Source organism: Nonomuraea sp. NPDC048892, assembly GCF_040649735.1.
GTDB classification, from domain to species: domain Bacteria; phylum Actinomycetota; class Actinomycetes; order Streptosporangiales; family Streptosporangiaceae; genus Nonomuraea; species Nonomuraea maheshkhaliensis.
In genome coordinates this window covers 7,484-65,154 of record NZ_JBEZFZ010000042.1, presented here as the reverse complement: position 1 = coordinate 65,154, position 57,671 = coordinate 7,484, and the positions used below count along the sequence as shown (strand labels likewise).

The following is a 57,671-nucleotide window of genomic DNA, read 5'->3' as shown; positions in this document are numbered from 1 at the left end:
CCCGCCCAGGACCAGAATCTCACTCATTGTCCTTACCTCCTCGATTCTGACCTGAAGACGGATCGAGGAGGCGCGGGCGTGACATCGTCCGGGGAAAACTTTTCGGGCCTTGGCGCACGCGGAATCGTACAGACCGCAAAAGCCGGGCAAGAGCACCCGGGCTACGGGACCTGCCAGCCGCGTTCGCGCAGGGCGTCGGTGAGCGAGGCGGCGGAGTCGGGCTGCACCGCCAGCTCGGCGATGCCCAGGGGCAGGCCGGGCGCGTGTTCGAGGCGCACGTCCTCGACGTTGACGCCGACCTCGTCGCACACCCTGAACAGCCGGGCCAGCTGGCCGGGGCTGTCGCCGATGACCACCTGGACGGCGGCGTAGGAGGAGGCGGGGCCGCCATGCTTGCCGGGGATGCGGTCGTGGCCCACCACGCCGCGCTTGAGCAGCTGGGTGAGCTCGCCGGTGGCCGTGCCGTCGCCCTCGGCCATGGCACGCAGCGCGCTCGCGGCGTCGGCCAGGTCGTTGGCCACGGCCTCCAGCACCTCGGCGACCGGGGAGGCGTTGCCGGACAGGATGCCCAGCCACAGCCCAGGGTCGCTGCCCGCGATCCGGGTGACGTCACGCACGCCCTGCCCGGCCAGCCCCAGCGCCACGTCCGTGGCGTCGGCCAGGCGGGCGGCCACGGCGGAGGCGGCCACGTGGGGCGCGTGGGAGACCACGGCCACCGCGCGGTCGTGGTCCATCGCGCTCACCTCGACCGCGTTGGCCCCGCACAGGTCGATCAGCCGCAGCACGGCCGCCTTCGCCTCGGGGTCGGCCTCCTCCGTGGGACACAGCGCCCAAGGACGGCCGAGGAACAGGTCGTCGCGCGCGGCCCCCGGCCCGGACTTCTCCCGCCCGGCCAGCGGGTGGGAGGCGACGTAGCTGGCCAGGTCGCAGCCCAGCTGCGCGGCCCGGTGGATGGGCTCGGCCTTCACGCTGGCGACGTCGGTGTAGAACCGGGCCGCGCCGATCCGCTGCAGCTCCAGCAGCTCGGTGGCCACGTACGCGGGGGGCACCGCGATGATCGCGAGGTCCGCCGGGTCGGAGGCCGCCGTGTCGGGGGTCCAGTCCTCGCCCGCGCCGAGCTCCCGTGCCAGCCGTACGGCTCCTGGATCGCGGTCGGCGAGCAGCACGCGCACGTTCCGCTTGCGTAGCGCCAGCGCCGCGGAGGTGCCGATCAGACCGGTGCCGACGACGAGCACGGTACGAAGTTCCATCTCGATGTCCTGATTTATCGGGCTATACGGAATGTGGAGTGTCGCGCGTCCGGCTTGCCGGACACTTGCGTGCCCGCCGACCGGACCCTGCCGCCCTGCTCGGCACCGCCGCCTCACCGGCGGCGCCGCTCACGGGGAACGGCGTCCGCCGGCGTCGGCGTTCACTGGGCTATGTCCTGGCGCAATGCCACCGCCCCGCGCAGATAGACGTGCTGGATCTCCGACCGCGGGCGGTCGGTCTCGATGTGCGCCATCAGGCGTACGACGCGAGGCAGCGCGCCCGGCACGTCGATCTCGGTGCAGCAGATCAGCGGCACATCGTGGAAGCCCAGCTTACGCGCCGCGAGCGCGGGGAACTCGGAGGTCAGGTCGGGCGTGGCCGTGAACAGCACGCTGATCACGTCGTCCGGGGTCAGCCGGTTACGCTCCATGATCGCACTGACCAGCTCGGTCGTCCCGGAGATGACCGAGTCGCGGTCGTCGGCGTCCACCTGGATCGCCCCGCGGATCGCCCGCACCATGTGGTTCGTCCCCCTCTTATACCGGAGAGCCCGTGCGGAGGTTCGCACGGGCTCCTGCGTCCGGCCAGATTACAGCTTCACGGCCGCGTACAGCTCGCCGACTTCCTTCAGGCTCAGCGACCTGACGGTGCCCGGCTTGGTCCGGCCCAGCTTCACCGGCCCGAACTCGATCCTGGCCAGGTCGATCACCCGGTGACCCGCCTCCTCCAGCATCCGCCTGACCACGTGCTTGCGGCCCTCGTGCAGGACCACCTCGACCAGCGCCTGCTGGCCGTGCTCGTGCACGACGGCGAAGGAGTCGGCCCTGGCCAGGCCGTCCTCCAGCTCGATGCCCTGCTTCAGGCGCCGGGCCAGGTCACGCGGGATCGGCCCCGGCACCTTGGCCCAGTACTTCTTCTGCACGCCGTAGCTGGGGTGCGTCAGCCGGTTGGCCAGCTCCCCGTCGTTGGTGAGCAGCAGCAGGCCCTCGGTCTCGGTGTCCAGCCGCCCCACGTGGAACAGCCTCGGCGCCAGCTCCTCGACGAAGTCGGCCAGGCACGGCCGGCCCTGCGGGTCGTCCATCGTGGAGACCACGCCGATGGGCTTGTTGAGCGCGTAGTAGACCAGGTCGGGCGCGGTCGGGATGCGCTTGCCGTCCACGTGGATGACCTGGGCGGCCGGGTCGACCTTGGCGCCGAACCTCCGTACGACCTGGCCGTTGACGGTGACGCGGCCCTCGCCGATCATCTCCTCGCAGGCCCTGCGGCTGGCGACGCCCGCCTGCGCGAGCACCTTCTGCAGCCGTACGCCGCCCGGCACCTCGGTGGTGTCGCGCTCGTCGGTGTAGCCCTCGGGGTAGAAGTCGTAGTCGCGGAGCGGCTGGCGGGCGGCCTTCACCCGGTCGCGCTGCGGGCTGCCGGAGCCGTCACGCCCGCGCGAGGAGCCCTCAGAGCCGTCGCGCCCGCGCCCGGGGCCGCCGAAGCCCTCCCGGCCGCGCCCGGAGCCGGCGAAGCCGTCACGACCGCGCTGGGAGCCACGGTAGCCGTCGCGTCCGCCGCCGCCGCCGAGCGTCTGCACCTCATCACGCCGGGACGTACGCGCCCCGCGCCCGTCACCACTGCGCCCGTCACCACTGCGCCCGTTCCCGCTGCGCCCGTCACCGCCGCGCCTGTCGGCACCGCGCCCTGCGCCGCCGTACCCGGCGCCGCTGTACCCGGCGCCGCTGTACCCGGCGCCGCGTGCGTCGCCTCCGGGCCTGCCGCCGCGGTCGTCGCCGTCGCGCCTGCCGTAGCGGGAACGGGTCGAGTTCGTGCCGCTGGGAGCGGTGTCCTCACGACGCCCGCTCCGCCCAGCCCTGAACCCGGCGCCGCGCTCGTCACGCCCGCCGTCGTGCCCCCTGTCACGCCCGCCGTCACGCGCGCCGTCATACGCACTGTCAGGCCGGTCGCCACGGAAGTCGCCGCGCCCGCCGTCACGTCGTTCGGCACGGAAGTCACCACGCCCGCCGTCACGCCGGTCGCCACGGGAGTCGCCGAACCGGTCGTCCCGGCCCTCGGGGCGGTAACCGCCCCGGTCGCCGTCGCGCGGCCGCTCGTCGCGGCCGTAACGGCCTTCACGCCGGTCGTCCCCGCCGCCGAAGCGGCTGTCACGCCGGTCACCGCCGCTGAAACGGCTCGTACCACGGTCGCCGCCGCCGGTACGGGAGTCACCGCCGCCGAAGCGGCTCGTCCCACGGTCACCACCACCGAAGCGGCTCGCGCCACGGTCACCGCCGCCGAAGCGGCTCGCGCCACGGTCGCCACCGGCCGGACGGCTCTCGCGGCGGTCGCCGCCGAAACGGGCCTCGCGGTCGCCGCCTGGGGAACGCTCCTCGCGCTGGAAGCGGCTCGGGCGGTCGCCGTCGCCGTAACGGGCGCGGGATCCGCCACGGTCGGCGCGGAGAGAGTCGCGCGCGGGCCGGTCGCGGAAGTCGTCGCGGCGGGATCCGCCGCGGTTGTCGTCGCCGCCGCGGGATCCGCCGCGGAAGCCGTTGTCGCCCCGGGACGTGCCGCGGGAGTCACTCTCACCGCGGTAGCCACCACGGGAGTCGCTGTCACCGCGGTAACCGCCGCGGGAGTCGTTGTCGCGGCGGTTACCGCCGCGGCTGTCGTCGGAGCGGAAGGCGGGACGCCCACTGCGGCCGGAGCCGCCGGTACGTCCACGACCGCGTCCATCACCGGACGGGGTGCTGCGCCTGTTGATCACTTTGTCGTCTCCTCGAGATTCTCCAAGTCGTCAGGGAGGAAGGGCGCGAGCTCGGGAAGCTCGCTCAGGTCCCGCAGTCCCAGACGTTCAAGGAAGTATGAGCTTGTCCGGTAGAGCACTGCCTGGCTCTCCGGGTCGGAGCCGGCCTCTTCGACCAGTCCCCTGGCGACGAGCGTCCGCATGACGCCGTCGCTGTTGACGCCGCGCACGGCGGCGACTCGGGCGCGGCTCACCGGTTGCCGGTAGGCCACCACCGCGAGTGTCTCCAACGCGGCCTGGGTCAGCCGCGACTGCTGGCCGTCGCGTACGAACCGCTCGACCAGTTGTGCGCAGTCGGCACGCGTGTAAAAACGCCAGCCGCCCGCGACCTCTCGCAAGTCGAAACCCCGCCCCGAAGCGGTGTATTCCGCGGCCAGGCCGCGCAGAGCGGCACCCACCTCGTGTGTGGGCCGCTCCAGCACCTGCGCGAGGGTCACCTCGGCGACGGGCTCGTCGACTACAAGAAGGATAGCCTCCAACGCCGCCGCAAGCGTCGGCCCTCCCCCCGAGCCCCCGTCCGGCTCCCCCGCCATACCCCGCTCGACCTCACCCGACTCCGCCACGGCCGGCTCTGGCTCGCCCTGCTCCACCGCACCCGCCTCTGGCGCGTCCGGAACGGGCTCCGGCTCGGCATCGTCCGCCGGATCCGGCTCCACCGGTCCGGAACCCGCGGGCGGGGAACCCTCCTCGACCTCCTCGGAAAGCGCGCCGGACGCACCGTCCCAAGCCCCGAGGTCCGGCGCGGTCTCCGTGGAAGCAGCGGCGGGATCGGCGGGAGCCGTGTCAGGTTCCTCCGCCCCGAGGTCCGCGTCCGTTTCCTCCACCGCGGGCGCGCCCGGCTGCACGAGGGAGCCCGGCAGCGTCATCCAGGCGGGCAGCGGCGGGTCGGAGTCGGGTGACCTGCGCGGGTTGGGCAGGGGGTTGTCGTCAGTCATGGGATGGCTTCTCCGCGGATTCCTCGTAGTCGTCGCCCACCGCCACGTCCCCGTCGTCCGTCCCCGTCCAGGTCACGTGCAGGTCGCCGAGCGGCTCGACCTGCTCGAACGTCACCGCCGACTCCCTGAACAGCTCCAGCACGGCCAGGAACCGCGCGATGACCTCGAACGTGCCCTCGCAGTCGGACGTGAGCGCCCTGAAGGTGGCCCGCCGGAGCCGGCGCAGGTGCATGACCAGGATCGCCGCCTGCTCCTTGACGCTGGCCAGCGGCTGGTAGATGTGGCCGACGTTGACGGTCGGCGGCAGTTTCGGGGTGAAGGCCTTGGCGGCGATGCGGGCCAGCTGCTCGGGCCCGATGCCGAGGATCAGCTCGGGCAGCAGGTTGGCGAACTGCTCCTCCATCGGCACGGTACGCGGGAAGCGCAGCGCCTCCGCGGCCATCCGCCCGGCGAAGATCTTCGCCACTTCCTTGTACGCCTTGTACTGCAGCAGCCGGGCGAACAGCAGGTCCCTGGCCTCCAGCAGGGCCAGGTCCTCCTCGTCCTCGACCTCGCCCGACGGCAGCAGCCGGGCCGCCTTGAGGTCGAGCAGAGTGGCCGCCACCAGCAGGAAGTGGCTGGTCTGGTCGAGGTCCCACTCGGGCCCCTTGGCCCGGATGTAGGCGATGAACTCGTCGGTGACCTTGGAGAGCGAGACCTCGGTGATGTCGAGCTTGTGTTTGGCGATGAGGCCGAGGAGCAGATCGAACGGGCCCTCGAAGACGTCCAGGTGGACCTGGAAGCCTCCAGGTGTGCTCTGCTCTTCGGTCACCTGGCCATTGTGGCAGGCGCCGGCCAGCGCGAGAGCACCTCGCGGGCCAGCTCACGGTAGGCGTTGGCGCCGAGGGACGACGGGTCGAACGTCGTGATGGGCTCGCCGGCCACGGTGGCGTCGGGGAAGCGCACGGTGCGGTTGATGACGGTGTGGAACACCTTGTCACCGAACGCCTCGACCACCCGGGCCAGCACCTCGCGCCCGTGGAGGGTGCGGGCGTCGTACATGGTGGCGAGCAGGCCCTCGATCTCAAGATCCTCGTTGAGCCGCTCCTGCACCTTGGAGATGGTGTCCATGAGCAGCGCCACGCCGCGCAGGGCGAAGAACTCGCACTCCAGCGGCACCATCACACCGTGCGCGCAGGTCAGCGCGTTGATGGTGAGCAGGCCAAGCGAGGGCTGGCAGTCGATGAGGCACACGTCGTAGTGGGGCAGCAGCGGCTTGATCACGCGCCCGAGCACCTGCTCGCGGGCCACCTCGGTGACGAGCTGGACCTCGGCCGCGGAAAGGTCGATGTTGCTCGGCAGCAGGTCGAGGCCCTCGACGCCGGTTTCGAGCAGCACGTCCTCGGCGGTGACGTTGCGCTCCATGAGCAGGTTGTAGACGGTCAGGTCGAGCTGGAGCGGGTTGATGCCCAGGCCGACCGACAGCGCCCCCTGCGGGTCGAAGTCGACGAGCAGCACCTTGAGACCGCATTCGACCAGGGCGGCACCCAGATTGATGGTGGTCGTGGTCTTGCCGACGCCACCCTTCTGGTTGACCATCGCGACCACACGCGCCGGGCCGTGCACCGCCGGTGGCACCGGCTCGGGGAACACGGGTCTGGGCCGCTGCGTGGGGCCCAGGTTGACGCCGTTGGAAGGCGTGTTGGTCTTCGTGTCGCCCCAGGGGTTGTCGGGGGTCCCCGGGGTCGAACCCTTGGTCGTCACAGTCACCAGCTCGAACCTCCCTGACGATCCCGAACCGGACCGTCCGGACGGACACTATGGCGTCACCACTTAACGCGGCAAGGCGGCACGCCGAGGGTGGCGCACGTGTCAAAAGACTATAGATCACTGACGGGCACGCGGATGCGCGGCCGCGTACACCTCGCGGAGCTTGTCGACCGTGACCAGCGTATAGACCTGCGTGGTCGTCACAGAGGCATGGCCGAGCAACTCCTGTACCACCCTAACGTCCGCGCCGCCGTCCAAAAGGTGAGTTGCAAAGGAATGGCGGAGTACGTGGGGACTTATCCGGTCGAGTCCGGCGCGTTCGGCGGCGGCCTGGAGCACTTCCCAGGCTCCCTGCCTGGTCAGCCGCCCGCCGCGGGCGTTGAGGAAGACCGCGGGGGTGCCGCGGCCGTGGGCCAGGAGGCCGGGGCGGGCCCGGACGAGGTACGCGTCCAGGGCGGAACGGGCATAGCGCCCCAAGGGCACCACCCTGGTACGCGCTCCCTTCCCGCGCAGCCGTACCTGGTCGTCCTCCAGGTCGTCCACGGCCAGCCCGACGGCCTCGGAGATGCGGGCTCCGGTGCCGTACAGGACTTCGAGCAGGGCGCGGTTGCGCAGGGTGAGCGGGGCGCCGTCGGGGCCCGAGGCCGCGATGAGGCGTTCGACCTCGTCCACGGCGATGGCCTTGGGCAGCCGGCGGAGCTGGCGCGGCGGGCGTACCTCGTGGGCGGGGTCGTGGGCCGTCACGCCTTCGCGCAGGGCGAAACGGTGCAGGCCGCGCACGGCGGAGACGGCGCGGGCGGCGGAGCTGGCCACGAGCGCGGGGTGCTCGCCGTCGCCCTCGCGCAGCGCGGCGAGGAAGGCCAGCACGTCGGCCTCCCCCACCTCGCCCAGCTCCAGGCGGCCCCGCGCCTGGAGGTGCTCGCAGTATCGGCGCAGGTCACGCCGGTAGGACGCGAGCGTGTTGGCAGCCAGGCCCCGTTCCACCGCGAGATGGGCGAGGTAGCTGGAGAGCACCGCCTCCACGAACTGGTCCTTCCGTCACGCCTCCGGGGCGTCGGCGGGGCGCAACAAGGAGTACCCCTCGACCGAAGCCGCATATGCGGCGAGGATACCGGCCACGGCCGGGGAATTGTGGATCATTCCCATGAGCGCCTTCTCGACGGCGTCGGCGAGAAGCACCCATTCGACCGGCATGTCGATCTCCTCGTGCCGGTGCACGAAGCCGTTCTCCTCGTCGGGGATCTTGGTCAGGTCGCGGGCGAGGAACACCCTGATGCGCTCGTCGCTCATGCCGGGCGACGAGCGCAGGTCGACGAGCGTGTGCCAGACGCCGGCCCGGTAGCCGGCCTCCTCGGCGAGCTCGCGGGCGGCGGTGTCGACCAGCGGTTCGCCTGCCACGTCGCGCAGTCCGGCGGGCAGCTCCCACATGAGCCGGCGGGTGGGGTGGCGGTACTGCCTGATCATCAGGACGCGGTCGTGCTCGTCGAGGGCGAGCACCGCGACCGCGCCGGGGTGCACCACGTAGTCGCGGTCGGCGACCTCGTCTCGGGGCATCCTGACGGTGTCGGTGACGACCTCGATGACGTGGCCCTTGAACCGGGGTCTCGATTCGACGACTTCCCACGACTCGGGCGTGTCCGCGATCATGGTCGCGCTCGTCTCCCGCCTCGGCGAGCCCGGCCCGCCGCCGGCGCCGTCCTGACGACCTGCGCCGTCGTCCGAGCCGGAGCCGTCGTACGGACCTGAGCCCTCGGCCCCGGCGCCGTTCACGGCCCCACCTTGGCGGCGACGCGGCTGTCGGCGTATTCGAGCGCGGCGCTGATCAGACCCTTGAACATCGGGTTGGCCCGCGTCGGCCGGGAGCGGAACTCGGGGTGCGCCTGGGTGCCGATGAAGAACGGGTGCAGGTCCGGGGGCAGCTCGGTGTACTCGACCAGGCGCCCGTCGGGCGACAGCCCCGAGAAGATCAGGCCGACGCTCTCCAGCTTGTCGCGGTAGGCGTTGTTGACCTCGTAGCGGTGGCGGTGGCGCTCGTCGGCCTTGGCCTTGCCGGCGTAGAGCCGCCGCGCGAGCGTGCCCTCGCCGAGCTTGGCCGTGTAGCTGCCGAGACGCATGGTGCCGCCCATGTCGCGCTCGCCGGCGACCACGTCCTCCTGGTCGGCCATGGTGGAGATGACCGGGTGCTTGGTGTCGGGGTCGAACTCGGCGGAGTTGGCGTCCTCGATGCCGGCCATGTTGCGCGCGGCCTCGATGACCATGCCCTGCATGCCGAGGCAGATGCCGAGCAGCGGGATCTTGCCCTCGCGGGCGTGCCGGATGGCGCCGATCTTGCCCTCGATGCCGCGGACGCCGAACCCGCCGGGGATCAGCACGCCGTCCACGCCGTCGAGCTCGCGCGCGGCCCCTTCCGGGGTCTCGCAGTCGTCGCTCTTGACCCAGCGGATGTTGACGCGCGCGTCGTTGGCGAAGCCGCCGGCCCGCAGCGCCTCGGTGACGGACAGGTAGGCGTCGGGCAGGTCGATGTATTTCCCGACCAGCGCGATCGTGACCTCCTTGGCCGGGCGGTGCACCCGGCGCAGGAGTTGCTCCCACTCCTTCCAGTCCACGTCGCGGAAGGGCAGGCCGAGCCGGCGCACCACGTACGCGTCGAGCCCCTCGGAGTGCAGGACCTTCGGGATGTCGTAGATCGAGGCCGCGTCCACGGCGGAGACGACGGCGTCCTCGTCCACGTCGCACATGAGACTGATCTTGCGCTTGATCGCCGTCTGCACGGGCCGGTCGGAGCGCAGCACGATCGCGTCCGGCTGGATGCCGATGCTGCGCAGCGCCGCCACGCTGTGCTGGGTCGGCTTGGTCTTCAGCTCGCCCGAAGGACCGATGTAGGGCAGCAGCGAGACGTGCAGGAAGAACACGTTGTCGCGCCCGACCTCGTGCCGGATCTGGCGTACGGCCTCCAGGAACGGCAGCGACTCGATGTCGCCCACCGTGCCGCCGACCTCGGTGATGACGACGTCCACGTCAGGGCCGGCCATGCCCCGGATGCGGTCCTTGATCTCGTTGGTGATGTGCGGGATGACCTGGACGGTGTCGCCCAGGTATTCGCCCCGCCGCTCCTTGGCGATGACGTTGGAGTAGACCTGGCCGGTGGTCACGTTGGCCGAGCCGTGCAGGTCGGTGTCGAGGAAGCGTTCGTAGTGGCCGACGTCGAGGTCGGTCTCGGCACCGTCGTCGGTGACGAAGACCTCGCCGTGCTGGAACGGGTTCATGGTGCCGGGGTCGACGTTGAGGTAAGGGTCGAGCTTCTGCATGGTGACCCTGAGACCGCGCCCTTTGAGCAGGCGACCGAGGCTGGATGCCGTGAGCCCCTTGCCGAGACTGGAGGCGACACCGCCGGTGACGAACAGATGCTTGGTTTGCGATGCGCTGCGCAAAGGGGCTCCCGTGGCTCGAGGTGTGGTCGAAGTGTCCACGGGCTCTCAGGATATCAAACAACGCCCCTCACATGCCCTAACGGCATGACCTAGCGGGTAACTTTGGTCCCTATGTCACTTGTACGCCGGGCTTTGGGCGCTTTTGTACACCGCGCCTACCGGGCGATCCGCCGGGCCGGCGAGATCACTCCGGTCAGCCCATCCGGCTACCGGTTCCGCCGGCTCGGCGACGGCGTCAGCATCGCCTTCCCGCCCGGCGCGATCTTCGGTGAGCGGTGGATCGAGATCGGCGACCACACACTCATCGGCGAGCGGGTCTCGCTCTCCTGCGGCATGATGCCGGGCCCCGACCTCGGCCCCGACGCGATCCTGCGCATCGGCGGGAGCTGCTCGATCGGCAGGGGCACGCACATCGTGGCGCACCAGTCGATCGACATCGGCGACGACGTCTTCACCGGCCCGTACGTGTACATCACCGACCAGAACCACGTCTACGACGACCCCGACATCCCGATCGGGCGGCAGTGGCCCCGCAACAGCCCGGTCTCGATCGGCTCCGGCTCGTGGCTGGGCGCGGGGGCGATCATCCTGCCGGGCACCACGCTGGGGCGGCAGTGCGTGGTGGCGGGCGGCGCGGTGGTGCGCGGCGAGTTCCCCGACCACAGCGTGGTCGCCGGCGTGCCGGCCAGGCGGGTCCGCGGCTACACGCCGGAGCTCGGCTGGCACGCGCCCATCACGCTGGACGCGACCACATGAGCATTCTCGGACGCGGTCGCATGTGAGGCGTGACCCCATGAGAACCCGCGCGGGGATGGACCGAACAAGGTTCTGACCGTTAGCGTCGGGGGCATGCGGACCGCCATTTGCGAGCGTTTAGGCATCGAGTTCCCGTTGTTCGCCTTCAGCCACTGCCGTGACGTGGTGGCCGCCGTCACCAACGCGGGCGGCTTCGGGGTGCTGGGGGCGGTCGCGTACTCGCCCGACCAGCTCGACACGGAGCTGACCTGGCTGGACGGGCAGGTGGGCGGCCGGCCGTACGGCGTGGACGTGCTCGTGCCCGGCAAGGTCGACCCCTCCGCCCACGACCGGCGCGTGCACCTCATGGACGCCGTGCCCGACCGGCACCGCGACTTCGTCACGCACCTGCTGGCCAAGTACGGCGTCAGCGCCCCCGGCCGGCCGATGACGCCGGTGGCCGACGAGATGGGCAGACGGGTGACGGCGTCCGGGGCGACAGGGCTGATCGACGTGGCGCTCAAGCATCGCATCGGCCTGATCGCCAGCGCGCTCGGGCCGCCCCCGCCCGAGATGGTGACCAGGGCCAGGGAGGCGGGCGTGCCGGTCGCCGCGCTGGTCGGCACCGTCGAGCACGCCCGCAGGCAGGTGGCCGCCGGCGCCGACCTCATCGTGGCGCAGGGCACCGAGGCGGGCGGGCACACCGGCGAGATCTCCACGCTGGTGCTGGTGCCGCAGGTCGTGGACGCGGTCGGCCCGGTTCCGGTGCTGGCCGCGGGCGGGATCGCGTCGGGACGGCAGATGGCCGCCGCCATGGCGCTCGGGGCCGAGGGCGTGTGGTGCGGCTCGGTCTGGCTCACGACCGAGGAGGCGGAGACGTCTCCCGCGGTCAAGCGCAAGATGCTGGCGGCCTCGTCGCTGGACACCGTCAGGTCCCGATCCCGTACGGGCAAGCCCGCCCGGCAGCTCAAGTCGGCCTGGACCGAGGAGTGGGACGCCGGGCAGGAGAGCCCTGGGCCGCTGGGGATGCCGCTGCAGATGCTGCTGGCCGAGGGCGCGATGGGGCGCATCGTGGCGGCGGCGGAGAAGGGCGAGCCTGGGGCGCTGGAGCTGGCCAACTACTTCGTGGGGCAGGTCGTGGGCCAGCTCGACCGGGTACGGCCGGCCAGGGACGTGGTCTACGAGATGATCGCCGAGTTCGGCGACGCGGTCGACCGCCTGCGGCGCCTGTCGGAGTGAATGCGGCGCCTGTCGGACCGGCCGCCGCGTCTCACCGCGGCGGCAGGTCCGGCAGCGAAGTCGCGGCGTGCCGGGCGCGAACTCGGTGCGGCCCGGCGCAGAGCCGGTGAGGCCCGGGCGCGGACCCCGTAGGGAAGATGTCCGGCAAAGGGTAATCTGCGCCTGTGGTCGGGATCCCGCCTGAGCTGGAGCGCGGCACCGGCGTCCCCGCGCACGTGCAGATCGAGCGCTGGCTGCTCGCCTCGATCGCCGGCGGCGAGCTGGCGCCGGGCGACCGGCTGCCCGGCGAGCGGGAGCTGGCCGGACGCCTCGGCGTGAGCAGGATGACGCTCAGGCAGGCACTGGCCTCGCTGGAACGCGACGGCGTGCTGCTCCGGCTGCCCGGCAGGTCGGGCGGGGCGTTCATCGCCGAGCCGCGCATCGAGTGCGACCTGACGGGGCTGGCCGGGTTCACCGAGCAGATGCGCCGCGCCCACCTGCGGGCCGAGGCACGGGTGCTGCGGGCCGCGACGGTGCCCGCGCCCGCCGCCGCGGCCACCGCGCTCGGCGTCGCGGCCGGGGCGCCGGTGCACGAGGTGGCGCGGGTACGCTCGGCGGGCCGGTCGCCGGTCGCGCTGGAGCGCTCCTACTTCCCCGACCTGCCCGGCCTGCTCGACCAGGACCTCACCGGCTCCCTGTACGCGCTCCTGGCGGCCCGCTACGACCTGGAGCCGCGTACGGCGGTCGAACGCCTCGACCCGGTGATCGCCCGCCCGGCCGAGGCCGCCGAGCTGGGCATCGAGCCGGGCAGACCGCTCATGCTGATCGAGCGCACCGCCTACGCCGGCGACGGGACCCCGGTGGAGTACGCGCTCGACCTGTTCCGCCCCGACCGGGTGCGCATCTCGGTGCGCAGCGGCGTCAGGGAACCACCGGGCCCTTGACCACGGTCCCCGCCACCCAGGCGCCCTCCACCTCGATCTCGACCGGTGTGCCGGGGGCGGCCTCCAGGTAGGCGTAGGCGATGGAGGCGCGGGCGGTGTAGCCGTAGCCGCCCGAGGTGACGCGGGAGACCACGTCGCCCGCCACCCGTACCGGCTCGTTGCCCAGCGCGACCGCTCCGGGGTCGTCCAGCGTCACGCAGCGCAGCCTGCGCGGCGGCGCCGGGTCCAGCGCGTCGCGGCCGAGGAACTCCTTGTCGTTCTTGACGCAGAAGCCCAGCCCGGCCTCGTACGGCGTGGTCTCGGGCCCGATGTCGGCGCCCCACACCCGGTAGCCCTTCTCCAGCCTGAGGCTGTCGATGGCCCGATAGCCGCCGGCCACGAGCCCGTACGGCTCGCCCGCCCGCCACAGCGTCTGCCACAGCCCCAGCCCGTACTCGGTGGAGCAGTAGAGCTCCCACCCGTGCTCCCCCACGAACGTCACCCGCAGCGCCAGCACCGGCACGTCGCCCACGGTCAGCTCCCGCGCCGACATGAACGGGAAGTCCAGCGGATCGGGCGTCAGCCCGGACATGACGTCGCGGGCGCGCGGCCCCCACAGGGCGAAGCAGGCGTACTGTCCGGTCACGTCGGCGATCCGGGCCGTGGCGCCGGTGCGGGCGGCCTGCTTGCGCAGCCAGCCGAGGTCGTGCGAGCCGAACGCGGTGCCGGTGACGATCAGGAAGTCCTCCTCACCGCGCCGGGTGACGGTGAAGTCGCACTCGATGCCGCCGCGCCGGTTGAGCGCCTGCGTGTAGGTGACGGCGCCGACCTCGCGGGCGACCCGGTTGTCGCAGACCCACTCCAGCAGCTCGGCGGCGTCAGGGCCGGTGACCTCGATCTTGGCGAACGAGCTCTCGTCGAACAGCCCGGCGGCCGTGCGCGTGGCCCGGTGCTCGGCGCCGATCGCGGGCGACCAGAGCCGCCCGGCCCATCCGCGCGGCCGCTCGCCCGTTCCATTCCCTTCGTTGGACGCGTAGTAGTTGACCCGCTCCCAGCCCGACTTCTCCCCGAAGACGGCGCCGTGTCCGGCGTGCCAGCCGTAGGCGGGCGACAGGCGCAGCGGCCGCCCCGCCGACCGTTCGTGGCCGGGGTAGCGGATGTCGTAGTACGTCTCGTAGTTCTCGACCGCCCGCTTGAGCGTGTACGACGGCGAACGGTACTGGCGGCCGAAGCGGCGCACGTCCATGTGCCAGACGTCCATGCTCGGCTCGCCGTCCACGATCCACTCGGCCATGATCCGGCCGATGCCGCCCGCGCCCGCGATGCCGTGGGCGCAGAACCCGGCCGCCACGTAGAACCCGCCCACCTCGGTCTCGCCCAGGCAGAACTCGTTGTCGGGGGTGAACGCCTCGGGGCCGTTGATCAGCTTGCGGATGCCGACGTCGGCCATCGCGGGCACCCTGACCCGGGAGTTGTCGGAGATCTCCTCGAACCTGGGATAGTCCTCGGGCAGCAGCCGGCCGTTGAAGTCGGCGGGCACGGCGTCGAAGGCGTTCGTGGCGGCCGTCCAGGGGGCGCAGGTGCGCTCGTAGCCGCCCATGACCAGGCCCTGAACCTCCTGCCGGTAGTAGACGAGCAGGTCGGGGTCGCGCAGCGTGGGCAGGCCGGCGTGGTCGTGGAAGGCGTCGGTCACGACGTACTGGTGCGACATGGGCACGATCGGCACGCGTACCCCGGCCATGCGGCCGATCTCGGCCGCGAACATGCCGCCGCAGTTGACCACGATCTCGCAGTCGATGTCGCCCTGGTCGGTGCGCACGCCCGTGACACGGCCGCCGGCCGTCTTGACGCCGAGCACGCGGGTGCGGGTGCGTAGCCGCGCGCCGCCCTCGCGGGCGCGGGTGGCGAGCGCGTAGCAGAGCTGGGAGGGGTCGATCTGGCCGTCAGTCGGCAGGTACGCCGCCCCCACCACGCCTTCGGGGTCCATCAGCGGGAACAGCTCCACCGCCTCGGCCACCGAGATCTCCTCCAGCGGCAGCCCGAACGTGCGCGCCCAGCCGATCTGGCGGCGGATCTCCTCCATGCGCTCGGGCGTCGAGGCCAGCTTGATGCCGCCGCACTCGGTCCATCCGGCGTCCAGGGTGCGGTAGAGCTCGACCGAGTACTGGTTCATCCGGGTCAGCGTGGGGTCGGCGCGCAGTTGCCCGACGAGCCCGGCCGAGTGGAAGGTGGAGCCGCTGGTGAGCTCGTCGCGTTCGAGCACGACGACGTCGCGTTCGCCGAGCTGGGTGAGGTGGTAGGCGACGGACGCGCCGCCCACCCCGCCGCCGATGATCACGATGCGGGCCGAGTCGCTCATGGTCGCGAGGCTAACCGGCGCGCCGGTAAAGGTCTAGACCGTTCGCGGCGGGGCGGCCTAGCATCGAGCATGGCCGCGCCCGAGGTCCTCGATCGCATCCCCCTGCTGTCCGGCCTGCCGCGCTCCGTGGAGGAGCTGCCCGGCGGGCTCACCAACCACAACTACAAGGTGACCACGTCCGCCGGCACCTACGTGGTGCGCGTGTCGGCCAGCGACGGGGCGCTGCTCGCCATCGACAGGGACGCCGAGCACGCCGACTCGATCGCGGCGGCGCGCGCGGGGGTCGGGGCGCCGGTGCACGCCTACCTGCCCGAGCTCGGGGTGCTGGTGGTGGGCTACGTTCCGGCGCGTACGTTCACGGAGGCCGACCTGCGCGATCCGGCCAACCTGCCCCGGGTGGCGCGGGCGTGCCGCCTGCTGCACGCCGGGCCGCGGTTCGTGCGCGACTTCGACATGTTCGACGTGCAGCGACGTTACCTGGACATCGTGCGTGAACGCGGTTTCCGGCTGCCGCCGGACTATCTGGACTTCATGCCCACCGTCGCCCAGATCCAGAAATGTCTGGCGGTGCGCGACGAGGGGACCGTGCCCTGCAACAACGACCTGCTGCCCGGCAACATCCTCGACGACGGCGAACGCCTCTGGCTGATCGACTACGAGTACGCCGGCAACAACGACCCCTGCTTCGAGCTGGGCAACATCTGGAGCGAGTCCGACCTGCCGCTCGGCCATCTGGAGGAGCTCGTCACGGCCTACTACGGCCGCCGCCTGCGCCACAAGATCGCCAGAGCCCGCCTGCTGGGTCTCATGTCGAAATACGGCTGGACACTCTGGGCCTCCATCCAGGACGGCGCCAACTCCACCATCGACTTCGACTTCTGGTCGTGGGGGATGGAGAAGTACGAGCGGGCGGTGGCGGAATTCACTCATTCCGGGCTGATCAGCCTCATGGACGAGGCGACCCGGGCAGACTAGGGGCATGCTCGCCGCATTGACCGGTATGGGCCTGTCCACGGCCGCCGGGCTGAACGCGTACATCCCGCTGCTGGTCGTGGGGGTGCTCGCGAACTTCACCGACGCCGTGAAGCTGCCCGAGGCCTACTCCTGGCTGTCCAACTGGGGCGTGCTGGCCGTGATCGCGGTGCTGCTGGTCGCCGAGATGGTGCTGGACAAGGTGCCCGCCGTCGACAGCGTCAACGACGCCATCCAGACCGTGATCCGCCCGGCCTCGGGCGGCGTGGTCTTCTCCGCCACGAGCGCGGCGGCCGAGTTCGAGAGCTCGACCTGGATGACCGAGCATCCGTGGGCCGGCTGGGTGCTGGGCATCGGGCTGGCGCTCGTCGTACACGTGATCAAGACCGTCGCCCGGCCGGTGGTCAACGTGAGCACGGCGGGGACGGGCGCGCCGGTCGTGAGCACGGCCGAGGACGCCGGCGCGCTCGGCATGAGCCTGATCGCGATCTTCCTGCCCGTGCTGGTGATCCTGGCGCTGCTGCTGCTCGCGGTGCTGGCCTGGTGGGTGCTGCGGCGCGTACGCCGCCGCCGGGCCCGCAAACGGGCGGCCAAGGGCTATCCCTGAGGCCCGCTTCGCGGCGGTCAGAGCTTGCGCACCCACCCCTCCAGCGTCTGGGCGAAGTCCTCTGGCCGTTCCTCGTGCAGCCGATGGCTCGCCCCCTCCCAGCACACCACCACAGAGGCGGGATCGTCGATCAGCCCCGCCTCCCAGGCGGCCCGCCCCGGATCGGCCCAGATCGACAGCACCGGGCAGCGCCTGCGGGCCAGGTAGTCGTCACTGGCCGGGCGCACCCCGATCGCCTCGGGCCCGGTGAACATCGCCTCGAACGCCTCGGCGAGGACGTGCGGCGCCATGCCGTGGAGCCGGCGTTTGTGCCAGCGCCTGATGACGTCGGGGGTACCGGCGTTCGTGCACCACTCGTCGATGCGCTCGGCGGCGGCGTGCGGGTCGTCGCCGCGCAGCGAGGAGATCATCTGGGGGAAGCCGCGGGCCAGGGCGGCCGTCATGCCGTAGCCGGGGTCGAGGGTGACGAGCGCGCGCACCCGCTCGGGGTGCTCGACGGCCAGGATGGACACCACCTGACCGCCCATGGAGTGCCCGACGGCGATCACCCGGGGGATGCCGAGCCGGTCGAGCAGGACGTCGAGGTCGCCGGCCATCATGCGCGGGGTGTTGCCCGTGTCGGGGACCGAGGAGTAGCCGTGGCCGCGCAGGTCCACGGCGATCACGCGGTGGTGGGCGGCGAGCGCGTCGATGTGCCAGGACCACTGGTGGGAGTCGGCGCCCCAGCCGTGGACGAGCAGTAACGGGGGGCGGTCGTCCTCCGCCCGCCCGTCGTCGGTGTAGAAGAGCCTGACGCCCGGCCCGACCTCCGCGTACGGCATCTACCCCGCGCTCCCCTCCTGCTTTTCCGGCTCTCCCGGCCTTGCGAGGCCCTCAAGCTGGGGCATCAGCGCGCTCTCCCCCGCCGTCCAGCCACCGTCGATGGCCAGCTCCGCGCCGGTCATGTACGAGGCGGCGTCGGACAGCAGGAACGCGATCGCCTCCGCCACCTCCTCGGGCTCGCCCCAGCGCCCGGCGGGGGCCAGCGGGAACGTGCCGTCGCCCGAGCGGGCGCCGAGCGGCTCGGTCATGGGGGTGATGATCATCCCGGGATGTACGGAGTTGACGCGGATGCGATAGCGCCCGAACTCCAGAGCCGCGATCTTCGTCAGCCCGCGCACTCCCCATTTGGACGCGCCGTACCCGCCCGTGCTCGGCAGGGCGAACAGCCCCGCGACCGACGACAGGTTGACCACGGCCCCGCCGCCCGACTCGCGCATGGCGCTCACCACGGACTTGAGCCCCAGGAAGGTGCCGACCAGATTCACCTGGAGCACCCGCTCGAACTCCTCCAGCGACTGGTCCTCGATCATCGCGACGGAGGCGATGCCGGCATTGTTCACCAGGCCGTCGAGCCTTCCGTACGCCTGCGTGGTCTCGGCGACCACCGCCGCCCACCCGTCCTGGCTCGTCACGTCGTGCTCGATAAAACGGGCGCCCAGTTCCTTGGCGGTGGCCGTGCCCTCCTCCACGAGAACGTCGGTGATGACGACCCGCGCCCCGGCGGCGACGCAGCGCCGGGCGGTGGCCGCCCCCATGCCCCGGGCTCCGCCGGTGATGATCACAACTTTGCCGTCCAGCACGCGCTGCCCTTTCTGGGGTGTTTCAGGAATCATGTGAACTGAAACACACCGTTCTGCCCTGATCAAGGGCTTGCTTGGTCGGGCGCGCCGGATCCCGTCCGGCGGACTATCCTTCAAGGCATCAACCCCAACGGGAGGTGGCGGAGATCGGCGAGTTCCTAGTCATCGTGCTGGTGATCCTGGCGTTCCTCCTGCTGCTGGGAGGCGTGGGCATCTACCTCCTGGTCAAGCTGGGCAAGAAGGCCGCGGTGAAGGCCAAGGAGGCCACGAGCCGCCTCACCACACACGTCAACGCCATGGGCACCGGCGACGCCGCCGAGGTCGAACGTCTGCGCCTCGACCTGCGCCGCGAGGTCTCCCTCACCCGCCAGGCCGTCGAGCAGGCCCAGCGCCAGGGCTGGGGTCTGGGCGAGCTGCCCCACCTGCTGGCCGACCTGACGGCCCAGGCCGAGGTGCACGACGGGCAGCTCGGCATGTACGCCCAGCAGCGCCGTGTGTCCCCCTATGTCGACCATGCCACCCTCAACCGGCTCAGGGAGCACCAGGCCAAGCTGACGGCCATGTGCGCCCGCATCCGCGCCGACCTGCTCGGCGACCAGGTGACCCACACGGCGACCGGCATCGCCGACCTCAGCTCCCGCACCGACCTGGAGATCGAGGCCCGCCGCCAGGCCCCCGTCAAGGACCCGCTCGACGAGATCGACGAGCTCTACCGCCGCACGATGGAGGAACGCAAAGACCACCCCCGGTAACGCCGTGCTGTGACACCATGGACGCGGCCAGTCACCCTTCCAGGAGCCGGTCCATGAGCACAGCCTTGCCGGAGTGGTTCTACCCCGGCCCTCCCGGCGGCTGGACCGCCGACCTGCTCGACCACCTTCCTCCCGACGCGCCCCGGCACGTCGAGCTGATCGACGGCGCACTCGTCCTGCGCCCACCGCAGACCGCCTTCCACATGCTCACGCTCCGCCTCCTTGAGCGCTCGCTCCGCCCTCCGAGGCACCTCACGGCCGTACGCGAGATGACGCTGACGCCGAGCCCGCGCCAGCGCCCCGAGCCTGATGTGATGCTGGTCGCCAGGACGACGATCAGCCCGGACACCACGACTTTCCGGCCGGAGGACGTGCACCTGGTGGTCGAGGTGGTCTCAGCCGAGTCCATGGAAAGGGACCGCACGACCAAGCCGCTCAAGTACGCTGACGCCGGCATCCGGCATTTCTGGCGGGTGGAGAACGACAACGGCTCGCCTGTCGTGTACACCTTCGACCGGGAGCCCGCGACCAGGGCCTACGTCCCGACCGGCATCCACCGCAAGCGACTGCACACCCATATCGGCTTCGACGTGGCCATCGACCTCGACCTGCGAAAGGTCACCGACTGATCGGGCCGGCAGCCTCCCGCCCCACCGCCCTGCCACCCGTTCCCGGCTCGACGATTCGGCAGGTTCCTGCGGACACGGCCCGTGCCCATGCCCCCACCCGGTCCTGTGCCCGGGCCTGCACCTCTACCCCGGACCCGGGCCTGCGCCTCTACCCGTACCCGTACCTGCGCCCCCGCCTGCTCCAACACCTGTGTCGCCGTGTTCCAGGGCTTCGATGGTGGCGCGGAGCCAGGCCAGTTCGGCCTGGCTGGTGGCGTGGGCGATGGTCAGCAGGCCCTGCCGGAACGGGTCGCCGAACTCCTCGGCCCCCATCGGCCGGTCACCGTCGTCGTAGAAGAAGCTCGTCGGCTCCTCCAGGAAGGTCAGCCGTCTGCGCAGCACTGCCGCCTGGCCCCTGGGCTCGTCGAGGTGACGCAGGAAGGCCAGCAGCACGAACCACCGGTTTTCATCGCTGATGTCGAGATCGTCCGGGTCGCGCAGCCGTCGCTCCAGCTCCGCCTGCCCCTCGGGCGTCAGGTAGAGCGTGCGCCGGGGCGCGGCGGCGATGCCCGGCTCGTCCTTCCTGATCAGCCAGCCGGAGGCCTCCATCCGCTTGATCGCCGGATAGAGAGTGCCGTCGGCCACCGGACGCACGTGCCCCATCAGGGCCGCGATGCGCCGGCGCAGGTCGTAACCGTGTAACGGCCGGTCCCTGAGGAACCCGAGTATCGCCAGCTCCAACATGTATGCCACTATACATCGCAGCCGATGTATATTGAGCCCGATGCACAGGAGACCCACCATGCACCATGCCATCGTCCATCCCAGCGGCGCTCACATGCGCTGGGTGGAATTGCCCGGCGCCGAGCCCGCCCGCGTCTACGTTCACGGCCTCGGTGCCACCTCGGCCCCCTACTACGCCCAGGTCGCCGTCCATCCGCTGCTGCCGCGCAACCGTTCCCTGCTGATCGACCTGCTCGGGTTCGGCATCAGCGACCGTCCGGAGGAGTTCTCCTACACGCTTGAGGCCCACGCCGACGCACTGGCGGCGGCGCTGCGGGCGGCGGGGGTCGAGGGCGCGTCGCTGATCGCGCACAGCATGGGCGGGGCGGTGGCGACGACGCTGGCCGCCCGTAACCCCGATCTGGTGGCCGGCCTGATCCTGGTGGACGCCAACCTCGACCCCTACCCGCCGTCCCCCGTCCGGCCGGGCACCAGCGGCATCGCGGACTACGAGGAGGAGGAGTTCGTGACGGAGGGCTGGAAGGACGTACGCGACCGGGTGGGGCCGCACTGGTGGTCCACGATGCGCCTGGCCGACCTGCGCGGCCTGCACCGTACGGCGGTCAGCCTGGCCAGAAACACCACCCCCACGACCCGCGAGCTGCTCCTCGGCCTGCCGATCCCCCGCGCCTACCTGCACCCCGAGGGTTCCGCACCCAAGGGGGCGGAAGAACTACGTGAGGCAGGCGTCCAGGTGCTGGCCATCCCGGAGTCGGGCCACAACATCATGCTCGACAACCCCGAAGCCTTCGCCCACACCCTGCGCACCCTCCTCCCCTGATCCCCCAACCCCATCGAAGACTCCAGGCAACCCCTGCTGCTGACTGAGCGCGCGCTCACAGGGCCGATGACGCGATGGGACCGATGGCGTGGCGGGACCCATGGCGCGACGGGCCAGCGGCGCAGCGAACCGCCGGCGTGACGGGGCCAGCAACACGATGGGGCCAACGGGCACGATGGGGCCGATGGCGTGGCGGAGCCGATCGCGTGGCGGAGCCGATCGCGTGGCGGAGCCGATCGCGTGGCGGAGCCGATCGCGTGGCGGAGCCGGCAACGCGATGGGGCCAGCGGCGCGCCGAACCCCGTCAGACCGGACCTCACCCAGCCGAACCCTCCCGAGGACAACTCCCCGTCAAACCGGACCCCGCCGAAGCGGACCCTTCCGAGGGCGGGCCGTGTTCGGGCGCGGCCCGGGATCTCCTGCCTGCTGACGGCGGCCGGGCTGCCGCACCGGCCGGCGTTCTCGGCCGCGACCAATCGCCGACCGCTCCCTCGGCGGCGCACCGGCCTGGTCGGCGATCGTTGGGGGCGAAGGGTCAGGTTGTGGTGCTGTTGGACTGGATGACCTGGCCGGTGGTGGCGTCGACGGTTACCTCGTGTTTGGTGCCGTTCGGGGTGATCACGTCCGACTCCCACACGGTCTTGCCCTGCTCCGTGTCCAGGTTGAGCTCCGTGACGCGGCCCTCAGGGACCGCGGCTGCGATCTTGTCGGCGGCCTGGGCGTAGTCGAGTTTGGCGGCCGCCACCCGGTCCCGGTGTTTCGTCTTGTCCGACTGGTCCTCGTTCTCGGTGGTGGGGCCGCTGACGACCTTGCCCGCTTCGACGTCCACCTGGTGCTCGGTTCCGTCTTTGGCGACGACCTGCACCTCCCAGGTGCGCCCGCCCTCCTCCGTCTCGATCGAGATGAGGGTGGAGCCGGGCACCGCCGCCAGGGCCGCCTGGCCGGCCTGCTTCAGGTCTTCGAGGGCGTTCTGGCCGGGACCACCGGGGCTGCCCGGCCCACCCGGCATGCCCGGCTCACCAGACCCGCCCGGCATGCCAGAGCCACCTGGACCGCCAGGCCCGCCCGGGCAACCTGGGCAGGGCGAGTCGCCCGGGCTTCCCGGGGCGCCTGGGGCGGTGGTCGAGGTGGGGGTGCCGATGGAGGGGGAGGGCTGGGCGGCCAGCCGCTCCACCTCGTTGAACGCGGTGCCGCAGCCGCCTGCGAGCACCGTCGCACCGACCAGGGCACCGATGATCGTCTTGTTCATATCTGGACGCTGCCCGTCACTTGGCAAAGCATTCGCCCAGGTCAGGCGGGGTATGGTCTATTTGACCCCCGCCTCGCGCATGTCGCGCAGCTCCCGCTTCAGCTCCTTGATCTCGTCGCGCAGCCGTGCGGCCACCTCGAACTGGAGGTCAGCGGCCGACTGGTGCATCTGCTCGGTCAGCGACTCGATCAGCGACTCCATCTGCGCGCGAGGCATCTCACCGGCGATGGCCTTGGCGTGCTGGCCGGCCTGGCGGGCCGCGAAGCCGGGCACGGGCGCCTTGCCCCGCGACTGCTGCCGGCCGCTGCCGCCGAGCAGCTTGTCGGTGTCGGCGTCCTCGCGCTGGAGCGAGTCGAGGATGTCGGCGATCTTCTTGCGCAGCGGCTGCGGGTCGATGCCGTTGGCCTCGTTGTAGGCGATCTGCTTGGCCCGGCGCCGGTTGGTCTCGTCGATCGCCCGCTCCATCGACGGGGTGACCTTGTCGGCGTACATGTGGACCTGGCCCGAGACGTTACGGGCGGCGCGGCCGATGGTCTGGATCAGCGACGTCTCCGAACGCAGGAAGCCCTCCTTGTCGGCGTCGAGGATCGCCACCAGCGACACCTCGGGCAGGTCGAGGCCCTCACGCAGCAGGTTGATGCCGACGAGCACGTCGAACTCGCCCGAGCGCAGCTCGCGCAGCAACTCGATGCGGCGCAGCGTGTCGACCTCGCTGTGCAGGTAGCGGACCCGGATGCCCAGCTCAAGCAGGTAGTCGGTGAGGTCTTCCGACATCTTCTTGGTCAGCGTGGTGACCAGGACCCGCTCGTCGCGCTCGGCCCGCTCGCGGATCTCGTGGACCAGGTCGTCGATCTGGCCCTTGGTCGGCTTGACCACGATCTCGGGGTCGACCAGCCCGGTCGGGCGGATGACCTGCTCGACCACCTCGCCCTTGGCCCGCCCCAGCTCGTAGGGGCCGGGCGTGGCCGACAGGTAGACGGTCTGGCCGATGCGCTCCAGGAACTCCTCCCACTTCAGCGGCCGGTTGTCGAGCGCCGACGGCAGCCGGAACCCGTGGTCGACCAGGGTGCGCTTGCGGGAGGCGTCGCCTTCGTACATGGCGCCGATCTGCGGGACGGTCTGGTGGGACTCGTCGAGGACGAGCAGGAAGTCCTCGGGGAAGTAGTCGAGCAGCGTGTTGGGCGCGCTGCCGGCCTCGCGGCCGTCCATGTGGCGCGAGTAGTTTTCGATGCCGGAGCAGGTGCCGATCTGGCGCATCATCTCGATGTCGTACGTCGTGCGCATCCGCAGCCGCTGCGCCTCCAGCAGCTTGCCCTGCCGCTCCAGCTCAGACAGCCGCTCGGCCAGCTCGACCTCGATGCCGGCCACGGCGGCGGCCATGCGCTGCTCGCCCGCGACGTAGTGGGAGGCGGGGAAGATGTAGAGCTCTTCGTCCTCGGTGATGACCTCGCCGGTCAGCGGATGCATGGTGGCGAGCTTCTCGATCTCGTCGCCGAACATCTCGATCCGGACGGCCAGCTCTTCGTATTTCGGGATGATCTCGATGGTGTCGCCGCGCACCCGGAAGGTGCCCCTGGTGAAGGCCAGGTCGTTGCGGGTGTACTGCATGTCGACCAGGCGGCGCAGCAACTGGTCGCGGTCGACGTCCATGCCGACGCGCAGCCGGGCCATGCGGTCGACGTATTCCTGCGGCGTGCCCAGGCCGTAGATGCACGACACCGAGGCGACGACGATGGTGTCGCGGCGGGTGAGCAGCGAGTTGGTGGCCGAGTGGCGCAGCCGCTCGACCTCGTCGTTGATCGAGGAGTCCTTCTCGATGTAGGTGTCGCTCTGCGGGACGTAGGCCTCGGGCTGGTAGTAGTCGTAGTAGGAGACGAAGTATTCGACCGCGTTGTTGGGCAGCATCTCGCGCAGCTCGTTGGCGAACTGCGCGGCGAGGGTCTTATTGGGCTGCATGACCAGGGTGGGCCGCTGCAGCCGCTCGATCAGCCAGGCCACGGTGGCGGTCTTGCCGGTGCCGGTGGCGCCCAGCAGGACGTTGTCCTTCTCCCCGGCCTTGACGCGGCGCTCCAGCTCGGCGATGGCCGTCGGCTGGTCGCCCGATGGAGTCATCTCGGTGACGACCTCGAAGGGCGCCACCTTCCGCTGCAAATCAGTGACCGGTCGCATGGTGCCCACTGTAGGTGGCGCCACCGACAGAAAGCGTCAGGCCGGACGCTCGCCGATCCGGGGGAAGGGCGTGGTGGAGAAGACGACCTCCACCGGAACCTCGAAATAGGCGGCGATCCGCAGCGCCAGGTGCAGGCTGGGGCTGTATTCGCCGCGTTCGAGGTAGCCGATGGTCTGGTAGTGCACCCCCAGGGCGTCGGACAGCTGCCTGCGGGTCACGTTGCGCTCCGCGCGCAGCAGCGCGATCCGGTTGTGGACGCTCTCGCTCATCACGGCGTGACTTCCCAGCCCCTCTCATCGCACCCCCCCCGATAGCAGGGCTCTGACATCCATAGCATACCTGCGACAAACAGCAATACACCTGTGACACCGCATTGCAAGCGAACAGTAAGTCATACCCGATACGGTCGAATTCGCCTGTAGCGGAAGAGGAAGGTTTCATGTCACGACCCAGAGAGGCACTGATCCAGGCAGGACAGGGCATAGCCCGAACGGTGGCCCAGGGGGGTGACGTACGCCAGGCGGTGGGCCAAGCCATGGGCCAGGTGGCCGGCCAGGCCGGGCAGCTGCAGGCCCAGGCCGCCCAGGGCTTCACGCTCAACCCGCACGACTTCGCCGCGGCCCGCGACGGCGGTGTGTCCATCGGCACCCTCATCGAGGCGCGCACCGCCTCGCTCAACGAGGCCGGCGAGATCGTCAACCGCAGCTTCGCCGAGAACGGCATGCACGTCATCTCCCCCGTGGTGATCCCCAAGGGCAGCACCGCCAAGGTGATCGTGCCGCTGGGCATCCTCGTGCTGCTCGGCCTCATCGGCGCGCTCGGCAACATCGTCCCGCAGGCGGACGTGGTGTTCGGCCCGCACTACTGGGTGGTGCTGGTGCTGGCGGCCGCGTTCCTGTGGTGGCGGCGCAGCGTGGTGATGGTCCCCGAGGGCTGCAAGGCCCTGATCACCCAGTTCGGCAAGCTGGTGCACATCGCGGACCCGGGCCGGGTGACGCTGTTCAACCCGTGGAAGCGGGTCAGCTACATCGTCAACACCACCCGCGAATACCCGTTCAACGCGCCGATCAGCGAGGCGCCCACCCAGCAGGGCGTCAAGGCCAGCGTGGACCTGTTCCTGCAGTTCAGGATCGAGAACCCGGCGGAGTTCATCTTCGTGCTCGGCTCGGTCAGCGGCTTCCAGTCCAAGCTGCAGAACGCCATCAGCGAGGTCACCCGCTCCCTGATCTACGCCCAGCGCGCCGAGGAGATCTACGACCTGGTCGGCGAGAGCACGCTCGGCATGCTGGAGAGCCTCAACCAGCAGTTCCTGCCCGCCGTACGGCTCACCGACGTCAACATCACGCACGCCGAGCCGTCCAGCCAGGAATACCGGATGGACCTGGCCGCGCCCGAGATGGTCCGCGTCGCCAAGGAGGCCTACACCTACGAGTACGAGCTCCAGCTGCGCAAGGAGCAGAACGAGGGCGACCTGATCAAGGAGCTGGCCGGCCTCCAGGAGACGCTGAGCGCCATCCAGGCCGAGATCGCCGGCTATCAGGCCCGCATGGACACCGCCCTCGAACGCGCCACCCACCAGGCCACCGCGCAGGCCAGGCAGCGCCTGGTCGAGGCCGAGTCCACGGCCAACGCCAACGCCGCGCTGCTGGAGGCCCAGGCGCTCGACATCAGGGCGCTGTCGGCCGCCGAAGCGCCCGAGATCCTCGACTACCGCTTCCAGCAGGACCTGCTGACCAAGCTGGAGTCGGTCGCCACCAGGCTGCCGCAGGTCGTCCAGGTGGGCGACCAGACCGACATCGACTTCCTGGCCCTGGCCCAGCAGCTCGTGGGCGGCAAGGGAGCGGCGCTGTTCTCCGCCGAGGACATGGCCGCCATCCGCTCCAGGCTCGACGAGATCGGCCAGCGCGTACGGGGCCGCGAGGGCGAGATCGCCGCGCTGCTTGCCAAGACGGCCGCCGACGTGGAGCAGCCGCCGCAGGTGCCGGAGCCCGACTCCGACCTCGAATCCACCGTCGAACGGCTGCTGCCCGGCGGCAAGCACCACGGACAGGCTGGGAGTGGGATCTGATGAGCCGCGACTTCTCCAAGATCAAGGAATCGGTCGCCTCCTGGGGCGACATCCGCCAGCTTCTGCGCGGCGGCGAGCAGGGCCAGCTCGTGCCCGTCGTCATCCCCAAGGACCGGCGCGGCTTCGCCTGGATGACGCTGATCTTCCTGGCGCTCTACTTCGCCGGCATGGCGGCGCTGAGCGACTTCACCGTCACGGCGGCGCTCGCCTCGCTGTTCTTCCTGCTCATCGCCCTGATCACGATGTGGCGCAAGGCCATCATCGAGATCGAGGAGGGCACCACGGGCGTGCGCAGCCGCTGGGGCGCCATCACCGGCACGCTGCCGCCCGGCCGCCACTACCTCTGGCTGCCGTGGGACCGGGTGGACGCGGTCGTCGACACCTCCACCGAGATCCCGTACTCGGCGCCGATCGTGGCCTGCCCGACCGCCGAGAACGTGCCGCTGAAGTCGATCGAGTTCTTCCTCAAGTTCCGCATCGTCGACCCGGTCGCGTTCGTCCGCACGATCGGCGCGGGCAACTTCGACCTGGTGCTGTCCAGCGCGGTGCAGGACGCGATCAGGCAGCGCAGCCGCCGGGTCAACACCGAGCGCGCGTACGACCTGCGCGGCTCCGACGTCGGCGACATGCAGGACGCGCTCAACCGCCAGCTGGGCCGCTACGGCGTGCGCGTCACCGGCTCCAACATCCCCGACGTGCAGCTGCCCGACCAGTACCAGCAGCACCTGGCCACCCGCGAGAAGGTGGCCAAGGAGCTGTCGGCCTACGAGCGCGAGTGGGAGCTGACCCGCAAGCGCCGCATCGACACCCTGCTGATGGAGATCGAGCGCTCCAAGAAGACCCGTGACGCCCGCGTCGTCGAGGTCAAGGCAGCCCACAACACGGCCCGCAAGGACGTCGCCCGCATGCTGGAGGAGCAGGAGACCGAGGCGCAGCGGGTGACGTGGGAGATCGAGGCGCGCGGCCGGGCCGAGCTCACCGCCGCCGAGAACGAGGCCAAGGCGCTGCGCCGCCTGGCCGAGTCGTACCGGGACAACCGGGCCGTGCTGCAGTACGAGCTGGCCCGCAAGCGCCTCGACGTGGGCGCGAAACTGGCGGAGAATGCCCCCCAGCCGCTGGTCGTACGCACCCAGCAGGGTCAGGCCGACTCCGCGCTGTCCACCCTCCTGCTCGCCCAGCTGCTCCCCCGCATCTCGGGCACGGGAACGGATCAAGTGAACGGCCGTACACCTTCCGCATAGGAGAACCCCATGGTGTTCCGCAAGCTGATGGCCGCGTTCGGCGCGGGCGTCGAGGTTGACACGGTGTTGACCAACACGGGCGTGCGCCCTGGCGAGCTGCTGCGCGGCGTCGTCCATTTCCGTGGCGGCAACTCCGAGTACAAGGTCGAGGGCATCCACATCGACCTCACCGCCGTGGTCGAGGTCGAGCAGGGCGACAACGAGTACAAGACGTCCTACAGCTTCCTGCGCCAGCAGGTCGCGGGGACGTTCCAGCTCGCCGCTGGCGCGCAGCACCAGCACCCGTTCGAGATCCCGGTCCCGTGGGAGACGCCCATCAGCGCCATCGCGGGGCATCCGCTGCCCGGCATGCGGCTGGGCGTCCAGACGGAGCTGGCGCTGGCGGGGGCGCTCGACAAGGGCGACCTCGACCCGCTGTTCGTCAGCCCGCTGCCTGCGCAGGACCACGTGCTCGGCGCGCTCGACCGGCTGGGCTTCCAGTTCAAGAAGGCCGACCTGGAACGCGGCACCCTGTACGGCTCGACGATGCCGTTCTTCCAGGAGATCGAGTACTACGCGGGCGGTCAGTGGCGGCGGCACTTCAACGAGCTGGAGCTGACGTTCATCGCCGGGCCGCGGCAGATGGACGTCATCCTGGAGGCCGACAAGCGGGGCGGCTTCCTCAGCTCCAGCCACGACGCCTACAACCGCTTCACCGTGCGCTACGACGACCCGCCGAACTCGGCGGACGCGGCCCTGCAGCGCGGCCTGGAGCAGATGGCCCGCCACCGCGGCTGGTTCTAGGTCACGCTCACGGCCAGCAGGTGACCGCTGACCCCTAAGAGCGACGGTTCGCACTCAAGCCGGCGGGCGGCGTCGAGCAGCAGCTCGCGCCGCCCGTCGTCGTCCAGCCAGTCGTCCACGTCCCCGTAGAGCCAGAACGCGCCCTCCAGGCCGTAGACGCTCGGCCGGGGCAGCCCCGCCTCGGTGAACTCGGCGACGATCTCCTCGGGGATATGGCTGAACCCGCGGAAGCCGTCCTCTCGCGGCGAGACGATCTCCCCGGTCTCCACGGTGCGGTATTCGACCTCCGCCCGCCCTTCGCGCGGCAGCGTGCCCAGGCGGACGCTGTCGTGCAGGGCGGCGTAGCGGCTGATGAAGGCCGAGGCGACCAGCCCGCCCGGGCGGACGGCGCGGCGGGCCTCGCTCAGCGCGCGGACGCGGTCGGCGCGCTCGTGCAGGTGGTAGAGCGGGCCCAGCAGCAGTGCCGCGTCGGCCGCCCCGTCGGGGACGGGCAGGTCGCGGGCGTCGCCCAGGCGGGCCTGCACGCCGGGCAGCGCCGCGGCCTCCTCGACGTGCAGCGGCACGGGGTCGATCAGCTCGACGTCGTAGCCCGCGGCGGCCAGCCACGCGGCGTGCACGCCGGTGCCGCCGCCCACGTCGAGCACCTTCGCCGGCGCCGGCGGCAACGTGCGCAGCAGCACGTCACGGGTACGCCAGAACTCCAGCCGTCCCCGCCCTTCCCGCAGCCTGGTCAGTTCGCCGCCCTGCTCGTAGTAACGCAGGACACGGGGATCCTCGATCATGCCGCCGGATCCTACAATCGCCGGTTTTGCGCGGGCGAGGCAATATTCCGGACCACCTTCCGACAGGAGATCGCTCCTTTGCGTGTGCTGGCAGTCGCATGGCGCGGTCGTTACCATGACGTCGGGAACTGACTGATCGTCGGACGGCGGGGCGAGCGATGGCACGGTTCATGGCGGCGTTGAAGCGGGCCGCCCCATGGGCGGCGCACAACGCGGACGGCGCCATCGCGCTCGGGCTGGCGATCGTGGTCGGTGTGCTGGGCATCATGCCCGACGAGATCTTCGGCCCCGAGGGCGAGGACATCCAGCGCCAGCTCGTGACCGCCGCGACCCTGGTGATCCTGGCGCTGGTGGCCACCGCGCTGCTGCGCGACCGCGTCCGGCAGGCGCCCGTGGAGAAGACGATCACCTCGGGCGCGCTGGCCGAGCTGCCGCTGCGCCTGGCCAGGCTGGAGGAGCTGGAGAGCCTGGCGCACAGCACGCGCCGGGCCCTCGACGCGCTCGAACTCGTCCGGGTGCTGGGCAGCAGGCAGGAGATCGCCCAGTCCCACGCCGAGGCCCGCCGAGACACGACCAGGTGGAGCTTCAAGGGCGGCACCGGCACCTATCTGCGCGCGGTGACGCTGCCGGCCTGCGTGGCGGCCGCGCGCAGGGACAAACGCCACCTCACGGTCAGGGTCGAGGTCATCGATCCGACCAACCTGGAGGTGTGCGAGACGTACGCCCACTACCGCCGTTCGCTGGAGGACCATCCCGACGCCACCGGCGAGTCGTGGACCACCGACCGGGCCAGGAAGGAGTCGTACGCGACCATCCTGACCGCCTTCTGGCACCGCCAGCGCTACGGCCTGCTCGACATCGAGGTCGGCCTGTCGTCGACGATGACCACGTTCCGCTGGGACCTGTCCACGACCCGCCTGATCATGACGGTCGAAGACCCGAACATGGCGATGACCGCGCTGGCCGACACGTTCTACTACGAAAACTGCGACACCGAGCTGCGGCTCAGCTTCGAGCAGGCGCGGCGGGTGCCGCTGGAGATGTACAAGAAGGTCCCGCTCGGCGACGAGCCCACCATCGAGGAGGTGCAGGAGCTGTTCGCGCGGATCGGGGTGCCCCTGCCCAGGTCGTACGACGGCCGCGACGTCGTCGACATCGCCCGCAAGGCGCTGCGCGCCGTCGATCCCTACGGGTCATGAGCTACGCCGGCGTACGCGACGTCCTGGCCGCCGGGGAGGCCAGGCGGTGGGCCCTCGACGTGCTGGCCCGGCCCGATCTTGGCGCGGTGCGGCATCCGCTGGGATTCGTCTGCCTGCCACTGGAGCGTGACGGCGGTGAGGGGGTATGCCTCCATCTGTGGTCCGATTCGCTCGCGCACGCCGAGAGCACCACGTCGCAGATCCACTGCCACAGCTGGGACCTGGTCAGCCACGTGCTCTACGGCCAGATGCGCAACGTGCACGCGGTGGTCACCGACGCCCGCGCGGACGCCACGCACCGGGTCTACGAGGTGGTCAGCGGGGCCGACGGCGACCGCATCTCGCCCACCCCCCGCACCGTGCGCCACGAGACGGGCCTGGTGGAGGTCTTCGGCCCCGGCGACACCTACACGCTGGCCGCCGGCCTCTTCCACAGCAGCGTCGTCCCGGAGGGCGGCGAGGCGGCCACGATCGCGCTCGGCAGCGGCCGCCCCGGCAGCCGCGACCTGTCCCTGGGCCCGCTCGACGGCGGCGCCCACCACGTGTCCAGGCAGCCGCTGGACCCCGGCGAGACGGCCGCGGCCGTCCGCCTGATCACCGCGCACCTGACCTGAGAGGGCACTGCGATGGACCTGGACCACGCTCGCAAGATCGCTGTCGAGGCCGCGGAGGCGGCGGGCGCGCTGCTGCTGAAGGGCACGCGGGGGGCGCTGGGCGTGCGGGCCAAGGGCGAGGCGGGTGACGTGGTGACCGATCTCGACCTGGCCTCCGAGCGGCTGCTGCTGGACCGGATCCTGACGGCGTACCCGTCGCACACGGTGATCGCCGAGGAGTCGGGGCTGGTCGGGGCGGCGGGCGGCGAGTGGACGTGGCTGGTCGACCCGCTCGACGGCACCAACAACGTGGCGATCGGGCTGCCCGCCTACGTCGTGGGCCTGGCGCTGTGCCGCGACGGACTGCCTCAGCTCGGCGTGGTGCACGACCCGGTCTCGGCGTGCACGTGGTCGGCCGTGCGAGGGCGGGGCGCCGTGGCCTCGTCGGGCGCGCGCCTGTCCGCCGTGCACCGGCCGCACCCGCAGGGGCCGCTGCTGGCCTGGATCCAGGGGTACGGTATCCCCAGGGACGACCCCACCCTGCGGCGGCTGAGGACGGCGCTCGACCTCAACGCGCGCCGGGTGCTGCAGCTGTGGGCGCCGCTGCTGGCGTGGGCGATGCTGGCGCGCGGCGACATCGACGGCGTCGTGGGCTACCGGGCCGGGGTGGTCGACCTGCCCGCGGGGGCGCTGCTGGCATTGGAGGCCGGGGCCGAGATCCGGGAGCTGGACGGCGGGCCGTACGAGGAGTGTGTGGACGTCTCGCAGACGCGCAGCTTCGTCGCGGCACACCCCAGCACCATGCCTGCACTTCTCTCCCTTCTGGGGTGAGGAAAAGTGCACGGATAATGTGTGTCTTTTGTCGATGAGTTCCGCCGCCGTTCGACGTCTTATTAGAGAGTGCCGCACCAACGGCACCACGCGGAGAGGAGCCCGACATGATGACCACGACCGAGCTGGCGCAGGTGCTCTTCGCCACCACCCTGCAGCCGTCCGACGAGCTGTCCGCCTACCGGATCCGGGCGGCCGTGGACGAGCGGCTGTGCGCGTGCGGCGGCGACCCGGCCTGGTGCGCGGCGTACGTGGCGCAGGAGGCCGGCGACCACCCCGAGACGTACGTGCGCCGGATGCGCTGGGCCCTGGACGCGGTCGCCGTCGCCTACGAGCCGGCCGCCGCCTGAACCCGTATCAGCCGAACCGGACCAGCGTCCACACCGTCACGAGCAGGCCGACGACGGCCAGCCCGGCGCCGGTGAGCAGGAAGCGCCGCATCGGGACCTTGACCCCGTGGCGGCGGCACGACTCGAACCACAGCAGCGTGGCCAGCGAGGCCCACGGGGTGATGACCGGGCCGACGTTGGTGCCGACGAGCAGTGCCAGCAGCAGGTCCCGGTCGGTGGCCGGGATGACGAGCTGGACGGCCTGGTAGGCGGGCAGGTTGTTGATCAGGTTGGACAGTCCCGCGCCCACCGCGGCGGCGCGGTAGGGGTCGCCCTCGACACCGATCATCCAGCTCATCAGGGCGGACAGCCCGTGGTTGCTGAGCGTGGGCACGACCAGGAAAAGGCCGGTCACGAAGATGAGCAGTTGCCAGGGCACCAGGCTCCAGGTCAGGCGCTCGCGGGCGCGCAGCAGGAAGGCCGCCAGGACGATGGCGGCCGCAGCGGTGGCGGCGATGGCGACGTGCGCCTTGAACAGCAGCAGGGCGATGAACAGCAGGCATCCGGCCGAGGCGGCGGTGAACAGCGCGCGGTCGGCCACGGGCTCCAGGATCGGCGGTGTGTAGCGCAGGTCGCGGCGCTCGCCGCGGCGCCAGTAGAACGCCCACAGGAACGCCATCGTGACCGCGATGGCGGCGAGCTGGGGGGCCCACATGCGGGCGGCGAACTCCTGGGCGTCGAGGCCGATCTTCTTGATGCCGAGCAGGTTCGTCAGGTTGGACACCGGCAGCAGCAGGCTGGCCGTGTTGGCCAGCCAGATCGTGGTCATGGCCAGGGGGAGGGCGGCGATGCGGGCCCGGGGGGCGAGGGCGAGCATGACCGGGGTGAGCAGGACCGCCGTCGTGTCCAAGTTCAGAAATATCGTGACAAAAGACGCGAAAGCGGTACAAAGAAAAAAGAGGGCGGCGTAGTTGCCGCGTCCGAGCACCGCCATCCTCGCCGCGATGGCGTCGAAGACCTGGGCCTCCTTGGTCAGCTCGGCCAGCAGGATGATCGCGACCAGGAAGACCAGCAGCGGGCCGATCTCGGTGAGGCTCTCGACCGCCTCGGCCCAGGGCAGCAGCCCGGTCGCCACGAAGACCAGACCGAGAAGCAGCAGCCCGACCCTGACCAGGTCGAGCACGCCGAGACGCCGCAACACCCGACGATGATCGCACACCGCCGGGAGGCGCGATACCCGAGGATGACGGCACACCGCCAGGAGGCCGCGACACCCGAGCACCACCGCCGGGAAAAATGCCGATCCCGTGCCCGCATCCCCGGGGGATACTGGGCAGATGGCACGTGACGGCAGGCCGACCGAGATCTTCGTCAGCTATTCCCCCGCCGACACGGCATGGGCGACCTGGATCGCCTGGGAGCTGGAGGCGGCCGGCTACAAGACCATGATCCAGGCGTGGGACTTCGTGCCCGGCACCAACTTCATCGACTTCATGGACCGCGGGGTCAGCGAGGCGCAGCTGGTCGTGGCCGTGCTCTCACGCAACTATCTCGGCTCCCGCTACGGGCGGATGGAGTGGCAGGCCGCGCTGCGCGCCGACCCCGACAACCCGTCCAACAAGCTCGTCACGATCAGGCTGGAGGACGTCCAGGTCGAGGGCCTGCTGTCCACGATCACGTGGGTCGACCTGCTCGGCGTCACCGACCCAGGCCAGGCCAGGGCGCAGCTGCTCAGCCGGGTCAGCGAGGCGATGTCCGGCCGGGCCAAGCCGGAGGCCGCGCCGGCCTTCCCCGACGGCTCCCGGGTGCCGCCGTCCCCGCCGACGCTGCCGCCGCCCGCCGAGCGGGCCAGGGCGCGGCGCTCGCCGGTCACCGCGCCGAAGTTCCCGCCGGCGGCGGGCGACGACCGCGGGCGCGAGTCGATCAGCGTGCTGCACATCGGCGGCCCCAGGTTCGGCCGGGCGCTGCCCGACCCCGGTGACCCGTTCACGCCGGAGGACATGCAGGCGCGCATCTGGGCCGATCTGACCGCCATGTACGACCGCGGCATGCCCCGCCCCGACCTCATGGTCGTCAGCGGCGACCTGACCGAGTCGGGCAGTCTCGGGCAGTTCGGGCAGGCGACCCGGTTCATCACCGACCTGCGGCTGCTGATCGGGCTGGAGCCGCACCGGCTGATCCTGCTGCCCGGCCCGCGCGACGTGACCAAGGCCGCCGCGAGCGCGTACTTCATGACGTGCGAGGCCGACGACGTCAGCCCGCAACCCCCCTACTGGCCCAAGTGGCGCCACTTCGCGACCCTGTTCGGCGAGGTCTACCAGGGGCTGGACGACCGGGTGTTCGACGCCGCGCAGCCGTGGACGCTGTTCGAGGTCCCCGATCTGAAGGTGGTCGTGGCGGGGCTCAACTCGACGATGGCGATGAGCCATCTGGAGCGTGACGCGTACGCGCTGCTCGGGGAGGGCCAGGCAGCGTGGTTCGCCGAGCGGCTGCGGCAGTTCGAGGAGGACGCCTGGCTGCGTCTCGGCGTGCTCGGCCATCCGCCGGGCGAGCTGCGCGACCTCCAGACGTTCGAACGGCTGCTGGGCCACCGGCTCAACCTGCTCCTCCACGGCGGCACCGGGGAGGGGGCCGAAGGCCGGATCGCCGCGCCGCGCTCAGGGCGGCACCAGGTCGTCGAGATCGGCCCCGACGGGCTGCGCCTCTGGCGGCCGGACGGGCAGCCCGACGGGCGGCCCCAGCTGCTCCGCTCCCGCTGGCGGGCCGCCGGGACCACGTTCACCGGCCAGAGCCCGCCCGCCGCCGCGCCCGCGCCCAGGGCGGCCGAGCGCGAGCCGAGCCCGGTGGAGCTGCTGCTCGACCGCATCACCGAGGTCTGCGAGGCCCGGCACGAGCGGGCCAGAATCCGCAGGTTCGACACCCATCTGGTGGTCACCCACCCGGAAGACGGGTTCGTCCGCCAGACGATGATCGGCGCGTACGCGGGCGACGCCGCCGAGGAGGCCGCCAACGACTTCGCCCGGCGCGCCCACGCCGCCGGCCTGCCCGCCGAGCTGGTCTACCAGGGGCCGCCCGCCTCCCGCGCGCTGCGCGACGAGCTGATGCGCAAGGGCGTGCGGCTGCGCAGCTTCACCGAGTTCCAGGGGCTGCTCGACCTGAGCGGCTACGTCAGCGAGCAGACCGCCCGCCTGACGAACGACCGCCGCTACCCGCCCCACCTGTACGTGCCGCAGCGCTACCGCGAGCTCGACCGCCCCGGCAGCCAGGTCAAGCACGGCTTGACCGACGAGCTGATGCGCCTGCTGGCCGCCGACCACGGCCGGTTCCTGCTGCTGCTGGGCGACTTCGGCCACGGCAAGACGTTCGCGCTGCGCGAGCTGGCCCGCCGCATCCCCGCCGAGCTGCCGCATCTGACGCCGATCCTGATCGAGCTGCGCGCCCTCGACAAGGCCCACTCGGTCGACGCGCTGGTCGCGGCCCATCTGGCGAGCCACGGCGAGGAGGTCATCGACCTTAAGGCGTTCCGCTACCTGCTGCGGCAGGGCCGGATCGTGCTGCTGTTCGACGGGTTCGACGAGCTGGTGACCCGGCTGACCTACGACCGCGCGGCCGACCACCTGTCCACGCTGCTGGCGGCGGCCGACGACAAAGCCAAGATCGTGGTGGCCAGCCGCACCCAGCACTTCAAGTCGCACAGCCAGGTGCTGACCTCGCTCGGCGAGATGGTGGGCGTGCTGCCGCAGCGGCGGGTCCTGGGCGTCGAGGATTTCACGCACGACCAGATCCGCTCCTACCTGGCCAACAGGTTCGCCGAGGGCGACGAGGCCGGCGCCCGCATGTCGCTGATGGCCGAGATCGAGGACCTGCTCGCGCTGGCCCAGAACCCGCGCATGCTGAGCTTCATCGCCGACCTCGACGCCGACCGGCTGCGCACGGTCGCCGAGGCCCGCCACACGATCAGCCCGGCGCTGCTGTACGAGGAGATCCTCACCTCGTGGCTGGCCTTCGAGGAGCGGCGCGCCCGCGTCCCCGGCTCGGCCGTGGCGCTGACCGTCGAGGAGCTGTGGCGGGTGGTGACGGCGCTGGCGGTGCGGCTGTGGGAGAGCGGCGAGGCGCTGCTGGGCGTGGACGAGCTGACCGAGATCGGCGAGACGCTGACCGACCTGGCCGACGGGCAGCTCTCGGCCGCGCACGCCGCGTTCCGGATGGGCTCGGGCAGCCTGCTGGTCCGTACCGAGGAGGGGATGTTCGGGTTCATCCACGCGTCGGTGATGGAGTGGCTGATCGCCCGCCACATCGCCACCACCCTGGACAACCCGGTCCTGCTGTCGCTGCGGCCGCTGTCGGCGCTGACCGTGGAGTTCCTGTGCGACCTGGCCGACGTACGCGCGCTGCGCGCCTGGGTGGCCAATCCTCAGCCCGACGACCTGGCCAAGGCCAACGCGGTCAAGGTCGCCGCCAGGTTGCGCACGCCCGCCCGTACCGACCTGCGCGGCGCCAACCTGAAGGGCGAGGACCTGTCGGCCAGAGACCTGCGGGAGGTCGACCTCACCGGCGCCGACCTGTCGGAGACGACGCTCGCGGGCACCAACCTGTCCAGGGCGACCCTGCGCGAGGCCAGGCTGGTGGGCGCGCGGCTCGACGGCGCCCAGCTCACCGGGGCCGACCTGCGCGGCGCCGACCTGTCGGGGGCGCGGCTGGCGCGGGTCGACCTGAGCGACGCCGCGGTCGAGGGCGCCCGCTGGCACCGGGCCGCGCTGATCGACGTGACCGGCACGCTGCCGCACCTGCCGGGCGCGGCAGTGGTGCCGGGGCAGCCGGTCGAGGTGCAGTTCGCGCCGGCCGGCATCGGCGTCCCGTACGGCTACCACTTCCAGACCAGCCGCCTGCCCGAGCCGATCGCCTACAGCCCCGACGGCTCCACGCTCGCGATCGGCAACGAGGACGGCGGCGTGCTCCTGTGCGCGGGCGGCGCTCCGGTGCGCACGCTGCAGGGACACCAGGGCCGGGTGTACGCGGTCACGTTCGCCGGCGGCCTGCTGGCCACCGGCGCCAGCGACGGCAACGTGCTGCTGTGGGACGCGATGACCGGCGAGCCCCTGCGCGGCCTGCGCGGCCACCCCGACGGCGTCTGGCCGGTCCGCTTCGACGCCTCGGGCGAGCTGGTGGCCGCGGGCGGCGGCGACGGCGTCGTCCGCGTGTGGGAGAGCGCCACCGGCCGGCTCGTGCACGAGCTGGCCGGGCACCAGGCCCCCGTGTTCACCGCCTCCTTCGGCCGCTCGTCGCTGGTCATCGGCGACTCGGCGGGCGTGGTGCGCGTCTGGGACCTGCGCTCGGGCAAGGTGCGCGAGACCCTCGGCGAGCACCGGGGCAGCGTCTACCGCGCCGTCCACAGCCCCGACGGCTCGCTGCTGGCCACCGGCGACGAGGCGGGCACCGTCCGGCTCTGGGACACCGCCACCTGGCGCCTGCTGCACGAGCTGCACGGCCACCTGGGCAGCGTCTACTGCGTGGCCTTCGCCCCCGACGGCTCGCTGCTGGCGACCGGCGACACGGCGGGCAGCGTCCGCCTGTGGGACCCGTCGGGCGAGTCCCGCGGCGTGCACCTCACCCACGCGGCGGCCGTCTACCAGGTCGCCTTCAGCCCCGACGGGCAGGTGCTGGCGACCGGCGACTCCGACGGCTCCGTACGCCTGCAGCGGCTCGGCGGCGGCCGGCAGATCGAGCTCACCGGGCACCGCAGCTCGGTGTGGCCGTTCGCGTTCAGCCCCGACGGCCGCCAGCTCGCCACCAGCAGCAACGACGGCACCGTGCGCCTGTGGGACCCCGACAGCGGCCAGTGCCAGCGGGTGCTGCGCGGCCACGGGCGGCGGATCTCCTCGGTCAGGTTCAGCGCCGACGGCACGATGCTGGCCACCAGCGGCAACGACGGCATCGTGCGCCTGTGGGAGCCGCGCACCGCGCGGCGGCTGCGCGAGTTCACCGGCACCGCCGACCGGCTGGTCTCGGCCTCGTTCTCGCCGGCGGGGCCGACGCTGGCCACCGCCAGCAACGACGGCGGCGTGCACTTCTGGAACGCCGCCACCGGCGACTACGAGCGCGAGCTGCACGCCGAGACCGAGCACGTGTGGGCCGAGGCGTTCAGCCCCGACGGCGACCTGCTGGCCACGGCCAACGACGACGACAGCGTGCGCATCTGGTACCGCCCGACGGGGCGGCTGGCGGGCCACCTCACCGACCATCGGGGGCGGGTGCGCTCGATCGCGTTCAGCCCTGACGGCGGCTATGTGGCCACCGGCTGCGACGACAAGCTCGTCCGCCTCTGGCACGTCGCCTCCGGCGGCCGGGTGGCGACCCTGGAGGGGCACACCGACCGGGTCTACTCCGTGGCCTTCTCCCCCGACGGCCGCCACCTCGCCAGCGCGGGCAACGACGGCCGGGCCCTGCTGTGGGAGCTGCGCCCCGGCCAGCCGTGGCAGCCGCGCCTGCTGCACACGCTCACCCATGCCGGCGGGCGGTTGTGGAGCGTGGCGTTCGACGCCTCCGGCCGGCACCTGGCCACGGGGGGCGACGACCTGCTCGTACGCGTCTGGGACACCGCCACAGGCCGCCCCCGGCACACGCTGGCCGGGCACGCCCGCCGGGTGCTGTCGGTCGCCTACAGCCCTGCGTCCGACCTGCTGGCCAGCGCCGGCGACGACGGCGTGGTCATCCTCTGGGAGGGCGGCGAACGCCGGGCGACCCTGCTCGGCCTGGCCGAGGGCTGGGCCGCCCTGGCGCCCGACGGCCGCTACAAGGTGCAGGGCGACTTCGCCGGGCAGTTCTGGCACGTCGTCGGGATGTCGCGGTTCGAGCTGGGCGAGCTCGACCCCTACCTGCCCGGGGTGCGGCAGGTGCCGCTCGACTCCCCCTTCTGAGCGTTCAGAACCCCTCTTCTGAACGCTCAGAAGACCTCGATGCGGTCCATGCTGATCACCGTGCTGCCCGAGGCGGGGTTGCGCTCGCCGGTCACCCGCACCCGCAGCGTGTGCGCGCCGGGCGCCAGCACCGGGCTCAGGTAGTTGAGCTGCTCGCCCACCCGGATGCCGCTGTAGTAGTCGACGCGCTGCTCGGGGCCGCCGTCGATGGAGATGGCCGCGATGCCGTTGCCCCGGTCGCGCACGCTCAGCAGCGCCACGCGGGTGCCGGTGAAACTGACCGTCGCGGTCGCGCCGGCCTGGCCGCTCCAGTGGTCGTTGCTCCGGAAGCACTGGTTGCCGCAGCCCGACCCGGACTGCCACGAGCCGGCGTAGACGACCTGCGGATCGAAGTCGTTGATCACCGACGTGGCCGCGCCGGGATCGCCGGACGGCAGTTGCTGCGTGGCGCCCGCGGCGAGCGGCCGGCTGAAGTTCGGGGTGCCGTCGGCGTTCCAGCCGAACCGCTGCACCCGGGTGGTGCGGAAGTCGTAGGTGTACGTGCTCGTGTTCTTGCCGTGGTAGGCGATCCAGTCCTCGGTGCCGTCGGGCGAGCGGAAGAACGAGTGGTGGCCAGGCCCCCACACGCCCGTCGCGTCGTTCCGTGAGAACACCGGCCCGGCGTGCTGCCGCCAGTTCGCCGCCACCATCGGGTCAGCGCCGTCGGCGATGCTCTTCATCCAGAGCTGGTAGTCGGGCTTGCCGGTGTCGCAGGTGGAGTAGGTGAGGAACGTCCTGCCGTTGCGGTAGAGCGGCGTCGGCCCCTCGCGCACCTCCGCGCAGCCGCCGTCGGCCGGGATCGCGACCCGGCCGCCGGTGACCGTCCATGGGTTGCTCATCCTGGCGATGTAGAGCTGCGCGGGCCCGCCCATGCCGCGTCCCGGCCCTGTCCAGACGAAGTAGGACTGGCCGTTGTGGGTGATGGGCTCGCCGTCGATGGCGTACTCGCCGAAGTCGGCGATCTTGGCCTTGAACGCGTACGGGCCCATGGGGTCGTCGCCGGCCGATTCCAGCACGTACATGCGGTGGTTGGCGTCCACGCCGTCGGAGGCGGTGTAGTAGATGTACCAGCGCGATCCGACGTGACGGAAGGCCGGGGCCCACATCTGGGTGTTGCGGCTGCCGTCACTGTCGCGCCAGACGACCTGCTCGGGGGCGGCCAGCAGCGTGGCCAGGCTGGGCGAGCGCCAGATGCCGATGCGGTCGCCGCGCGTGGTGGCCACGTAGTAGTTGCCCGCGTGGTACATCAGGCTCGGGTCCGCCGACGGATTGACCGGATTGCGGAACGACTGCGTCGCCGCGGCGGCCGGAAGCCCGGGGACGATCACGCTCAGGGTGAGGGTCAAGGCGAGTAAGGCGGCACGCCAGGGCGTTGGGCGCGGCATCGGCGGGTCCTTCCACGAACCTTGTCGGACGATCTTTCCGATGGTCATGGAAGAAAGTCATCCCGTCAACCGGCGGACGGCACGGCCAGACTCGCTCCGGCGCAGGCGGCCCGGTGCAGCGAACCCGGCCCAGATCCGGTCAACCGCGGGCGGCTCGACGTACCAGCTCGGCCCAGACGTCCTCGACCCGATCGTCCAGCTCCTCCAGCGGGCCGTCGTTCGGGATCACGATGTCGGCTGCGGCCAGCCGGTCCTCCCGGCTCGCCTGGGCGGCGATGCGGGCCTTGGCGTCGGCCTCCGGCATGCCGCGATACTCGGCCAGCCGCCTGATACGCAGCTCGTCCGGCGCGTCGACGACGATGATCACGTCGTACATCGGCGCCAGGTTGTTCTCCACCAGGAGCGGCACGTCGTACACCATGATCGTGTCGTTGTCGGCCTCCTGCTGCAACTGCGCCACCCGCTCCCCGACCAGCGGGTGGACGATCGCGTTGAGCGCCGCCAGCCGCTCGGAGTCGGCGAACACCACGGAGCCGAGCCGTTCCCGGTCGAGCGAGCCGTCCGGTCGGAGCACCTCCTCACCGAACGTGGCCACCACCCGGGCCAGGCCCGGCGTACCGGGCTCGACCACCTCACGCGCGATCTTGTCGGCGTCGATCACCATCGCGCCCTTGGCCGACAGCCGCTTGGACACCTCGCTCTTGCCGGAGCCGATGCCGCCGGTAAGCCCGATTTTCAGCACTGTTGCAGCCTATCCACCCTCGGGGCACACGGGTCCATCACGAAGGGTCGATCACGGACGACGTAGGCCGTGATCGCTGCGACGACGGAAGGGCTCGCTCACGGACGGCGTGGAGCCCGTGGTCGGTGCGGCGAAAGGGCCCGCTCACAGACGGCTTAGGCCGCCGCAGCGTAGGGCTTGATCAAGGGCGCGACTTGGGTCGACGTCACCGCGATGGAAGGGCTCCATCCGGCGTCCGGCGCAGGTAGACCATCGTCAGGTGGTCGTCCATCCGCTCGCGGCTCGTCTCCCGATAGCCCAGACGGCGGTAGAGCCGCAGGTTTCCCTCCGACAGGTGACCGGTGAACAGGTCGAACGCCGTCGCCTCCGGCACCTGCTCATGCAACGCGTGCAGCAGCGCCGTGCCCACCCCCTGACCTTGCCGGTCGGGAGCGACGACGAGGCGGCCGGCCAGGCAGGTCGCGCCGGACAACTGCCCGCGTACCGCGCCGACGATCCGGGTTCCGTCGAGCGCCTTGAGCACGACCGCGCTCTCGATGACCTTGCGCACCTGCTCCAGCGACTCGACCAGCGGCGGGATGTAGGGGTCGCCGTAGAGCTGCGCCTCGCTGACGTACGCCGCCCGCTGCAGGGTGAGGATCTCGCCCGCGTCCGCCGCCACCGCCCGTTCGATCACCACGTCCAGCACCCTATCCCAGGGGGATGCGCCCAGCCGCGAGCTCACCTCAGTGGAAGCGCCCGGCCGTGAGCTCTCCGGGGCACAGGGTGCGCGGCCTGGGCAGCACGCCGTTGACGAGGTAGTCGTGGACGCGGGCACGCAGGCAGGCGGCACGCAGCTTGCCGGCCCCCTGCAGCAGGTACGCGTCCTGACCGTCGCCGTGCCACAACACCCTCGCCCCGGGGATCCGCCTGGCGGCCCTGGCAGCGGCGGCAGGCGGGTTGCCCGCATCCAGCCTGCCGATCCCGACCAGCACCGACGACCTCCCCAGAGCCACCACCGGCACCACGAATCTCTCACCCTCAGCCGCCGCACCCGGCGACGCAGGCCCCTCGCCGCCAGACGTCACCGGCATCACGGAGCCCTCGTCTCCAGGCGTCACCCGCCGCACCGCAGAGCCGTCGCCTCCGGCCGGCACCCGCACCGTAGGGCGCTCGATTTCGGGTGCCGTCACCCGCGCTGTGGAGTCCTCGCGCCCGGTGGCACTCCCCTGACCGTCGTCCATCGCTGTGGCCGGTGTCGCGGGGCGGGGTGGGAGGGGTCGCAGGCCCAGGCAGCGGGCGAGCTCGTGGCGGCCGGTCAGCCAGCCGACGCGCGGAGCCACGGCGCGCAGGCGTGACTCCATCGCCAGGAAGCGCCGGTAGCCGGGCACGACCGGCATGAAGTCGTGACACCACGTCGAGCGGGCCACCGTCCCTGATTCCGCCGGGCGTGACACGGACGCCATCGCGGCCAGCGCGCGCAGGTCACCCGCTTCGGCCGCCGCCAGTGCCCGGGCCAGTTCCGGCCAGCGCTGCGGGGTGAGCCCGGCGAGCACGGCGGCCACCACCTGGTAGCCGCTCACCACACCCACCCCGTGCCCCGGACCCGCCTGGCCCAGCCGGCCGGACGGGTTCGCGGCCGACGGTGCTCGTTCGAGGAGGTCGTCGAGCACCGCCACGGCGTCGTCGTCCGCGAGGGGGCAGCCCGGCTGGTTGGCGCACCAGTCGCCGAAAGCCGACAGCCGGCGTTCGGCCGCGCGGGCGTGGGCGATCAGCCGCCGTCCCAGACCGGTCCCGGGGTGGTCGGGCAGCCCCTCCAGGTACATCCGCCCGACCCGGCGCGGGAACAACTCCGCGTACGCCCGCCCGTACACCGCCCCGTACGCGTTGCCGAAGTACCGCAGCCGGTCCTGACCGAGCGCGGCGCGCAGGGCGTCGAGGTCGTGCGCCACCTGCCAGGAGGTGAAGCCGGCGTACGCGGGACCGGCGGCGACCCGGCAACTGCGGTCGTAGGCGGCGTTGTCGCGGGCGTAGGCGCGCCAGGCGGCCGGGCCGGAAACGAGCTGGATCCGGCGCGGATCGGGCGGCGGCACGGAGCACCGCACCATGGCGGCGCTCCCCCGGTCACCGAACCCGCGCCCCTCGACGAACACGACATCGAACCACCGCGCCAGCTCGCTGACGGTGTCGGGCCTGGCACGCACACCCTGGACGGTGGAGTCCTCACCGATGTTCACGACCAGCGGGCCCAGGCTGCGGGCGGGGTCACGCGCGGACATCCTGGCCACATCGACCTCGGTACGGGGACCGCGTGGGACGGCCCAGTCGACAGGCACGGACAGCTTCGCGCACTGCAACCCGTCACCACAGTCCCGCCACACCACCCCGCTCCCGTCGCCCACGAAACGACCCGAAGGCGGCGGCGAAGGAGAAACCCACGGCCGCGCTCCCCCAGGCCCGGCCACCACGGGCACACCAACGAGCCCAGCCACCACGGGCATGCCGGCAAGCCCGGAGGCACGCACCTGCCGCCCGGAAAACCCCACGTCACGCACCTCCGCCCGGGAGAACTCGTGATCGCGAATCTCCGCGCCGGAGGTCCCGGAGTTCCGCACCCCACCGCTGGAGGACCCTCGATCGCGAACCTCCACGCCGGAGGATCCGTAGTCCCGGACCTCACCACTGGAGAGCCTCTGGTCGCGAACCCCCGTCCCGGAAGACCCGTGATTGCGGGTCACCGCACCGGAGGTCGGCGGCGGGGCTATGGTGACGGCGCTGGCCGTGCTGGCCGTGGAGACGGTGCCGGCGGTGCCGGCGGTGCCGGCGGCTGTGACGGTTCCAATCGCAGCCGTCGCAGTGCCGACCGCAGGAGCGGCGGCTACGACGGTGGCGGCCGGTACAGGCTGTTGCCCGACCTGTCGGGAATCCCCGTGACCGGTGCCAGTCCCGATCGGCATGAGCCGCCGCCCCACCTGCCGGGATTCCGCCCGATTGGCGGTAACTTCGACCGACATGAGCCACGGCCCGACCTGTCCGGAACGCTCCCGATCCGTGACAGTGCCGGGCGTAGCAGTGGTGGCCGTGGCGGTGCCGACCGTGACCTTGGTGGCTGGGGCCGCTGCCGGGGTCGTCATCAGGGCCGTCGTCAGCGCCGTCAGAAGGAGCGGCCGGAGGGGTGTAGCCCGGAGAGATCGCTGAACCATACCCACCGCATAGCCCCCGAGAAAGTCGTGACCAACAGCAGGACGACAGTCTCCCAGGAGACAACCCCGCAGGTCAGAGCCTTGCAAAGAGCGGTGGGTAAAATCTCGCCACCCCTCAGCGCACTATCCGGAAAAATGCGCGTATGCCGTCCACCAGCGGCCCGGGTGCCGCCATGGCCACCATGTGGCTGGGGCTCTGCGCCGTTCCCCAGTAGACGATGTCGTTCCCGCGCTCCGCGATCCGCCGCATCGCCGCGGGCCCTCCGTGTGTCACCCCGGTGGGCACGGCGCGCTGGTCGGCGGGCAGCCCGGCCGCCCCTTCGTAGTACGTCCACGACGAGGAGCCGCCGGTCTCCGTCAGCCAGTACAGGGCGGCGTTGGTCAGCACGAGGTCCCGGTCGATCGGCTCGGTCCCCGGCCCCCAGCCGTCGAACTCCTTGTACCTCTCCACCAGGTACGCCAGCTGCGCCACCGGCGAGTCGGCGAACCCGTACGCGAGCGTCTGCGGCCTGGCGGCCAGGTACGGCCCGTACCCGCTGCCCTGCCCCATCCACGCGGTCAGCTCCTTCAGCTCGGCGAGCTCCTCGTCGGAGAGCCCCTCCAGCTGCGCCGGGTCGCCGGTGGGGATGCCGAGCCCGGCCGTGATGAGCGAGCCGGCCACGCGCTCGGGGGCCAGGGCGGCCAGCCGCGGGGTGACCAGCGCGCCCGCGTCGTTGCCGTGCGCGCCGTAGCGCTCGTACCCGAGCCGGCGCATCAGCTCCGCCCAGGTGCGGGCCACGCGGTCAATGCTCCACGGCCGTTCGTCGGCGGGTTCTGGGAACGGCGAGAAGCCGAAGCCGGGCAGCGACGGGGCCACGACGTGGAAGGCGATGCCGGGGTCGAGTCCGTGCCGGCGCGGGTCGGTGAGCGGCCCGATGACGTCGAGGAACTCGGCGACGGAGTTCGGCCAGCTGTGCGTCATGATCAGCGGCAGCGCGTCCGGCTCAGGTGAGCGCACGTGCGCGAAGTGGATGGGCTGGCCGTCGATGGTGGTGGTGAACTGCGCGAACGCGTTCAGCCTGGTCTCCTGGGCGCGCCAGTCGAACCCGTCGGCCCAGTAGTCGGCCAGGTCCCGCAGGTACGCCACGGGCACGCCCCTGCTCCAGCCGCCGGGCAGTTGCGCCGCCCACCGGGTGCGCCGCAGCCGTTCGCGCAGGTCGTCGAGGTCGGCTTGCGGGATATCGATACGGAAGGGCTTGATCTCGTTCATGCCGGTGACGGTAGAAGACCTTGCGGAAAGCCTGCTTCCGCGTTACCCGTCTTCGCGCGGCGGATTTTCCCGTGCGGGCACCGCAACAGGCATGCGACAGGCACGCAAAGGCTCGGCACGTTCCCGTACGGGCACGCGAGAGAAGATCCGGCAGGAATACGCGAAAGGCCCCGCACGAATGCGGGGCCTTTCGTTTCTAGCGGTGCCTCAGGCGGCCGAGGTCAGGGACCTCAGCTCTGGCCGCCCGCGAGCTTCTCGCGCAGAGCCGCGAGCGCCTCGTCAGAGGCGAGCGCGCCGCTGGCCGGAGCCGACGAGGAGGAGCCGCCCTGCGGGGCCTGCGTCTCGCCGCTGTAGGACGAGGGAGCGGCCTCGCCGGCCTCCGCCTCGGCCTTGCGGGCCTCCTCGATCTGCTTCTTGTGGGCCTCGAAGCGGGTCTGGGCCTCGGCGTACTGCCGCTCCCACTCCTCGCGCTGCTTGTCGAAGCCCTCGAGCCACTCCCCGGTCTCCGGGTCGAAGCCCTCGGGGTAGATGTAGTTGCCCTGGTCGTCGTACGTGGCCGCCATGCCGTAGAGGGTCGGGTCGAACTCGACCTCGGTGCCGACGCCCTCGTTGGCCTGCTTCAGCGAGAGACTGATGCGGCGACGGTCGAGGTCGATGTCGATGATCTTGACAAAGATCTCGTCGCCGACCTGGACGACCTGCTCCGGAATCTCCACGTGGCGCTCGGCCAGCTCGGAGATGTGGACCAGGCCCTCGATGCCCTCCTCGACCCGGACGAACGCGCCGAACGGCACCAGCTTGGTGACGCGACCCGGCACGACCTGGCCGATCTGGTGGGTGCGGGCGAACTGCTGCCACGGGTCTTCCTGGGTGGCCTTGAGCGACAGGGAGACGCGCTCGCGCTCCATGTCGACGTCGAGGACCTCGACCGTGACCTCCTGGCCCACCTCGACCACCTCGGACGGGTGGTCGATGTGCTTCCAGGACAGCTCGGACACGTGGACCAGGCCGTCGACGCCGCCGAGGTCCACGAACGCACCGAAGTTGACGATCGAGGAGACGACGCCCTTGCGGACCTGCCCCTTCTGGAGGGTGTTGAGGAACGTCTGGCGGACCTCGGACTGCGTCTGCTCCAGCCAGGCGCGGCGCGACAGAACCACGTTGTTGCGGTTCTTGTCGAGCTCGATGATCTTGGCTTCGAGCTCGCGGCCGACGTACGGCTGCAGGTCGCGGACCCGGCGCATCTCGACGAGGGACGCGGGCAGGAAGCCCCGCAGGCCGATGTCGAGGATGAGGCCGCCCTTGACGACCTCGATGACGGTGCCGGTGACGATGCCGTCCTCGTCCTTGATCTTCTCGATCGTGCCCCAGGCCCGCTCGTACTGAGCGCGCTTCTTGGACAGGATCAGCCGGCCCTCCTTGTCCTCCTTCTGGAGGACGAGGGCTTCGACGTGCTCTCCGACTTCCACGACGTCAGCAGGATCGACATCGTGCTTGATCGAAAGCTCGCGCGAGGGAATGACTCCCTCGGTCTTGTAGCCGATATCGAGAAGAACCTCGTCTCGATCGACCTTGACGACGGTGCCCTCGACGATGTCGCCGTCGTTGAAATACTTGATGGTCTCGTCGATCGCCGCGAGGAAGGCTTCCTCGGACCCGATGTCGTTGACCGCTACCTGCGGGGTGCTCGAGGTGGCCTCAGTGCTGGACGTCATGTGTGGAATTGCTCCGAACGCGGACAGGATGTCGATGTGGCGGATGCGCGGCAGGCCCTCTTCCGCATCAAGCCGAGGAATTACGACATCGACGTGACCGAGCGCGAGCCCGCTCCGTCTGAGGCGCGCGCGAGCCCACAGCGCAGCGATCAGCATATGAGACCATCGCCACTGGGTCAATCCGGGGAGGACTCAGTAGGCGATGACCTGGAGCCCTCGCTTGGCGACGATATTACCGCGCCGTTTCTCCGGGATGGAGATCCGGTCCGGGTCGCCGTCGCTGACGTAGCGCTCACCAGGGTGCCTGTCCAGCCAGTCGAGCCAGTACTGCGAGCACCACTTGCGGCACTCGCCCTTCTTGCCGTTGCTCTGGATGCGCTGGATCGCACCACGGTCGAACTTTTTCGCGTAGGGCGAAAGTGACGGCTCGGCTCCCGCGAGGAACACGCCCGCGAAATCATACCTCGTACCGTCCCATGATCCGCTTCTGGCGGACTTCTTGCCTCGCGGCATGGATCCGTACGGCAGGGCCATGGTCTCCGAGGGCGGCGCGCCGAGCTTCTTCAGCAGCCGTTCGATCCTGACGATCTGCTCGCGGACCTTCTTGCGTTTGAGCATCCGCAGGTTGGGGTGGGTCCAGGTGTGGTTGGCCACCTCGTGGCCGTGCTCGGTCAGCCACCGTACGGCGGCCGCCTGGGAGTCGTGGTCACGCAGCCCGAACGGCTCCTTGTTGACCCAGAACGTGGCCACCGGCCGGAAGCCGGGATAACGCGAGGCGACGTCGTGGATGACGCCGACGGCCGTGTCGGGCCGGGGGTTGCCGTGGGCGTCCAGCCCGAAGTGGCTGGGATGTCCGTCGTCGAACGTCAGCACGACCGGGAACTTGCCCGCCGGCACGTGGATCTCGCCGCGGACGAACTCCCTGGCGGTGATCGGCACGTAGCCCCGCTTGGCCAGCTTCTCCAGCTCCTTCCTGAGCTGGGCGGGCGTGCGGTCGAGCGAGGCGAGCCGTTTGGCCAGGATGCGGTGGTACATCAGCACCGGCACCAGCCCCGCCTCGTTGGCGTGCACCTGCCGGGCGAACTCCGGCGTGGAGACCACGCCGGGCGGCAGGCCGACGGGGGTGGGCGTGGCGGGCGGCCGGGCGCCGCCGTCGCCGCCCCCGACGGTGGCCGTCTCACGGGGCTCGGCGTGCGGCCGCGGCTCGCCGGGTAAGAGGCTCAGCCCGACGATGGCGACCGAGATCACCACCACGTTCGCCAGCCCGATGATGCGCATGAGGGAAGCTGGTAGCCGCACAGAACTCCCGGCCTATCGGTGAAATCCGCTCCAGACTAGTGCAGAGGCCGCACGCCCGGCCGTCCCGCCCCGAAGACCCGCCGCCGTGCCACCGCGGCCTCAGCACCCCGCCTACGCGCCGCAGTGGCTCAGCGGCCCGGGCTCAGTGGCCCGCGTCCTCCCACGTACGCCCGACGCCCACCGAGACCTCCAGCGGCACCCGCAGGGTGTAGGCGGCGTTCATCTGGTCGCGGACGAGCTGCTTGAGTGTCTCCAGCTCGCCCGGCGCCACCTCGAACACGAGCTCGTCGTGCACCTGCAGCAACATCCGGGAGGCCAGCCCCTCCTCGCGGATCGCCTGGTGCACGTGGAGCATGGCGACCTTGATGATGTCGGCGGCCGAGCCCTGGATCGGCGCGTTGAGCGCCATCCGCTCGGCCATCTCGCGCCGCTGGCGGTTGTCGCTGGTGAGGTCGGGCAGGTAGCGGCGGCGGCCCATGATCGTCTCGGTGTAGCCGTCGGTGCGCGCCTGGGAGACGATGGCGTGCAGGAAGTCGCGCACGCCGCCGAACTCCTGGAAGTATTCCTCCTTCAGCGCCCGCGCCTCGGCCACCGGGATGTTGAGCTGCCCGGACAGCCCGAAGTCGGACAGCCCGTAGGCCAGGCCGTAGTTCATCGCCTTGATGCGGGCCCGCAGCTCGCCGTCGATCTGCTCGGGCGGCAGGTCGAAGACGCGGGCGGCGGTGGCCTGGTGGAAGTCGTGGCCGGACTCGAACGCGGCGATCAGCGACTCGTCGCCGGACAGGTGAGCCATGATGCGCAGCTCGATCTGGCTGTAGTCGGCGGTCAGCAGCGTCTCGTAGCCCTCGCCGACCGTGAAGCCCTGCCGGATGCGGCGGCCCTCGGCGGTGCGGATCGGGATGTTCTGCAGGTTGGGCTTTTCTGACGACAGCCGGCCGGTGGCGGCGATGATCTGGTTGAACGTGGTGTGGATGCGCCCGTCGTCGGAGATCTCCTTGATCAGGCCCTCGACGGTGGTGCGCAGCTTCTGCTGGTCGCGATGGCGCAGCATGATCGTCGGCAGCTCGTGCTCGGTCTGGGTGGCGAGCCAGGCGAGCTGGTCGGCGTCGGTGCTGTAGCCGGTCTTGATCTTCTTGGTCTTGGGCAGATTGAGCCGGGTGAACAGGATCTCCTGCAGCTGCTTGGGCGAGCCCAGGTTGAACTGCTCGCCGACCGAGCGGTGGGCCTCCTCCACGGCGTGCTTGACCGCGGCGCCGAACTCGGCCTCAAGGCCGGTGAAGTAGGCGCTGTCGACGGCGATGCCCGCGCGCTCCATCTCGGCCAGCACCGACAGCAGCGGCAGCTCCACGTCGGCCAGCAGCTGGGTGCCGCCGCGCCCGGCCAGGAAGGTCTCCAGGCTCTCGGCCAGCTCCAGCACGGCGTGGGCGCGCAGCGCGAGGTCCTTGGCCGGGGCGTCCTCGTCGTCGCCGAACAGCGCGGCCTGCCCGCTCGGCTCCTCCTCGGCCCGCAGGTCGCGGTGGAGGTAGCGGCGGGCGAGGTCTTCGAGGGCGAACGTGCGCTGCCCCGGCATGGCGAGGTAGGCGGCCAGCGCGGTGTCGCAGCTCAGCCCGCGCAGCTCCATGCCCTGTGCCCACAGGGCCAGGATGGGGCCCTTTGCGTCGTGGACGGCCTTGGGCCTGATCTCGTCGCCCAGCCAGGCGCGCAGGGCCGCCTCGTCGGCCTCGGTGAGCTTGACGGGGTCGATGTAGGCGGCGGTGCCGTCGGGCGAGGCGATGGCGATGCCGTCGATGCGGCCGGTGCCGCTGCCGTAGACGCCCTTGAAGGCGAGCCCGGCGCGGCCCTCGGGCAGGGCGGCCAGCCAGCCCTGGACCCGGTCGGGGCCGAGCAGCACGGTCTCGACCTCGAAGCCCTGCTCGGGCTCCTGCTCGCCGGTGCCGAGCACCTTGAAGACCCGCTCGCGCAGCTCGCCGCGGATCTGCAGGGTGTCGAACAGCTTGTTGATCTCCTCGCGATCCCAGGTGCCCTGGACGAGGTCGCCCAGCTCCACCTCCAGCGGGACGTCGCGCAGCAGCTCGGTCAGCCGCCGGTTCATCAGCACCTGGGCGACGTGCTCGCGCAGCTTGTCGCCGACCTTGCCCTTGACCTCGTCGACCCGGTCGACGAGCGCGGTCAGCGAGCCGAACTCGCGCACCCACTTGGCCGCGGTCTTCTCCCCCACGCTGGGGATGCTCAGCAGGTTGTCGCTGGGGTCGCCGCGCAGGGCGGCGAAGTCGGGGTATTGCGTGGGGGTCAGGCCGTATTTCTCCTCGACCGCCTCGGGCGTGAAGCGGGTCATGTCGCTGATGCCGCGCCGGGTCATCAGCACGGTGACGTGCTCGTCGACCAGCTGCAGCGCGTCGCGGTCGCCGGTGACGATGAGGACGTCCATGCCCTCGGCGGCGGCGCGGGTGGCCAGCGTGGCGATGAGGTCGTCGGCCTCGAAGCCGGCCTTGGACAGGTGCGGCACGCGCAGCGTGTCGAGCAGCTCGTAGATGAGCTGCATCTGACCGCGGAAGTCCTCGGGCGTCTCGCTCCTGTTTGCCTTGTAGTCGGCGTATTCCTCGTGCCGGAACGTCGGCTCCGACCGGTCGAAGGCCACCGCGACGTGTGTGGGCCGCTCGTCGCGCAGGATGTTGGTCAGCATCGAGGTGAACCCGTAGACCGCCTCGGTGTGCTGACCGTCGGTGGTCATCAGGTTGGCGTCCTTGAGCGCGTAGAACGCGCGATAAGCCAGGGAATGCCCGTCAAGCAGCAGCAGGCACGGGCGGCTGGGGGTCACTTCACTCTTCGGCACGTACGCAGCCTAGTCTGCGTCTGCGACAGAAAACCTGAGCTCGAAAGAGTGGAGGCGTCCCCTTGACGCAGACCGACCCCCTGGACCATCCGCTCGACGCCTCCCTGTTCAACGACCTGCACGAGGGCACGCTGGCCGACCGGATGGGCATCGAGTTCCTCGAGGCCGGCCCCGAGCGGGTCGTGGGCCGGATGCCGGTCGAGGGCAACACCCAGCCGTACGGGCTGCTGCACGGCGGGGCCTCGGCGGTGCTGGCCGAGACGCTGGGCTCGGTGGGCGCGGCCGTGCACGCCGGTCCCGACCGCATCGCCGTAGGCATCGAGCTGAACGCCACCCATCACCGCTCGGCGACCTCGGGCCACGTCACGGGGATCGCGACCAGGCTGCACGGAGGCCGTACTTTGGCGACGTACGACATCGAGATCTCCGACGATCAGGGGCGGCGGGTCTGCACGGCGCGGCTCACGTGCATGTTGCGTGACCGCTGACCCTTACGTCACTTTCACCGACCCTTTGCGCATGCCCCCCGCGGGTCGCTACGGTTGTTTCACCAGAGCCCGCGGGGAGGCTTAGTAGAAAACGTGTCCGGCCCCGCGTACGCGGAGGTCTTCCGCGCACGTAGAGGGATGAGACCGGACACGGCCCCAAAGGCCACCCCGCGGGCTCGTCGCGTTCCCCCGCGATCGTTACCGATTCGTTCCGTCGAAGCGCCAGGCGTCAAGCTCGATTTAGCCCCTGACCTGGCTCGACGTTTGCTCACATCAGTGACACACACATGTCTCTAATTGGTGACGAACGATACTGAAACGGGCGGCACCAGAATAGGCTCCCGCCATTGCATCCCAGTTGTGCCTGCGATGCGCGTGTCGAGATGGAGGGGTACAACCCCGCCTTGACTTACTTTCGAGGGAGCACCATTGCGCAGAGCCGTGATCGCGTTCACGGCCTTCCTGGGTGGACTCATCTTCCTGCTGGCCGTGCCCGCCCATGCGGATCCGGCCGACTGTCAGGGACTGAGGGGAACACTCAAACTCCAAGGCCAGCCAGTGAACGGCGCCAAGATCTCTGTCACCACCGAAGGCGGACAACCCGTCGAGGAGGTAACGAGTAACGCACAAGGCACGTGGGACGTTCAGGTCGACGAACCGGGGAAGTACAAGGTCACCCTGGACCCCAGCAGCCTGCCGGCGAACTCGGAGGTCCGCGGCGGCAGCAACGTCCGCACGCCGACCGTCTACGAGAACAACTGCTCCACCGTGCTCTTCGCGCTGCAGCCCAAGGCCGCTCCCGGGGCGGCCCCTGAGGACACCGGGCAGAGCACGTTCTGGGAGCAGGCGGCCCAGCTGACCTTCGAGGGCGTCAACCTCGGCCTGATCATCGCCCTCGGCGCGCTCGGCCTGTCGCTCATCTACGGCACCACCGGCCTGACCAACTTCGCCCACGGCGAGCTGATCACGCTCGGAGCCGTCATCGCCTACGCCTTCAACGTCGGATTCGGCCTCCAGCTCATCCCGGCCGCGATCATCGCGATCATCGTCTCGGGAGCCCTGGGCTACGGCCAGGACCGGTTGTTCTGGGGGCAGCTGCGCAAGCGCGGCACCGGGACCATCGCCATGATGATCATCTCGATCGGTATGGCGATCCTGCTGCGCAACCTCATCCAGTTCTTCTTCGGCGCGCAGACCGACAGCTACACCGACTACAACACCCAGGCCGGCATCGAGATCGGCCCGATCAGCGCCGCGCCCAAGAACCTCTGGGCCATCGGCATCGAGCTGGCGGTCCTGATCGTCGTGGGCATCGCCCTGATGAAGACCCGCACCGGCAAGGCGGCGCGCGCCGTGGCCGACAACCCGGCCCTGGCCGCCTCCTCCGGCATCAACGTCGACCGCATCATCCGCATCATCTGGGCCTCGGGCTCCGCCATCGCCGCGCTGGCCGGCATCATGCTCGGCCTGTCGCAGTCGCTGAAGTTCACCATGGGCCAGGACATCCTGCTGCTCATCTTCGCGGGCGTCACGCTCGGCGGGCTCGGCACGGCCTTCGGCGCCCTGGTCGGCTCGCTCGTGGTCGGCATCTTCATCCAGGTGTCCACCCTGTGGGTGCCGCCGGAGCTGAAGTCCGTCGGCGCGCTGGCCGTACTGATCATCGTGCTTCTCTTCAGGCCGCAGGGCATCCTGGGCCGCCGCGAGCGGATCGGGTGACGGGGGTAACCATGGACTGGCTCACGATCATCACCACCACCGTTCACGCCGCCATCGGCTGGGAGTCCGTCGTCTACGGCCTTGCCGCGATCGGCGTCAACATCCACTTCGGCTACACCGGCCTGCTCAACTTCGGCCAGGCCGCGTTCATGGCCGTGGCCGGCTACGGCCTGGCCGTCGCCGTCACCGTCATGAACCTGCCGTTCTGGATGGGCATCGTGATCGGCCTGGCGGCAGCGGCGATCCTGGCGCTCCTGCTGGGCATCCCGACGCTGCAGCTGCGCGCCGACTATCTGGCGATCGTCACCATCGCGGCCGCGGAGATCGTCCGGCTCGTGTTCCGCTCGGTGTACTTCAAGGACATCTTCGGCGGTTCCGACGGCCGGCGCGGCTTCACCGGCGACTTCTACGCGATGAACCCGTTCCCGCCCGGCCACTACGGCGTCGGCCCGTTCGGCTTCGACGAGCGCGTCATCTGGTTCCTCACCGTCGGCTGGACCGTGGTGCTGCTCAGCTGCCTCGTCGTCTACCTGCTGATGAAGAGCCCGTGGGGCCGCGTGCTCAAGGCCATCCGCGAGGACGAGGACGCTGTACGCGCCCTGGGCAAGAACGTGTTCTCGTACAAGATGCAGTCGCTTATGCTGGGCGGCATCATCGGCTGCCTGGCCGGCTTCTTCTACGGCCTCTACAACGGCGCCGTGCAGCCCGACATCTTCGGCACCGAGATGACCTTCTTCGCCTACACCATCGTCATCCTCGGCGGCGCGGCCCGCGTCTTCGGGCCCGTCGTCGGTGCGATGGTCTTCTGGGTGCTGTTCGTCTTCGTCGGCAACACCCTCGCGGAGCTGGTCCGCAACGGGCTCATCCCGTTCATGACCACCACCCAGGTAGGCCCCATCCGGTACGCCCTGGTCGGTCTCGGATTCATCCTGTTGCTGGTCATCCGGCCACAGGGCATCTTCGGGGACAAGAGGGAGATCGCCATCAATGCCCGATGACACGATGACCGCCAGCAAGAAGGCGTCCGCGCTGGCCGCGTTCAAGGACATGCCGCGCGAGCCGGGCGTGCCCAAGCCCGACCCCATCCTCGTGGTCGACAAGGTCGTGCGCCGCTTCGGCGGCCTGACCGCCGTCGACGTGGAGCACGTCGAGATCCAGCGGGGCTCCATCACCGCGCTGATCGGCCCCAACGGGGCGGGCAAGACCACCTTCTTCAACCAGCTCACCGGCTTCGACACGGCCGACTCCGGCGCGTGGACGTTCAACGGCCGGTCCATGAACGGCGTCCCCGCGCACAAGGTCGCCAGGAACGGCATGGTGCGCACGTTCCAGCTCACCAAGGCGCTGTCGCGCCTGACGGTGCTGGAGAACATGCGCCTGGGCGCCCAGAAGCAGAAGGGCGAGAGCTTCTGGCGGGCCATGATCCCCAGCTTCTGGCGCGGCCAGGAGGACGAGATCACCCAGCGCGCCGAGGAGCTGCTCGTCCGCTTCAAGCTGGACGCCAAGAGCGAGGACTTCGCCGGATCGCTCTCCGGCGGCCAGCGCAAGCTGCTGGAGATGGCCCGCGCGCTCATGGTCGAGCCCGAGCTGGTCATGCTCGACGAGCCCATGGCGGGCGTCAACCCGGCCCTGACGCAGTCGCTGCTCGGTCACGTCAAGGACCTGCGCGAGCAGGGCATGACGGTGCTGTTCGTCGAGCACGACATGGACATGGTCCGCGACATCAGCGACTGGGTGATCGTCATGGCCCAGGGCGCCGTCATCGCCGAGGGCCCGCCCTCGACGATCATGTCGGACGAGCGCGTGATCGACGCCTACCTGGGCGCCCACCACGACGCTCCGCTCTCGGACACCGAGCTGGAGTCTCAGCTGCAGGAGGCTGAGGCCGCTCTGGAGGCCGAAATCGAGGAGGAGACGCAGAAGTGAACGCCGAAGAGCCGGCCGAGTCGAAGGCGGCCGTCACCGACCGCTCCGCCCACCTGGCCGGGGCCGAGGACGCGGTACTGCGCTGCGACGAGCTGATCGCCGGTTACCTGCCGGGCGTCAACATCCTCAACGGCTCCGACCTGTACGTGAAGCAGGCCGAGCTGATCGGCATCATCGGCCCCAACGGCGCCGGGAAGTCGACCCTGCTCAAGGCCATGTTCGGCCTGGTCAACATCCGCAGCGGCAAGGTCCTGCTCAAGGGCGAGGACATCACGAACATGAAGGCGCACTCGCTGGTCTCCCGCGGCGTCGGCTACGTGCCGCAGACCAACAACGTCTTCCCCAGCCTCACCATCGAGGAGAACCTCGAGATGGGCGCCTACCAGGTGCCGGGGAAGTTCAAGGAGCGCTTCGAGTTCGTGGCCGAGCTGTTCCCCGCGCTCGCGGAGCGGCGCAAGCAGCGCGCCGGCTCCCTGTCCGGCGGTGAGCGGCAGATGGTGGCCATGGCCAGGGCCCTGATGACCGAGCCTTCCGTGCTGCTGCTCGACGAGCCGTCGGCCGGTCTGTCGCCCAAGCTGCAGGACCTGGTGTTCATCCAGGCCCAGCAGATCAACAAGGCCGGCGTGACGGTGATCATGGTGGAGCAGAACGCGCGGCGCTGCCTGCAGATCTGCCACCGCGGCTACGTGCTCGACCAGGGCCGCAACGCCTACACCGGCACCGGCCAGCAGCTCGCCAACGACCCCAAGGTCATCGAGCTCTACCTCGGGACGCTGGCCAAGGCATGACGCAAGACCGCGTGCACCGGTAGTTCGCCGGTAGTTCGCGGGTAACGAAACGGTCGAGAAGGCGAAGGGGCTCCTCCCGAGGGGCCCCTTCGCTGTTTTTTAATACCCGATGTGAAACGTTTGGCGACAGTCGCGCTCATATTGCCCGTCCTGCTCGTCGGGTGCCAGGACGACGCCTCCTCGGCCGAGAAGTTCAGCACCGGCGGCGACCCCGCCGACAGCCCGTGCGCCCGCGTGGTCTCCTCCATCGGGTACGCGGGCCTCATGCTGGAGCCGGCCGGCCGGGAGGAGCGGCAGACGTTCGAGGACGCCCTGACGGGCCGCCTGGCGGAGGTGCACGGCACGACGCGGGAGTTCGGCCCCAGGCTACCCGGCTCGCTCCAGGAGGCTGTGGAGACCGTCAGGACGACGACCGCGGGCCTGTCCAGGAACGACGTGCCCAGGGAGCGGCAGGTGGCGCTGCTGAAGCGCTACCGGCAGGCGGCCGACCGGATCGTGGCCGGCTGCCGCTGAGGCCCGCAGGAGCGCACGTGGGGCCGCGTGTGGGGCCGCGTGTGGGGCCGCGTGTGGGGCCGCGTGTGGGGCCGCGTGTGGGGCCGCGTGTGGGGCCGCGTGTGGGGCCGCGTGTGGGGCCGCGTG

50 protein-coding genes (1 of these 50 cut by a window edge) are annotated in these 57,671 nt (G+C 70.9%); 22 read left to right on the top strand and 28 right to left on the bottom strand.

Annotation, left to right across the window (positions count from 1 at the left end; all coding sequences use genetic code 11):
• The 10 genes from AB0C28_RS52960 to AB0C28_RS52915 all read right to left on the bottom strand — a co-directional run.
• Positions 1-27: the start of an FAD-dependent oxidoreductase gene (locus AB0C28_RS52960; RefSeq protein WP_358084713.1), read on the bottom strand. It extends 1,128 nt beyond the left edge of the window; only the first 27 of its 1,155 coding nucleotides appear in the window; the start codon lies at positions 25-27; its stop codon lies off the left edge, out of view.
• 134 nt (positions 28-161) lie between these two features.
• On the bottom strand, positions 162-1,250 hold the full coding sequence (locus tag AB0C28_RS52955) for a prephenate dehydrogenase (protein WP_358084711.1): 1,089 nt from the start codon (positions 1,248-1,250) through the stop codon (positions 162-164).
• A gap of 161 nt (positions 1,251-1,411) precedes the next feature.
• Positions 1,412-1,771 (bottom strand): chorismate mutase, encoded by a 360-nt coding sequence (aroH, locus tag AB0C28_RS52950; protein ID WP_106244778.1) that lies wholly within the window; start codon positions 1,769-1,771, stop codon positions 1,412-1,414.
• A gap of 69 nt (positions 1,772-1,840) precedes the next feature.
• A complete protein-coding gene (locus AB0C28_RS52945) occupies positions 1,841-3,994 on the bottom strand; it encodes a pseudouridine synthase (RefSeq protein WP_358084709.1) in 2,154 nt (717 codons plus the stop codon).
• On the bottom strand, positions 3,991-4,566 hold the full coding sequence (gene scpB, locus AB0C28_RS52940) for an SMC-Scp complex subunit ScpB (protein ID WP_346109182.1): 576 nt from the start codon (positions 4,564-4,566) through the stop codon (positions 3,991-3,993). Before scpB ends, AB0C28_RS52945 begins: the two co-directional genes overlap by 4 nt.
• A gap of 394 nt (positions 4,567-4,960) precedes the next feature.
• Positions 4,961-5,779, bottom strand: coding sequence for a segregation/condensation protein A (locus tag AB0C28_RS52935; RefSeq protein WP_346109166.1), 819 nt, complete (start codon positions 5,777-5,779; stop codon positions 4,961-4,963).
• Positions 5,776-6,717: a ParA family protein gene (locus tag AB0C28_RS52930; RefSeq protein ID WP_357860567.1), complete on the bottom strand. Its 942-nt coding sequence runs from the start codon at positions 6,715-6,717 to the stop codon at positions 5,776-5,778. Before AB0C28_RS52930 ends, AB0C28_RS52935 begins: the two co-directional genes overlap by 4 nt.
• A gap of 117 nt (positions 6,718-6,834) precedes the next feature.
• Positions 6,835-7,740 (bottom strand): site-specific tyrosine recombinase XerD, encoded by a 906-nt coding sequence (locus AB0C28_RS52925; RefSeq protein ID WP_357860570.1) that lies wholly within the window; start codon positions 7,738-7,740, stop codon positions 6,835-6,837.
• Between the two features lie 15 nt (positions 7,741-7,755).
• Positions 7,756-8,364: an NUDIX hydrolase gene (locus AB0C28_RS52920; RefSeq protein WP_357860707.1), complete on the bottom strand. Its 609-nt coding sequence runs from the start codon at positions 8,362-8,364 to the stop codon at positions 7,756-7,758.
• A gap of 119 nt (positions 8,365-8,483) precedes the next feature.
• Positions 8,484-10,148 (bottom strand): CTP synthase, encoded by a 1,665-nt coding sequence (locus AB0C28_RS52915; RefSeq protein WP_357860573.1) that lies wholly within the window; start codon positions 10,146-10,148, stop codon positions 8,484-8,486.
• Positions 10,149-10,259: 111 nt separating this feature from the next.
• Here AB0C28_RS52915 and AB0C28_RS52910 point away from each other — a divergent pair, with 111 nt between their 5' ends.
• The 3 genes from AB0C28_RS52910 (at position 10,260) to AB0C28_RS52900 (ending at position 13,045) form a co-directional block, all read left to right on the top strand.
• Positions 10,260-10,904, top strand: a complete 645-nt coding sequence (locus AB0C28_RS52910) for a DapH/DapD/GlmU-related protein (RefSeq protein WP_357860576.1) — start codon at positions 10,260-10,262, stop codon at positions 10,902-10,904.
• A gap of 93 nt (positions 10,905-10,997) precedes the next feature.
• The gene (locus AB0C28_RS52905) at positions 10,998-12,122 is read left to right on the top strand and encodes a nitronate monooxygenase family protein (protein WP_346109175.1); all 1,125 of its coding nucleotides are present in this window, start codon (positions 10,998-11,000) and stop codon (positions 12,120-12,122) included.
• A gap of 164 nt (positions 12,123-12,286) precedes the next feature.
• A complete protein-coding gene (locus AB0C28_RS52900) occupies positions 12,287-13,045 on the top strand; it encodes a GntR family transcriptional regulator (protein WP_357860580.1) in 759 nt (252 codons plus the stop codon).
• On the opposite strand, the gene AB0C28_RS52895 is transcribed toward AB0C28_RS52900, so the two are convergent.
• Entirely contained in the window at positions 13,023-15,383 is a 2,361-nt protein-coding gene (locus tag AB0C28_RS52895; protein ID WP_358084706.1) for an FAD-dependent oxidoreductase, read from the bottom strand. The genes AB0C28_RS52900 and AB0C28_RS52895 overlap by 23 nt on opposite strands.
• A 69-nt stretch (positions 15,384-15,452) precedes the next feature.
• Between AB0C28_RS52895 and AB0C28_RS52890 the strand changes: the two genes are divergently transcribed.
• Together AB0C28_RS52890 and AB0C28_RS52885 are read left to right on the top strand one after the other, a co-directional pair.
• Positions 15,453-16,358, top strand: a complete 906-nt coding sequence (locus tag AB0C28_RS52890; RefSeq protein ID WP_357860586.1) for a phosphotransferase — start codon at positions 15,453-15,455, stop codon at positions 16,356-16,358.
• Between the two features lie 4 nt (positions 16,359-16,362).
• Positions 16,363-16,962, top strand: a complete 600-nt coding sequence (locus AB0C28_RS52885) for a DUF4126 domain-containing protein (RefSeq protein ID WP_357860589.1) — start codon at positions 16,363-16,365, stop codon at positions 16,960-16,962.
• A 17-nt stretch (positions 16,963-16,979) separates the two neighbouring features.
• Here the strand turns inward: AB0C28_RS52885 and AB0C28_RS52880 are convergent, their stop codons facing one another.
• Positions 16,980-17,783 (bottom strand): alpha/beta hydrolase, encoded by an 804-nt coding sequence (locus AB0C28_RS52880; RefSeq protein WP_358084703.1) that lies wholly within the window; start codon positions 17,781-17,783, stop codon positions 16,980-16,982.
• A complete protein-coding gene (locus tag AB0C28_RS52875; protein ID WP_358084701.1) occupies positions 17,784-18,584 on the bottom strand; it encodes a glucose 1-dehydrogenase in 801 nt (266 codons plus the stop codon).
• A gap of 137 nt (positions 18,585-18,721) precedes the next feature.
• Here AB0C28_RS52875 and AB0C28_RS52870 point away from each other — a divergent pair, with 137 nt between their 5' ends.
• Both AB0C28_RS52870 and AB0C28_RS52865 read left to right on the top strand, forming a co-directional pair.
• Positions 18,722-19,336, top strand: coding sequence for a hypothetical protein (locus AB0C28_RS52870; protein ID WP_357860598.1), 615 nt, complete (start codon positions 18,722-18,724; stop codon positions 19,334-19,336).
• A 53-nt stretch (positions 19,337-19,389) separates the two neighbouring features.
• Positions 19,390-19,965 carry a Uma2 family endonuclease gene (locus AB0C28_RS52865; RefSeq protein WP_358084698.1) on the top strand — a complete coding sequence of 192 codons (576 nt, stop codon included), beginning with the start codon at positions 19,390-19,392 and terminating at the stop codon, positions 19,963-19,965.
• Between the two features lie 123 nt (positions 19,966-20,088).
• Here AB0C28_RS52865 and AB0C28_RS52860 read toward each other — a convergent pair whose 3' ends face one another.
• Complete coding sequence (locus AB0C28_RS52860) at positions 20,089-20,688, bottom strand: PadR family transcriptional regulator (RefSeq protein ID WP_357860607.1); 600 nt, start codon at positions 20,686-20,688, stop codon at positions 20,089-20,091.
• Positions 20,689-20,728: 40 nt separating this feature from the next.
• Between AB0C28_RS52860 and AB0C28_RS52855 the strand changes: the two genes are divergently transcribed.
• Positions 20,729-21,508: an alpha/beta hydrolase gene (locus AB0C28_RS52855; protein WP_357860610.1), complete on the top strand. Its 780-nt coding sequence runs from the start codon at positions 20,729-20,731 to the stop codon at positions 21,506-21,508.
• A 535-nt stretch (positions 21,509-22,043) separates the two neighbouring features.
• On the opposite strand, the gene AB0C28_RS52850 is transcribed toward AB0C28_RS52855, so the two are convergent.
• Genes AB0C28_RS52850 through AB0C28_RS52840 form a run of 3 tightly spaced genes read right to left on the bottom strand, consistent with a single transcriptional unit; the run spans position 22,044 to position 25,196 of the window.
• Positions 22,044-22,757 (bottom strand): PepSY domain-containing protein, encoded by a 714-nt coding sequence (locus tag AB0C28_RS52850; RefSeq protein ID WP_357860613.1) that lies wholly within the window; start codon positions 22,755-22,757, stop codon positions 22,044-22,046.
• Between the two features lie 57 nt (positions 22,758-22,814).
• Positions 22,815-24,926, bottom strand: a complete 2,112-nt coding sequence (gene uvrB, locus AB0C28_RS52845; RefSeq protein WP_357860616.1) for an excinuclease ABC subunit UvrB — start codon at positions 24,924-24,926, stop codon at positions 22,815-22,817.
• Positions 24,927-24,962: 36 nt separating this feature from the next.
• On the bottom strand, positions 24,963-25,196 hold the full coding sequence (locus AB0C28_RS52840) for a helix-turn-helix transcriptional regulator (RefSeq protein WP_106244753.1): 234 nt from the start codon (positions 25,194-25,196) through the stop codon (positions 24,963-24,965).
• 170 nt (positions 25,197-25,366) lie between these two features.
• On the opposite strand from AB0C28_RS52840, the gene AB0C28_RS52835 reads away from it, so the two are divergent.
• Genes AB0C28_RS52835 through AB0C28_RS52825 form a run of 3 tightly spaced genes read left to right on the top strand, consistent with a single transcriptional unit; the run spans position 25,367 to position 29,019 of the window.
• The gene (locus AB0C28_RS52835; protein ID WP_358084695.1) at positions 25,367-26,995 is read left to right on the top strand and encodes an SPFH domain-containing protein; all 1,629 of its coding nucleotides are present in this window, start codon (positions 25,367-25,369) and stop codon (positions 26,993-26,995) included.
• The gene (locus tag AB0C28_RS52830) at positions 26,995-28,236 is read left to right on the top strand and encodes an SPFH domain-containing protein (RefSeq protein ID WP_357860621.1); all 1,242 of its coding nucleotides are present in this window, start codon (positions 26,995-26,997) and stop codon (positions 28,234-28,236) included. The genes AB0C28_RS52835 and AB0C28_RS52830 overlap by 1 nt, the downstream gene beginning before the upstream one ends.
• A gap of 9 nt (positions 28,237-28,245) precedes the next feature.
• Entirely contained in the window at positions 28,246-29,019 is a 774-nt protein-coding gene (locus AB0C28_RS52825; RefSeq protein WP_357860624.1) for a sporulation protein, read from the top strand.
• On the opposite strand, the gene AB0C28_RS52820 is transcribed toward AB0C28_RS52825, so the two are convergent.
• Positions 29,016-29,801, bottom strand: coding sequence for a class I SAM-dependent methyltransferase (locus AB0C28_RS52820; protein ID WP_358084692.1), 786 nt, complete (start codon positions 29,799-29,801; stop codon positions 29,016-29,018). The genes AB0C28_RS52825 and AB0C28_RS52820 overlap by 4 nt on opposite strands.
• 158 nt (positions 29,802-29,959) lie before the next feature.
• On the opposite strand from AB0C28_RS52820, the gene AB0C28_RS52815 reads away from it, so the two are divergent.
• The 4 genes from AB0C28_RS52815 to AB0C28_RS52800 all read left to right on the top strand — a co-directional run bounded on the left by AB0C28_RS52815 (position 29,960) and on the right by AB0C28_RS52800 (position 32,774).
• Entirely contained in the window at positions 29,960-31,000 is a 1,041-nt protein-coding gene (locus AB0C28_RS52815; protein WP_358084689.1) for a hypothetical protein, read from the top strand.
• Positions 30,997-31,614, top strand: a complete 618-nt coding sequence (locus AB0C28_RS52810; RefSeq protein ID WP_357860630.1) for a hypothetical protein — start codon at positions 30,997-30,999, stop codon at positions 31,612-31,614. Before AB0C28_RS52815 ends, AB0C28_RS52810 begins: the two co-directional genes overlap by 4 nt.
• Positions 31,615-31,626: 12 nt before the next feature.
• A complete protein-coding gene (locus tag AB0C28_RS52805; RefSeq protein WP_358084686.1) occupies positions 31,627-32,424 on the top strand; it encodes an inositol monophosphatase family protein in 798 nt (265 codons plus the stop codon).
• 107 nt (positions 32,425-32,531) lie between these two features.
• Positions 32,532-32,774, top strand: a complete 243-nt coding sequence (locus AB0C28_RS52800; protein ID WP_357860636.1) for a hypothetical protein — start codon at positions 32,532-32,534, stop codon at positions 32,772-32,774.
• A gap of 7 nt (positions 32,775-32,781) precedes the next feature.
• Here the strand turns inward: AB0C28_RS52800 and AB0C28_RS52795 are convergent, their stop codons facing one another.
• Positions 32,782-33,954, bottom strand: coding sequence for an SLC13 family permease (locus AB0C28_RS52795; protein ID WP_357860639.1), 1,173 nt, complete (start codon positions 33,952-33,954; stop codon positions 32,782-32,784).
• A gap of 136 nt (positions 33,955-34,090) precedes the next feature.
• Here AB0C28_RS52795 and AB0C28_RS52790 point away from each other — a divergent pair, with 136 nt between their 5' ends.
• Positions 34,091-39,670: a TIR domain-containing protein gene (locus tag AB0C28_RS52790; RefSeq protein ID WP_358084682.1), complete on the top strand. Its 5,580-nt coding sequence runs from the start codon at positions 34,091-34,093 to the stop codon at positions 39,668-39,670.
• A 26-nt stretch (positions 39,671-39,696) separates the two neighbouring features.
• On the opposite strand, the gene AB0C28_RS52785 is transcribed toward AB0C28_RS52790, so the two are convergent.
• From AB0C28_RS52785 to polA, 8 genes are all read right to left on the bottom strand, one after another.
• Positions 39,697-41,094, bottom strand: coding sequence for a glycoside hydrolase family 43 protein (locus AB0C28_RS52785; RefSeq protein WP_358084679.1), 1,398 nt, complete (start codon positions 41,092-41,094; stop codon positions 39,697-39,699).
• A gap of 139 nt (positions 41,095-41,233) precedes the next feature.
• Positions 41,234-41,836, bottom strand: a complete 603-nt coding sequence (gene coaE, locus AB0C28_RS52780) for a dephospho-CoA kinase (protein ID WP_357860648.1) — start codon at positions 41,834-41,836, stop codon at positions 41,234-41,236.
• 205 nt (positions 41,837-42,041) lie between these two features.
• Positions 42,042-42,512, bottom strand: a complete 471-nt coding sequence (locus tag AB0C28_RS52775; RefSeq protein ID WP_357860710.1) for a GNAT family N-acetyltransferase — start codon at positions 42,510-42,512, stop codon at positions 42,042-42,044.
• Positions 42,513-42,561: 49 nt separating this feature from the next.
• Positions 42,562-44,217 (bottom strand): alpha/beta fold hydrolase, encoded by a 1,656-nt coding sequence (locus AB0C28_RS52770; RefSeq protein WP_358084676.1) that lies wholly within the window; start codon positions 44,215-44,217, stop codon positions 42,562-42,564.
• A 916-nt stretch (positions 44,218-45,133) separates the two neighbouring features.
• Positions 45,134-46,267 (bottom strand): epoxide hydrolase family protein, encoded by a 1,134-nt coding sequence (locus tag AB0C28_RS52765; protein WP_358084673.1) that lies wholly within the window; start codon positions 46,265-46,267, stop codon positions 45,134-45,136.
• 230 nt (positions 46,268-46,497) lie between these two features.
• Positions 46,498-47,982 (bottom strand): 30S ribosomal protein S1, encoded by a 1,485-nt coding sequence (gene rpsA, locus AB0C28_RS52760; protein ID WP_357860713.1) that lies wholly within the window; start codon positions 47,980-47,982, stop codon positions 46,498-46,500.
• A 192-nt stretch (positions 47,983-48,174) separates the two neighbouring features.
• Positions 48,175-49,260, bottom strand: coding sequence for a polysaccharide deacetylase family protein (locus AB0C28_RS52755; RefSeq protein WP_358084669.1), 1,086 nt, complete (start codon positions 49,258-49,260; stop codon positions 48,175-48,177).
• A 163-nt stretch (positions 49,261-49,423) separates the two neighbouring features.
• A complete protein-coding gene (gene polA / locus AB0C28_RS52750; protein WP_358084667.1) occupies positions 49,424-52,114 on the bottom strand; it encodes a DNA polymerase I in 2,691 nt (896 codons plus the stop codon).
• A gap of 104 nt (positions 52,115-52,218) precedes the next feature.
• Between polA and AB0C28_RS52745 the strand changes: the two genes are divergently transcribed.
• The 6 genes from AB0C28_RS52745 to AB0C28_RS52720 all read left to right on the top strand — a co-directional run bounded on the left by AB0C28_RS52745 (position 52,219) and on the right by AB0C28_RS52720 (position 57,545).
• Complete coding sequence (locus AB0C28_RS52745) at positions 52,219-52,602, top strand: hotdog fold thioesterase (RefSeq protein WP_357860716.1); 384 nt, start codon at positions 52,219-52,221, stop codon at positions 52,600-52,602.
• A 429-nt stretch (positions 52,603-53,031) separates the two neighbouring features.
• Positions 53,032-54,318 (top strand): branched-chain amino acid ABC transporter permease, encoded by a 1,287-nt coding sequence (locus tag AB0C28_RS52740; protein WP_357860665.1) that lies wholly within the window; start codon positions 53,032-53,034, stop codon positions 54,316-54,318.
• Positions 54,319-54,329: 11 nt separating this feature from the next.
• Positions 54,330-55,316: a branched-chain amino acid ABC transporter permease gene (locus AB0C28_RS52735; RefSeq protein ID WP_357860668.1), complete on the top strand. Its 987-nt coding sequence runs from the start codon at positions 54,330-54,332 to the stop codon at positions 55,314-55,316.
• A 4-nt stretch (positions 55,317-55,320) separates the two neighbouring features.
• Entirely contained in the window at positions 55,321-56,244 is a 924-nt protein-coding gene (locus tag AB0C28_RS52730; protein ID WP_357860719.1) for an ABC transporter ATP-binding protein, read from the top strand.
• Entirely contained in the window at positions 56,241-57,032 is a 792-nt protein-coding gene (locus AB0C28_RS52725; RefSeq protein ID WP_346109917.1) for an ABC transporter ATP-binding protein, read from the top strand. Before AB0C28_RS52730 ends, AB0C28_RS52725 begins: the two co-directional genes overlap by 4 nt.
• Before the next feature lie 111 nt (positions 57,033-57,143).
• Positions 57,144-57,545, top strand: a complete 402-nt coding sequence (locus AB0C28_RS52720; protein WP_357860672.1) for a hypothetical protein — start codon at positions 57,144-57,146, stop codon at positions 57,543-57,545.
• On the opposite strand, the gene AB0C28_RS52715 is transcribed toward AB0C28_RS52720, so the two are convergent.
• The coding region (locus AB0C28_RS52715; RefSeq protein ID WP_358084664.1) for a PT domain-containing protein at positions 57,433-57,671 on the bottom strand (239 nt) is incomplete at its 5' end. The two genes, AB0C28_RS52720 and AB0C28_RS52715, sit on opposite strands and share 113 nt — an antisense overlap.

Excerpts from the sequence above, each read along its gene's own strand:
- AB0C28_RS52955 (WP_358084711.1), bottom strand. The coding sequence starts at position 1,250 with ATGGAACTTCGTACCGTGCTCGTCGTCGGCACCGGTCTGATCGGCACC.
- aroH (WP_106244778.1), bottom strand. The coding sequence starts at position 1,771 with ATGGTGCGGGCGATCCGCGGGGCGATCCAGGTGGACGCCGACGACCGC.
- scpB (WP_346109182.1), bottom strand. The coding sequence starts at position 4,566 with ATGGCGGGGGAGCCGGACGGGGGCTCGGGGGGAGGGCCGACGCTTGCG.
- AB0C28_RS52920 (WP_357860707.1), bottom strand. The coding sequence starts at position 8,364 with ATGATCGCGGACACGCCCGAGTCGTGGGAAGTCGTCGAATCGAGACCC.
- AB0C28_RS52910 (WP_357860576.1), top strand. The coding sequence starts at position 10,260 with ATGTCACTTGTACGCCGGGCTTTGGGCGCTTTTGTACACCGCGCCTAC.
- AB0C28_RS52905 (WP_346109175.1), top strand. The coding sequence starts at position 10,998 with ATGCGGACCGCCATTTGCGAGCGTTTAGGCATCGAGTTCCCGTTGTTC.
- AB0C28_RS52895 (WP_358084706.1), bottom strand. The coding sequence starts at position 15,383 with ATGAGCGACTCGGCCCGCATCGTGATCATCGGCGGCGGGGTGGGCGGC.
- AB0C28_RS52890 (WP_357860586.1), top strand. The coding sequence starts at position 15,453 with ATGGCCGCGCCCGAGGTCCTCGATCGCATCCCCCTGCTGTCCGGCCTG.
- AB0C28_RS52885 (WP_357860589.1), top strand. The coding sequence starts at position 16,363 with ATGCTCGCCGCATTGACCGGTATGGGCCTGTCCACGGCCGCCGGGCTG.
- AB0C28_RS52880 (WP_358084703.1), bottom strand. The coding sequence starts at position 17,783 with ATGCCGTACGCGGAGGTCGGGCCGGGCGTCAGGCTCTTCTACACCGAC.
- AB0C28_RS52865 (WP_358084698.1), top strand. The coding sequence starts at position 19,390 with ATGAGCACAGCCTTGCCGGAGTGGTTCTACCCCGGCCCTCCCGGCGGC.
- AB0C28_RS52860 (WP_357860607.1), bottom strand. The coding sequence starts at position 20,688 with ATGTTGGAGCTGGCGATACTCGGGTTCCTCAGGGACCGGCCGTTACAC.
- AB0C28_RS52855 (WP_357860610.1), top strand. The coding sequence starts at position 20,729 with ATGCACAGGAGACCCACCATGCACCATGCCATCGTCCATCCCAGCGGC.
- AB0C28_RS52850 (WP_357860613.1), bottom strand. The coding sequence starts at position 22,757 with ATGAACAAGACGATCATCGGTGCCCTGGTCGGTGCGACGGTGCTCGCA.
- uvrB (WP_357860616.1), bottom strand. The coding sequence starts at position 24,926 with ATGCGACCGGTCACTGATTTGCAGCGGAAGGTGGCGCCCTTCGAGGTC.
- AB0C28_RS52840 (WP_106244753.1), bottom strand. The coding sequence starts at position 25,196 with ATGAGCGAGAGCGTCCACAACCGGATCGCGCTGCTGCGCGCGGAGCGC.
- AB0C28_RS52835 (WP_358084695.1), top strand. The coding sequence starts at position 25,367 with ATGTCACGACCCAGAGAGGCACTGATCCAGGCAGGACAGGGCATAGCC.
- AB0C28_RS52830 (WP_357860621.1), top strand. The coding sequence starts at position 26,995 with ATGAGCCGCGACTTCTCCAAGATCAAGGAATCGGTCGCCTCCTGGGGC.
- AB0C28_RS52825 (WP_357860624.1), top strand. The coding sequence starts at position 28,246 with ATGGTGTTCCGCAAGCTGATGGCCGCGTTCGGCGCGGGCGTCGAGGTT.
- AB0C28_RS52820 (WP_358084692.1), bottom strand. The coding sequence starts at position 29,801 with ATGATCGAGGATCCCCGTGTCCTGCGTTACTACGAGCAGGGCGGCGAA.
- AB0C28_RS52815 (WP_358084689.1), top strand. The coding sequence starts at position 29,960 with ATGGCACGGTTCATGGCGGCGTTGAAGCGGGCCGCCCCATGGGCGGCG.
- AB0C28_RS52810 (WP_357860630.1), top strand. The coding sequence starts at position 30,997 with ATGAGCTACGCCGGCGTACGCGACGTCCTGGCCGCCGGGGAGGCCAGG.
- AB0C28_RS52805 (WP_358084686.1), top strand. The coding sequence starts at position 31,627 with ATGGACCTGGACCACGCTCGCAAGATCGCTGTCGAGGCCGCGGAGGCG.
- AB0C28_RS52800 (WP_357860636.1), top strand. The coding sequence starts at position 32,532 with ATGATGACCACGACCGAGCTGGCGCAGGTGCTCTTCGCCACCACCCTG.
- AB0C28_RS52790 (WP_358084682.1), top strand. The coding sequence starts at position 34,091 with ATGGCACGTGACGGCAGGCCGACCGAGATCTTCGTCAGCTATTCCCCC.
- AB0C28_RS52785 (WP_358084679.1), bottom strand. The coding sequence starts at position 41,094 with ATGCCGCGCCCAACGCCCTGGCGTGCCGCCTTACTCGCCTTGACCCTC.
- AB0C28_RS52765 (WP_358084673.1), bottom strand. The coding sequence starts at position 46,267 with ATGAACGAGATCAAGCCCTTCCGTATCGATATCCCGCAAGCCGACCTC.
- rpsA (WP_357860713.1), bottom strand. The coding sequence starts at position 47,982 with ATGACGTCCAGCACTGAGGCCACCTCGAGCACCCCGCAGGTAGCGGTC.
- AB0C28_RS52755 (WP_358084669.1), bottom strand. The coding sequence starts at position 49,260 with ATGCGCATCATCGGGCTGGCGAACGTGGTGGTGATCTCGGTCGCCATC.
- AB0C28_RS52735 (WP_357860668.1), top strand. The coding sequence starts at position 54,330 with ATGGACTGGCTCACGATCATCACCACCACCGTTCACGCCGCCATCGGC.
- AB0C28_RS52730 (WP_357860719.1), top strand. The coding sequence starts at position 55,321 with ATGACCGCCAGCAAGAAGGCGTCCGCGCTGGCCGCGTTCAAGGACATG.